Annotated in this window: 42 protein-coding genes, 1 tRNA gene and 1 pseudogene (1 of these 44 only partly in view); 20 read left to right on the top strand and 24 right to left on the bottom strand. The window is 49.9% G+C overall.

Going from position 1 to position 44,538, the window contains the following annotated elements; all coding sequences use genetic code 11:
* Positions 1-479: 479 nt before the first annotated feature.
* On the bottom strand, positions 480-866 hold the full coding sequence (locus tag EYQ01_06190; GenBank protein HIE65387.1) for a cyclic nucleotide-binding domain-containing protein: 387 nt from the start codon (positions 864-866) through the stop codon (positions 480-482).
* Between the two features lie 184 nt (positions 867-1,050).
* Here EYQ01_06190 and EYQ01_06185 point away from each other — a divergent pair, with 184 nt between their 5' ends.
* Positions 1,051-3,576, top strand: coding sequence for a methyltransferase domain-containing protein (locus EYQ01_06185; protein ID HIE65386.1), 2,526 nt, complete (start codon positions 1,051-1,053; stop codon positions 3,574-3,576).
* A gap of 82 nt (positions 3,577-3,658) precedes the next feature.
* Here the strand turns inward: EYQ01_06185 and EYQ01_06180 are convergent, their stop codons facing one another.
* The 11 genes from EYQ01_06180 to EYQ01_06130 form a co-directional block, all read right to left on the bottom strand.
* On the bottom strand, positions 3,659-4,510 hold the full coding sequence (locus tag EYQ01_06180) for a carboxypeptidase regulatory-like domain-containing protein (GenBank protein ID HIE65385.1): 852 nt from the start codon (positions 4,508-4,510) through the stop codon (positions 3,659-3,661).
* Between the two features lie 208 nt (positions 4,511-4,718).
* Complete coding sequence (locus EYQ01_06175) at positions 4,719-5,303, bottom strand: PaaI family thioesterase (protein HIE65384.1); 585 nt, start codon at positions 5,301-5,303, stop codon at positions 4,719-4,721.
* Between the two features lie 118 nt (positions 5,304-5,421).
* On the bottom strand, positions 5,422-5,847 hold the full coding sequence (locus EYQ01_06170) for a hypothetical protein (GenBank protein HIE65383.1): 426 nt from the start codon (positions 5,845-5,847) through the stop codon (positions 5,422-5,424).
* An 11-nt stretch (positions 5,848-5,858) separates the two neighbouring features.
* Positions 5,859-6,911 (bottom strand): type IV pilus twitching motility protein PilT, encoded by a 1,053-nt coding sequence (locus EYQ01_06165; GenBank protein ID HIE65382.1) that lies wholly within the window; start codon positions 6,909-6,911, stop codon positions 5,859-5,861.
* A gap of 170 nt (positions 6,912-7,081) precedes the next feature.
* A complete protein-coding gene (locus tag EYQ01_06160) occupies positions 7,082-8,518 on the bottom strand; it encodes a hypothetical protein (protein HIE65381.1) in 1,437 nt (478 codons plus the stop codon).
* 147 nt (positions 8,519-8,665) lie between these two features.
* Entirely contained in the window at positions 8,666-9,466 is an 801-nt protein-coding gene (locus EYQ01_06155; GenBank protein ID HIE65380.1) for an SHOCT domain-containing protein, read from the bottom strand.
* Between the two features lie 135 nt (positions 9,467-9,601).
* Entirely contained in the window at positions 9,602-10,408 is an 807-nt protein-coding gene (gene pyrF, locus EYQ01_06150) for an orotidine-5'-phosphate decarboxylase (protein ID HIE65379.1), read from the bottom strand.
* A 480-nt stretch (positions 10,409-10,888) separates the two neighbouring features.
* Positions 10,889-11,362 (bottom strand): HD domain-containing protein, encoded by a 474-nt coding sequence (locus tag EYQ01_06145; GenBank protein ID HIE65378.1) that lies wholly within the window; start codon positions 11,360-11,362, stop codon positions 10,889-10,891.
* 156 nt (positions 11,363-11,518) lie between these two features.
* Positions 11,519-11,956 carry a hypothetical protein gene (locus EYQ01_06140; GenBank protein HIE65377.1) on the bottom strand — a complete coding sequence of 146 codons (438 nt, stop codon included), beginning with the start codon at positions 11,954-11,956 and terminating at the stop codon, positions 11,519-11,521.
* A 35-nt stretch (positions 11,957-11,991) separates the two neighbouring features.
* A complete protein-coding gene (locus EYQ01_06135) occupies positions 11,992-13,191 on the bottom strand; it encodes a hypothetical protein (protein ID HIE65376.1) in 1,200 nt (399 codons plus the stop codon).
* Positions 13,178-13,438: a response regulator gene (locus EYQ01_06130; GenBank protein HIE65375.1), complete on the bottom strand. Its 261-nt coding sequence runs from the start codon at positions 13,436-13,438 to the stop codon at positions 13,178-13,180. The genes EYQ01_06135 and EYQ01_06130 overlap by 14 nt, the downstream gene beginning before the upstream one ends.
* Positions 13,439-13,802: 364 nt before the next feature.
* Between EYQ01_06130 and EYQ01_06125 the strand changes: the two are divergent.
* From EYQ01_06125 to EYQ01_06105, 5 genes and pseudogenes are all read left to right on the top strand, one after another.
* Positions 13,803-14,708: pseudogene (locus EYQ01_06125) on the top strand (DUF3179 domain-containing protein).
* A 93-nt stretch (positions 14,709-14,801) separates the two neighbouring features.
* Complete coding sequence (locus tag EYQ01_06120; GenBank protein HIE65374.1) at positions 14,802-15,944, top strand: DUF3047 domain-containing protein; 1,143 nt, start codon at positions 14,802-14,804, stop codon at positions 15,942-15,944.
* Positions 15,945-15,969: 25 nt separating this feature from the next.
* Positions 15,970-17,523 carry a mercuric reductase gene (locus EYQ01_06115; GenBank protein ID HIE65373.1) on the top strand — a complete coding sequence of 518 codons (1,554 nt, stop codon included), beginning with the start codon at positions 15,970-15,972 and terminating at the stop codon, positions 17,521-17,523.
* Positions 17,524-18,270, top strand: coding sequence for a TVP38/TMEM64 family protein (locus EYQ01_06110; GenBank protein HIE65372.1), 747 nt, complete (start codon positions 17,524-17,526; stop codon positions 18,268-18,270). It abuts the gene before it with no gap.
* A gap of 84 nt (positions 18,271-18,354) precedes the next feature.
* A complete protein-coding gene (locus EYQ01_06105; protein HIE65371.1) occupies positions 18,355-19,596 on the top strand; it encodes a PD-(D/E)XK nuclease family protein in 1,242 nt (413 codons plus the stop codon).
* A 26-nt stretch (positions 19,597-19,622) separates the two neighbouring features.
* On the opposite strand, the gene EYQ01_06100 is transcribed toward EYQ01_06105, so the two are convergent.
* Positions 19,623-20,198 carry a hypothetical protein gene (locus tag EYQ01_06100; GenBank protein ID HIE65370.1) on the bottom strand — a complete coding sequence of 192 codons (576 nt, stop codon included), beginning with the start codon at positions 20,196-20,198 and terminating at the stop codon, positions 19,623-19,625.
* A gap of 137 nt (positions 20,199-20,335) precedes the next feature.
* On the opposite strand from EYQ01_06100, the gene EYQ01_06095 reads away from it, so the two are divergent.
* Positions 20,336-20,422 (top strand) — tRNA-Leu (locus EYQ01_06095).
* Positions 20,423-20,535: 113 nt separating this feature from the next.
* Here EYQ01_06095 and EYQ01_06090 read toward each other — a convergent pair.
* Entirely contained in the window at positions 20,536-20,733 is a 198-nt protein-coding gene (locus tag EYQ01_06090) for a hypothetical protein (protein HIE65369.1), read from the bottom strand.
* Positions 20,734-20,784: 51 nt separating this feature from the next.
* Positions 20,785-21,198 (bottom strand): hypothetical protein, encoded by a 414-nt coding sequence (locus EYQ01_06085; protein ID HIE65368.1) that lies wholly within the window; start codon positions 21,196-21,198, stop codon positions 20,785-20,787.
* 347 nt (positions 21,199-21,545) lie between these two features.
* Here EYQ01_06085 and EYQ01_06080 point away from each other — a divergent pair, with 347 nt between their 5' ends.
* The 3 genes from EYQ01_06080 to EYQ01_06070 are packed head-to-tail and all read left to right on the top strand — an operon-like array spanning position 21,546 to position 23,736.
* On the top strand, positions 21,546-22,127 hold the full coding sequence (locus EYQ01_06080) for a thioredoxin family protein (GenBank protein ID HIE65367.1): 582 nt from the start codon (positions 21,546-21,548) through the stop codon (positions 22,125-22,127).
* Positions 22,128-22,156: 29 nt separating this feature from the next.
* Positions 22,157-22,696, top strand: a complete 540-nt coding sequence (locus tag EYQ01_06075; protein ID HIE65366.1) for a pyridoxamine 5'-phosphate oxidase family protein — start codon at positions 22,157-22,159, stop codon at positions 22,694-22,696.
* Positions 22,697-22,698: 2 nt separating this feature from the next.
* Entirely contained in the window at positions 22,699-23,736 is a 1,038-nt protein-coding gene (locus EYQ01_06070) for a hypothetical protein (protein HIE65365.1), read from the top strand.
* Between the two features lie 83 nt (positions 23,737-23,819).
* Here EYQ01_06070 and EYQ01_06065 read toward each other — a convergent pair whose 3' ends face one another.
* The 4 genes from EYQ01_06065 to EYQ01_06050 form a co-directional block, all read right to left on the bottom strand.
* On the bottom strand, positions 23,820-26,126 hold the full coding sequence (locus tag EYQ01_06065) for a hypothetical protein (GenBank protein HIE65364.1): 2,307 nt from the start codon (positions 26,124-26,126) through the stop codon (positions 23,820-23,822).
* Positions 26,092-26,400 (bottom strand): hypothetical protein, encoded by a 309-nt coding sequence (locus EYQ01_06060; protein HIE65363.1) that lies wholly within the window; start codon positions 26,398-26,400, stop codon positions 26,092-26,094. The genes EYQ01_06065 and EYQ01_06060 overlap by 35 nt, the downstream gene beginning before the upstream one ends.
* A gap of 10 nt (positions 26,401-26,410) precedes the next feature.
* Entirely contained in the window at positions 26,411-27,043 is a 633-nt protein-coding gene (locus tag EYQ01_06055) for a hypothetical protein (GenBank protein ID HIE65362.1), read from the bottom strand.
* Between the two features lie 654 nt (positions 27,044-27,697).
* Positions 27,698-28,216, bottom strand: coding sequence for an exosortase system-associated protein, TIGR04073 family (locus EYQ01_06050; protein HIE65361.1), 519 nt, complete (start codon positions 28,214-28,216; stop codon positions 27,698-27,700).
* A 330-nt stretch (positions 28,217-28,546) separates the two neighbouring features.
* Between EYQ01_06050 and EYQ01_06045 the strand changes: the two genes are divergently transcribed.
* From EYQ01_06045 to EYQ01_06010, 8 genes are all read left to right on the top strand, one after another.
* On the top strand, positions 28,547-29,656 hold the full coding sequence (locus EYQ01_06045) for an iron-containing redox enzyme family protein (GenBank protein HIE65360.1): 1,110 nt from the start codon (positions 28,547-28,549) through the stop codon (positions 29,654-29,656).
* A gap of 43 nt (positions 29,657-29,699) precedes the next feature.
* On the top strand, positions 29,700-30,272 hold the full coding sequence (locus EYQ01_06040; protein HIE65359.1) for an NUDIX domain-containing protein: 573 nt from the start codon (positions 29,700-29,702) through the stop codon (positions 30,270-30,272).
* A gap of 258 nt (positions 30,273-30,530) precedes the next feature.
* Positions 30,531-31,391 carry a 30S ribosomal protein S2 gene (gene rpsB / locus EYQ01_06035; protein ID HIE65358.1) on the top strand — a complete coding sequence of 287 codons (861 nt, stop codon included), beginning with the start codon at positions 30,531-30,533 and terminating at the stop codon, positions 31,389-31,391.
* Between the two features lie 77 nt (positions 31,392-31,468).
* Positions 31,469-32,074, top strand: a complete 606-nt coding sequence (tsf, locus tag EYQ01_06030) for a translation elongation factor Ts (GenBank protein HIE65357.1) — start codon at positions 31,469-31,471, stop codon at positions 32,072-32,074.
* A gap of 23 nt (positions 32,075-32,097) precedes the next feature.
* Positions 32,098-32,847 carry a UMP kinase gene (locus EYQ01_06025; GenBank protein ID HIE65356.1) on the top strand — a complete coding sequence of 250 codons (750 nt, stop codon included), beginning with the start codon at positions 32,098-32,100 and terminating at the stop codon, positions 32,845-32,847.
* Entirely contained in the window at positions 32,837-33,394 is a 558-nt protein-coding gene (locus EYQ01_06020) for a ribosome recycling factor (protein ID HIE65355.1), read from the top strand. The genes EYQ01_06025 and EYQ01_06020 overlap by 11 nt, the downstream gene beginning before the upstream one ends.
* 104 nt (positions 33,395-33,498) lie before the next feature.
* Positions 33,499-34,677: an alanine racemase gene (gene alr / locus EYQ01_06015; GenBank protein ID HIE65354.1), complete on the top strand. Its 1,179-nt coding sequence runs from the start codon at positions 33,499-33,501 to the stop codon at positions 34,675-34,677.
* Positions 34,678-34,838: 161 nt separating this feature from the next.
* Positions 34,839-36,617 carry a sodium-coupled transporter gene (locus tag EYQ01_06010; GenBank protein ID HIE65353.1) on the top strand — a complete coding sequence of 593 codons (1,779 nt, stop codon included), beginning with the start codon at positions 34,839-34,841 and terminating at the stop codon, positions 36,615-36,617.
* A 149-nt stretch (positions 36,618-36,766) separates the two neighbouring features.
* Here EYQ01_06010 and EYQ01_06005 read toward each other — a convergent pair whose 3' ends face one another.
* The 3 genes from EYQ01_06005 to EYQ01_05995 all read right to left on the bottom strand — a co-directional run bounded on the left by EYQ01_06005 (position 36,767) and on the right by EYQ01_05995 (position 41,068).
* Positions 36,767-37,459, bottom strand: a complete 693-nt coding sequence (locus EYQ01_06005; protein ID HIE65352.1) for a TrkA family potassium uptake protein — start codon at positions 37,457-37,459, stop codon at positions 36,767-36,769.
* A gap of 38 nt (positions 37,460-37,497) precedes the next feature.
* A complete protein-coding gene (locus EYQ01_06000; GenBank protein ID HIE65351.1) occupies positions 37,498-39,198 on the bottom strand; it encodes a Trk family potassium uptake protein in 1,701 nt (566 codons plus the stop codon).
* Between the two features lie 85 nt (positions 39,199-39,283).
* Positions 39,284-41,068 carry a CBS domain-containing protein gene (locus EYQ01_05995; protein ID HIE65350.1) on the bottom strand — a complete coding sequence of 595 codons (1,785 nt, stop codon included), beginning with the start codon at positions 41,066-41,068 and terminating at the stop codon, positions 39,284-39,286.
* 158 nt (positions 41,069-41,226) lie between these two features.
* On the opposite strand from EYQ01_05995, the gene trpS reads away from it, so the two are divergent.
* A complete protein-coding gene (trpS, locus tag EYQ01_05990) occupies positions 41,227-42,240 on the top strand; it encodes a tryptophan--tRNA ligase (GenBank protein ID HIE65349.1) in 1,014 nt (337 codons plus the stop codon).
* Positions 42,241-42,361: 121 nt separating this feature from the next.
* Here the strand turns inward: trpS and EYQ01_05985 are convergent, their stop codons facing one another.
* Together EYQ01_05985 and EYQ01_05980 are read right to left on the bottom strand one after the other, a co-directional pair.
* Positions 42,362-42,556, bottom strand: a complete 195-nt coding sequence (locus EYQ01_05985) for a hypothetical protein (GenBank protein HIE65348.1) — start codon at positions 42,554-42,556, stop codon at positions 42,362-42,364.
* A 35-nt stretch (positions 42,557-42,591) separates the two neighbouring features.
* Positions 42,592-43,173 (bottom strand): peroxiredoxin, encoded by a 582-nt coding sequence (locus tag EYQ01_05980; GenBank protein HIE65347.1) that lies wholly within the window; start codon positions 43,171-43,173, stop codon positions 42,592-42,594.
* Positions 43,174-43,519: 346 nt separating this feature from the next.
* Between EYQ01_05980 and EYQ01_05975 the strand changes: the two genes are divergently transcribed.
* Positions 43,520-44,538: the 5' portion of a radical SAM protein gene (locus EYQ01_05975; protein HIE65346.1), read on the top strand. The gene runs 571 nt beyond the window's last position; 1,019 of the gene's 1,590 nt are visible here — the first part of the coding sequence; the start codon lies at positions 43,520-43,522; its stop codon lies off the right edge, out of view.

Raw genomic sequence — 44,538 nt, 5'->3', positions numbered from 1 at the left:
TGATTCATTCGCAGTTTCAAATCAACCAGATACGCCGCTTTTTTCAAGTACTCAATACACCACTTTCAGTTATAACTCATGCCGATATTGAGTCAAGTGAACCCTTCCATAGCGGGCGGTCGCATGGAGATACCCCCCGGATGAAGAGAACAGGTTGTATAAACATTATGTAGTATGAGGTTTTTTTAATAAGAAAAATGTAGTCAGGGCTACGGAACAACGAGGGCGCAACCTCTTCCTCTAGGAGTCTGTCGGAGAGATAGGGTCGTCGCGAAGTGAATGGAAAATAGAAACAAGTTTTTAGATGATTTGAGTCGAATAGCACCGCGATCTAACGATAATAACCTGAAAAAGGGCCTATTCGCCGTCACCGCAGTACATCCTTTATTTCTTCGACAGACTCTAAGATCATCCGAAGAGTATCGAGTTGAAAAAAGGTCCCCCATGATCCCCTATTCAGTGAGGATTGAGCCGCTTTCTCAAAAAGATCCGGCTTGAGAAGGACGAAGACCGATCAATTTTGTCAAGCGAAAGGAGAATTCGGGTTTTTTCCGGACCATGGACAGGAAACGTTCTTTATTGATGATGCAGATCTGGCTGTCGTCCAGGACTTCGAGCTCTCCGAAAATCTCCCCCGGTTCCAGAAGGGCGATTGTCACCTCCCGTCCATCCTCTGAAACTCGAGAAATCTTGACACGTCCTTCTTTTAAGAGATAGACTTGCTGGCTTGGGTCACCAGGGAAAAAGATGGGGGGGGTCTTTACCGATTCCATTCGGGTAATTCGATCCAATTTCTTCATCTCTTCCAGGGTCATTTTTTTGAGAAGCCTGATCTTTTTGAGATACCATATCTTGCTTTTGAGCATAGAGAGGGATGATAGTTCAAGCGCGGGGATAAATCAATAATGAAGAGGGGGGAACCCAAAAATCAAACCCAGAAAGGGTGGTGCATCCTACAATATGTGTTTGTATGGTAGGATACATTTTTTACCGGAAAACTATCATAGAATTCATGGGTTACGATCATAATAACAACGATTGGAGTCAGGTATGATCTCTGTTCATTTTGAAGAAAAGAGCCGATTCTTCGCTCCGGTTTACCAGGAGCATTCCAGTCATGGGCTGAACGTCCTGATTGATCCGGAGGAACCCCATTGGATTGCGACGGACGCTCGTGGCGCAGATCTGATGAGGTCCCTTGATGGGAGAAACTTTACCGAGATCGTTGCCCGGTATTGCCGGGAAGAAAGAGTGGATTGGACGAAGGGCTGGCTGCATTGCCGGACATTTCTGCAGGATGCCCTTCGGAGCGGTTTTATTTCCACGCAGCCCTTCCACCGTGCCCCCTACCCCGGAAGGGGAGAAGTACTGAAGCTTGACCATCTTTCAGACCTCTGGCTCCATGTGACCAACGCCTGCAACCTCTCCTGTGCTCATTGCCTGGTCGATTCTTCTCCAAGCGGCCTTCCAGGGGAGGGGACGGAATTCTGGTACAAAACAATTGATCAGGGGCGAGCGCTGGGCGTGACCCGATTCTACATCACCGGAGGGGAGCCTTTTCTTCGCGACGATATCTTTGACCTGATTGACCGAATTCTGCCTCCCGAGACAAAAACGGAGTTGATTATCCTGACGAATGCCATGCTCTTTCGCGGTGAGAAGTTAAAGCGCCTGGCTGGCTATGATCCCCTTCGCTTGAAACTACAGATCAGTCTGGATGGTCCCACCGCGGGAATCAATGATCCGATTCGGGGGAAAGGGACCTTTGATGCCGCCGTTCGCGGTATTAAGGAGGCGATCGGCCTGGGGTTTTCTCCTACCCTGACGACGGTTGTCAACCGATCCAATATCTCTGCTTTAACAGAGATGGTCCACCTTGCCTCCTCACTCGGGATTAAAAATATCCATCTTTTGCTGAGCCATCATCGCGGGAGAGGCCTTGATTCGGAGGCACTCTCCTCTCCCACTGCTGCGTCATTGCTGGAGGCATTCATCAAGGTCAGACGGGCGACAGAACAAGCCGGGATGACCTTTGACAACCTCGATTCTCTCAAAGACCGGCTAATGGGACGGGCCGGCGTAAAATCCGATCTTTCAAATACCGCCTACGAGTCACTTTGTGTTTATGCCGACGGTCAAGTCTATCCCTCGGCGGCCCTGGCAGGAATCCCTTCATTGAAGATGGGAAACCCCGTGGAAGATTCACTTGAAAATATCTGGAGGACATCCCCAGTCGCACTTGAAATCCGAAAGGGCACGGTACAGAGAAAGGCCAAATGCAAGGACTGCTATCTCAAGTATCTCTGCGGCGGTGGGGACCTGGAGCACTCCTTTCTTTATAGCAAACAAGTGATGGGAGAAGATCCCTTTTCGGATTTTAATGAAAAATGGATACTGGAGGTCCTCTCTACCCTTGCCGAAGAAGGGTCGCGCCAGAAAACACCCTCCGGCTATGACCGGCCGATCCTCTTTGCGGTAATGGGAGAAGGCGCCATTCGGGACGATGCCCCCCCCGGTTCTTCCTCCCGCGACGGCTTTGAAGTGGCGCTTTCCCGATCGGCCTGTGTTTTATCCGTCGATCTCGACTATTCAAGGCGTGTGGTCAGTGATTTCTACGGGGATGCCGCCGAATCCCCCCAGCCCGAACTCTGCTGCCCCGAGGGATACCCAACGGAGGACTGTGACCATATTCCGAAAGAGGTTCTGGAAATTTCCTATGGCTGCGGAAGCCCGATCGGTCTTGCAGGGATACAGACTGGAGAGGTGATGGTTGATCTTGGATCAGGCGGTGGAATCGACTGTTTTATCGCCGCAAAAAAGGTGGGACCCGAGGGTCAGGTGGTCGGAATTGACATGACCGATCGGATGCTGAAAAAAGCGCATGAGGCAAAAGAAAAGGTGGTCGCAAATCTTGGGTATGAGAATATCGAATTTAAAAAGGGCTACCTTGAAGAGATCCCTCTGCCCGATCAGTTTGCCGATCTGATCACCTCCAACTGCGTGATCAACCTTTCTCCCGATAAAAAACGGGTCTTCATTGAGATCTGGCGGGTATTAAAAGACTTCGGGCGCATTGTCATTTCCGATACCATCTCGGAAAAACCGGTCCCAGAGGGAATGAAGGCCAATCCCCGATTGTGGGGGGAGTGTGTTTCCGGGGCGCTGACCGAAGAGGAATACCTGGCCAATCTGGAGCGGGCCGGTTTTTATGGACTTTCGATTATCAAGAAAGATCTCTGGAAGGAGGTCGAGGGATACCGCTTTTATTCCGTAGTCATTCGGGGTTACAAATTCGAGAAAAAGGCGGGGTGTACCCATATCGGCCAGAAGGCGGTATATCTGGGACCGATGCAGGCCGTCATCGATGAAGAGGGGCACCTCTTTCCAAGAGACCAGGAGGTCGAGGTCTGCACAGATACGGCGGCCAAACTTCAGCAGGCCCCTTATAAATCTTCCTTTGTCGTCACTCAGGGAGAGGCCTTTGTGGTGAGGGAGTCCTCGCCTGACGCGTCCGATATATCTGTATCTGATACATCAAACGATGAAGCGTGCTGTGAACCGGGAGGCTGTTGCTAGGAAGCTTCCGGATTAACAAGAAACCAGGGCACAAAAAAAAGGGGAGCGCTTAAATGCGCTCCCCTTTTTCAACAACAGGCGCTTATTTTTTTGCAAATTCAAAGTTACCCGCAGCATCCGCACCGCCTGATACGGTAATCGTCTGCTTCTTGAAGCCAAGGGCCGGATGAAAGGCCTTGAGCTCATATTTTCCAGCAGGAATGTCCCCAATCTTGTAAGTCCCATCTGCATTGACGATCGCATAGTAGGGATTGCGAATCGGCAACGCCCAGACATTCATGTAGTTGTGCTGGTCGCACTCAATCAGATGGAAGGTGTCTTTCTTCTTGAACCAGGTTTTCTTCACCTTGATCGTGATCTCCTGATTCAGTTTCGGAACGGGCTTGTTGAAGACTGTTTTCCGGAGGACACCTTTGACATCATAGCCATGCGGGTTGTGGAGGATTCCTCCGGCTGTCTTTGGGCTACTCGGATCGGAATCCAGATTTTTCACCATGATGACCGATTTTTTCCCGGTCTTCTTGGCATTCAGAACCACCGTCACCATCCGGGAAGGACCTTGTCCCTCGGCAACGAGGAAGCGGCAGTTATCCGCAACGATCTTCATTTGCAGATCAGCCGCGTTGAAGGCCTTTCCCTTCGCGATTTTTTCAATATAAACCACGACATCACCGAGTCCGCCGTCCTTCACCTTGACATCTTCGCGAAACCGCGTTCCGTCTTTACTGTCCACTTTTGCGCAAAACTCCGCCTGCGGAAACTTGCCAATCGGAAACTCCTTAGGTGCGGGGACTGCCCCTTTGAAGGAAATCTTCCCCGATATCGATCCGCCGTTGCTGACAGATCCCTCTGAGTACGCAGCGGCAAACACGAGTGTTGCCGACAACATACTGTAAGCGATTGATAAACCAACCAGTTTAAACAACTTACTCATCTGTTCATCTCCTTATTTTGCTGTCCTGAATTAAAAGAAGTCAATAGGTAAGCCCCTTTACTTATCCAAGTTTCTTCTTCTCTATATAAAAGTCTCTAAATGCACTCATAAGTGATGTACCATGGCACCTTCAGAAACACGACGCAAAGCGCGAGGGGCGAAGCGCGATTATCTTATTGTAACGATATATATTTGTCAAGATCCTTTTTTAATCCCTTCCTTCGGTAACATTTTCTAATGAGTCAACGGGATACACTGGGTCCCTGGACAGAGGTGGGGGTTCTCCATCCGAAAGAAGAACCTTCCAGTTTTCCGGAAGTTGGTCGATCCCCGCAATCTCCTTGAACCTTTCCATCGAGAGAGGAACCACCTTAAATTGTCCTTCCGCGAGTCGGTCCCCTTTCGCATTACAGGCCCTGATCTGAACGACCAGGGGTTTCCCCTTCTTTCCCTCCTGGACGATCGATCCAGAGAGCGATATCTGAATCCCTTCCCGTGCCGGTCGAAGGTACTTGATATTTGCCGAACGGAGTACCCAGGCGGCCTTGATTTCACTTCGTAATATTGTTGGCACCCAGGAAGCGAGGCAGTCCATGGCCGTGTAGATGGCCCCTCCATGCGTGATGCCAGGGAACCCGATGGTTTTTCTTGATGTCTGAAATCTCCCGAGGAGCTGATTGCTGTTTTCTGGGTCTCGGAAAACCTCGATCTTCAGCCCTGCTGCATTGTCATGTCCGCAACCAAAGCAGTCATTTCCCGGGAGAAGGTCTTTGTTGATGATTCCCATGGCCATGATTTTCTAGAAAGTCTGCCTGTCTTATAAAAGGATGTTCCTTGGTGATGTACTTTACAGGAAAGAGATCCACTGCCGCAAGGTCTGCGGACGTTTGTGGCTGTTTCTGGGAGGAGGTTTAGTCGTGTACGGAAAGAATGAACTTCTTATTGAAATAAACAACTAATCCCGGTTGATAAAGGGGGAGAAAGGAGAGTGGTTGATCGAGGAAATCCTTAACCCGGGAAGAATTATTCGGGAGATTTGCATAGATGTCCCCTTTCATCTCTTTGCCATTAACCATGGTCAGTTGGATGGTATATTGATTTCCCAATGTAATCAGTTCATCCTGTTCCCCTGGAGCCTGGATCGTGACTGAAACGATCTGTGAGCGATTCAGGAGCAGGACCCCTGTCGATGTCTTTACCGGGATAAAGGTGTGCTCTCCGTTGAGGATATCAGCAATCGTTTCGGACAGGAGAAAGACCTCTCCTTCAATGCCGCTTCCATCCGCAAGTGAGATATTAACCCGCTGAGTCTTCTTTTCAATCCATTGTTCATTCACGGTGCCATCTCCTAGGGGGTCACTGGAAAGAGACCCTTATTGACTGCATACTTGCGTGCTTCATTCACCGTGACTTTTTTTGCCGCAACCAAGGCCTGAAGCGCCTGATCCATCGACTGCATTCCTTCCCCTTTTCCTGTTTGGATGACGGAAGGGATCTGGAAGGTTTTTCCTTCCCGGATGAGGTTTGAAGCGGCCGTGGTGACCGATAAGATTTCCAAGGCGGCACAGCGTTTACCATTAATGGTTTTCAGCAGTTGCTGTGCGATGACCCCTCTGAGCGATTCCGCCAGCATGGCTCGAATTTGCTCTTGCTGTTCTGTCGGGAAAACATTGATGATCCGGTCAACGGTTTTTGCCGCGCTGCTTGTATGGAGCGTTCCAAAGACCAGGTGGCCGGTTTCCGCAGCGGTAATGGCAAGTTCAATGGTCTCAAGATCCCGCATCTCACCGACCAAAATGATATCGGGATCTTCCCGCAGTGATGCGCGCAAGGCTGAGGCAAAAGACCGCGTATGTCGTCCCACCTCTCGCTGGTTGATGAGGCAGCTCTTACTGGTGTGCACAAACTCGACCGGGTCTTCTATCGTAAGGATATGTTCTTTCCTCGTCTTGTTGATGTGATCGATCATCGCGGCGAGCGTGGTTGATTTTCCGCTTCCCGTCGCTCCCGTGACCAAGACCAGCCCCTTATTTAAATCGGTAAACTTTAAGACGCTGGCGGGAAGGCCGAGCTCTTCTACCGTTAATATTTTCCCTGGAATCATCCGAAAGACCGCACTGATACCAAGGCGGCTATAAAAAATATTGGCCCGGAAGCGTGCCTGTAGACTTGGGACTTCATAGGCGAAGTCAATATCGTGCTCCGCATCAAACTTCTTTTTCTGGGCATCGCTCATAATTTCATAAATAATCGTCTTGTTGCCCGTATGCGTCGTTTTTTGTTCCATGAGCGGAGCCAAGTCCCCCTGAGTCCGCATCAGGGGGGGGGTCCCCGGGGACAGGTGGAGGTCGGAGGCCCCCTTCTCTTTCAAGGCTTTAAAAAGCGTGTCAATTTGTGGCATGATGATTTCCCTTGAGGATGAATCTCCGATCCTCTTATCCCGGAGTGAGGACGATGCAGGGGGAGGAGAAGGAGGTTTGGATTGCTTAGACTTTATGAGAATAGTTTAGCATAATGTTCGTGATCGGCAAGTCTGGACTTTCCCGGGCGTGTCTATCGGAAAACAAGGAACTATATCCCTTCCCTTTTTATTTCTTCTATCTCTCTCTTGATGGATTGCATCAAGGGGCTGCCCTTTTCACTCTTGAGGCGGGCCTTATTCAGCTGACGAAGCGCCTTCTCAGGCTCAAGATCAAGGCGGTAATACCGGCCCAGGTGAAAATGTTCCTCTGCAGGCAGCGATAGTGCGCGGAAAGATTGGGCCAGTTGAAGGTGAAGAACAGGATCATTGGGGGAGCGCGCCTGTGCCAATTTAAGATGTTCAATCGCTTCAAGGTGGTGTTCCTCGGCCTGTGAAATCATTCCGAGAACGGCATGCGGCGCCGCCTCTTTTTCCGAAAGTTGAAGACTCTTCAAGGCCGCTTCTTTTGCCCGATCGGCCTGCCCCAGCCCCGTATAAACCTGGGTAAGATCCGCATAGTACAGCGGATGATCCGGATGGAGCCGGAGCGCCTCCTGGTATTCACGTACGGCTTTTTTGAACCGCCCGGATTTCAGGGCAAAAAGGCCGGAGAGGTAATGCTGTCTCTCCTCGCTCAGGGGACCCTTCTCCTGTCCCAAAGGAGGGGCCGAGAGATCCATCTCTGCCCCTTCCCCTGCCCGTAAGATCGTCAGGAGTCGCCCCCAATCTTGAATCCCGGCTCCCTGGCTCCTTCTCCCTAATGAACGATTTTGGAGAAAGGCATCCACCTTGGCGCGTCGATCATCGACGCCGGGATGTGTCGAGAGATAGGCTGGAATGGGTGCGCCGGAAAACCGTTTGTAGAAAGCAAGGGTTTTGAAAAAATCAGACAAGCCCGCTGGATGATATCCAGTCTTCTGAAGGTATTTGATGGCGAAAAAATCGGCCTCCTCTTCATTCTTTCGGCTGAAACCGAGCTTAAATGTGATATTTGCGGCCGGTGCGATGACGCTGGCGGCCGCTTCTCCTTTTCCCGCAAGAACCGCCCCGATGACAGCAGCCATGGTAGCCAGGTCAATAGCCCCCATCTTTTTTGCATCTTTAAAGTGGTGGTCTCGTGTGACATGGGCGATTTCGTGGGCGAGTACCCCGGCCAGGGCGTCAATACTGCCGAGTTTATTGAGCAAACCATCAAATATAAAAATATAACCACCCGGGATGGCAAAGGCGTTGGCCTGGTTCTGTTTTACGATTAGGAAGTGATAGTCAGAAGGGTCTTCTCCAATGGCTTTAAGGATTTTCTCCCCCACCTGGTTTACTGTTGTCACAATTTCGGGTTCTTTGACAAAGGTAAATTCTTTTCTTGCTGCCTGAAGAAATTTTTTCCCAAGGGCTTTTTTCGGATCAGGATCTTCACCCAGTGCTTGATCCTCGGAAGTGACTTGCGGGGGTTTTGAAATGGTCTCAGGATTACGATGAGGTCTCCCCCCGGCACAACTCAGGAGGAAGACCAGGAGAAAGAGAAGGGCAGATCGTATCAGAGACACGCGCGCCCTTTCTTTGTTCCGGAACGAACCGGGTGTTGATTACAAAATGTACTAAAGAACCCCGAACTGGAAGAAAGGGATTTGGGCTCGAGATAGGTATCCATGATTGACTGAAGGTTCCTTTCTGGAAATTTTTGGTCGTGATTGTTAAAACATCTTGAGAATGGATCTCTTCTTTTCGAGGTACTCCTTTTCAGTGATCAGGTCTTCTTTGCGGAGGTGCTTCAGAGTACGTAACTTCTCTTCCAGGGTCTTTGTCGAAAGAGGTAGTGAGGAGTCCTTAGAAGGGAAAGAGGGATCGGGAGAGGGAAAAGAAAGTGCGGCATAATCAATGACCAGCCAATGTGGGTCGGATCCGACAAGGCCGATCAGGTTCTTGAAACGTCGGTGCGTCATGTGGTCGGCTTCAGACAAGGCAAAAGCGTATTTTCCCTTTTCTGAAGGTGGGATTCTTTTTCCGACGGAGGTGAGGGGGAAGCTTTTCCTGAGCGGTGATTCGTAATGATTAATCCGGAGATGAAGCTGTTTTCCCTTGACGAGGATAAATCCCGAGGTGATGGAAACGGCATGAGCATTCTCAGGAGCGCTGTGGTAAAAATTGATCTGTTCCGAGGGATCGGCCTCCGCCAGGGCCTGAGAAATCCGGATGGCCATGGCTTGGGCAGTTTCCGAATCAAAGAGAGGCCGCCGTTTCTTTTCTCCTGAAATAATAGAATTCAACAATCCGGTGCTAGGCTGGACTTTGACAGAACTCAAGAGCAACTGTAGGCGTTTCGGAGATATCGCTACAGGGTGATCATAAGGGGAAGAGAAGGAGGAGGCCTGTCGCCCTCCTTTATCCAGTAAGACGAGGAGGTCGGGCGCTTGATGAACGGTCCGCTGCAATTGCGCCTTGTTGGTGCAGGAAACCAGAGAAAGAAAAAGGAATGTTAAAACCAAGTACCGCATCTTTTCCCCCTGATGGATGGAAGGTCTACCCATTTCCACTAAAAGAATCGTAAAGACCTGTGTGCGTTCTCAATGAAGACACCCTGTTGGGCGTGTGTCGGGCGCTTGAAGGGTTTGCAAGAGAATGGGTGGTAATCAAGTCGGCTCAAGTGCGCCTCGGATTTCTTCGGCGACCGCTTGAGCGGCATGGACCGGGTTGCTTGCGAGATAGATCGGTCTTCCGATGACCAGGTAATCCGATCCGTTTCTGATCGCTTCTCCTGGGGTCATGACACGTCGCTGGTCATCTTTTGCCACCGGCATGGAAGTCGGGCGAATGCCGGGAGTCACAACAACAAAATGATGGCCACATTTTTCTTTTACGGCCTGCACTTCCAGTCCAGAGCAGACTACGCCGGCGCATCCGGCCTTTTTGGCCATTTCAGCATATTTTACAACGCGCTCTGAAACGGGGATTGCGTAGCCGAGGTCTTGTGATTCTTCTTCACTCGTACTGGTTAAGACGGTTACCGCGAGGACATTTGTCCTATTTTGCATTGCTTCAACCGCTGCCCTTAGTGCCCGCTCGCCCTGCTGCGCGTTCACCGTAAAGAATTTGACTTCTGTTTTTGAAACAACAGCGGATGAAACGCCGCGAACCGTGTGCGGAATATCGCTAAACTTGATATCGAGGAAGATCCGTTCTCCACCGCCAAGCGCTTCGTGAATTTGATGAATAATTTTTGTTCCCTCTGCGGACATAAACAGCGTGAGACCAATCTTAAACATCCCAACATGGCCCTTCAATTGATCCACGACGCTTAAGGCCTCCTCTCCAGAATGAAAGTCGAGGGGCAGTATTATCCTGTCTTTTGGCTCCGTTGGCACAGGTCCTTTCGCATGGTGGGGATAGGCGGAATCGAGTCTGCATGAAACCGCTCTCGGAAGTGATTGAAACTCCATACAGGCGATATTAACAAAAATGGTTGATTATGATCAAGGAGACCCCAAAAGATCCAAGGTCGGCGATCGGATCTTGGTGTAAACCGCATCCGTCTCCTGAAAGACAAGGCCAGAGACCATGAAGGCGAGCGAGGCATACTCACCTGTACGTTAGAACAAAATTAGCCTGTTAATCTGACTTCCCACGCGTCCTTATTTCTGGCAAGGATAAATCGGGTCTGACAAACCGGACAAAAAGCGCCGTCTCCTTCAGCATGCCTTTTCCCAAGCGCAATCGTTTGGCCATCTTTCGGACAAGCAAGGAGGGGGATCGCTCCATCGCTGTGCAAAACGGTTTTTTCGAATACTCCTTCATCCCAGATCGATAAAAAAAGATCGACGAGTTCAGGGTCAAAATGTGTTCGCTTGTGCTTTCTTAAATAGACGAGGGCTTCATTGGTCTTGATCGGCTGTCGGTAGGGGCGATGGCTGGTCAGTGCGTCAAATACATCGGCAATCGCGATAATTCGCCCTGCTGCAGGAATCTCCTCTCAATCCTTCCGGATAGCCGTCTCCGTCATAGCGTTCATGGTGAGAGTAGATTCCCGCGGCCGCCGGTTTAAGAAATTCAACTCCTTGAAGCAAGCGCCTTCCTTCTGCCGGGTGGGCCTTGATTTTTTCAAACTCTTCAGGCGTTAGCTTGCCGGATTTTTTCAAGATATAGTCTTCCGTCGATATCTTTCCAAGGTCGTGAAAGAGGGCGCCCAGTTCGATAGAGGCGACCCTTTCCTTCGACCAGCCGAGACGCTTTGCTGTTGCAGTCACATAGCGGGAGACCTGCCAGGTGTGCCCCGCGGTATAGGGGTCTCTCCCCTCAACCACGTTGGCCAGGAGATTCAAGGTGTCGAGATCTGGCCCGGTCAAATGACGACGGCGGTCACGTCCGAAACCCTTTAATAAATCCAACCCGCCCATGACACCTCCTCGCAATAAACCTGGAGCCTTCAACAGATCTTTTATTTAGTATAGGAACATTTCATAATACGATGCTGTAGCCTTTCCTACAATAAAAATAGTCCCCCTGTTTCCAGGGGGACTCCAGTAAAGATCCAGAAAAGCTGAGACGAAGACTTATCTGGCATGCGGTGAAAAGATCGCATTGTCGTGGAAAAGATCATCAAACTGATGGAAGATCTCTCCGGACGCGCGAGGCGCTTCAACCGTCGCATCAAGAGTTCTTCCGCCAGCGATTGGACGTCCATGGGCATAGGTCTTATCAGCCCAGTACTCTGTTGTCGGATCGGAAACATTTGCATTCGGATTGATCAGCAAGGATCCGTTGTTAGGGTTGATCCAGAGGAAGGGCTTCCAGATCGGTGTCGGCGGGATGATATCGCCGCCATTAGCGTCGGGATTCCGAAGGAAAGGAGGAAACCGGAGCGATGATGGTGGACCACTGGGGTCTGACCGCATCGGCGGAGGAGGCCAGTTTAGCTTTCCATGAGGATTGAAGGTTGGATTGATTCGGCCGCAGGGTGTTCCTTTCGGGTGGGATGCATTGTCGCACATCTTTGCTTCCCCATATCCTTCGGTCCTTTGACCGATCACAAGGCCATTTGACCCATTGGCTTCTTGAAGGCGCTGTAAATCGGATCTGCAAACGATTTACCAATGATGAATGGTGGAGGATTAAATACAAATGGATTTGTGTCCGCCGTTGAAAACTGGTAACCATTAAGTATGGTTCCCCTACCATCAATGAAAGGCAGCAAGCCATCCTGGTCTCCGGCTGCTGGAAAGACATCCTGCTGCTGAATGACGTCAAAGTGAGGACGGAATCCCCACCCCGCCCGCCACTGGACCTCAGCGACTTTCGGCGCGCCGCAGGTCGGTTTGAAGTCGAATATCTCGAAGCTGTGGCTGCCTCCATTTCCGAGTTTGGAGATATCGTCATGGAGCGGCTTGCTGAAATCGACATTCCGGAAAAAGTGAGTCTGCTTGTCAAGGTTAATGACCTTTACCTTCACCTTCTCCCCTTGGGTAAACTCTTCGATCGTACCTCCTCCGTTTGGCCCGGCTCCATACATCTCATTATTCATGTAAACGGATACAAAACGGTAGCCCCCAAAATCTCCGGGAGATAAGCCGTCTTCATCCTGGAGAACTTCCCATGCCTCGGGGGGAAGCTGTTTCTGATTTTCAGCCAGATCGGCCCACTCCTGCCAAGTCCCCGCAGATGTTTCGTTTAGCATTGTGTAAACGGTTGCCGCATCAGATCCATTGATAACTGCCTGTGCTACTTTATACATTTTTTTCTCCGGAGCGGCCTCTCCGATCCAGGCGATGGATAGCAGTTTATTGCGTTCTGCAAAGCTTCTCCCTTGAGGGTCTAGCTCTATTGGATTAATCCCGCTGCCGGGGTTCTCCTCTAACATTTTCTTTTTATGGAAATTCTCGATCTCAAAGACCGGCTGGAGAAAATGGATTCTTGGTGGGTGTTCCCGCCATCCCCAGGTATAGATTCCGCGAAGCATCCCCAACGGCGGGTGTTTTACCGTCACTTGGGTTACTGATGGGGCCTCAATCGGAACCCAAACAGAATCGAGTCCCTTGAAAGGGAAAGCGACACTGGTTTTTTTATCGAGCATGACCGTTGCGGGCGAGAATTCTTCCCGAACCAGTGAATAGATCTTATAGTTCACATGAAGGAGGTCTTCTCTTGCTCCGACCGGAACACGAATCATAAAGGTATCGGCATCAAACTGCCCATCATACCAGAGCATATTGACATCAACATCCCACACTTTTTTCGGCTTCCCATCCAGGCCTGGAGCGGTTCTTCCGGCAAATCTCGATTCCGCCCAGATTCGGGATCATCCAGTCCAGAAGGATGAACTCGGGCTGGCATTCCTTCCATAGGCGAAGCGCTTCAGCGCCATCGGTGGCCTGGATCGTTTTAAATCCGTCGTCATGGAGATAAAGACTGAGGATGGAGGATGTTTTCGGGTCATCTTCTACGATTAAAACAAGTCCGTTTGTGAATCGATTCATTGCGTTTCAGGTCTCCTTGAATTAGGACAAACGCCTAGGGAAAGTCGTGTTGTTCCGGATTTTAAATCATAAACAGCGAAATGATATCAGATAGTTTATAGACTTTTTGTAAGCCTCATTACACTTTTCAATATTTTTCTATTTTGTTCAAGCATAAGAATAAAATGGGAATAGTCTGGGCAGACTGTACGCCAGACTACATCAGAGAAACTCTGGATCTGATATTGATATCTTTTTAATACGGCAGGATCACCCTGGATTCACTTTGGTTTATCTGAGAATTGGATCTTTGGACCCCCCCCCCTCGGTTTGATGGGTGATCTGTAAAATGTTATTCTACTTTAGGACTCTGCAGGAGGCCGATATGAAAGGACTTAAAAGTATATTCCTCATCGCGCTCGTTGTACTTTTGATGGGATTTGATTTCTCGAAACATAGCATCCCCCGATCCGAGATTCGCTCCGGAGGGCCCCCTAAAGATGGCATCCCTGCCATTCTAGAGCCCAAATTTGTCCGGGTAGATCAGGCGACCTTCATAAAGGATCAGGACCGCGTACTCGGTCTGGTGCATCATGGAGAGTCCAAGGCCTATCCAATCAATATTTTAAACTGGCATGAAATCGTAAATGATGTCGTCGGTGGTAGACCAGTGTTTATCACTTATTGTCCCCTTTGCGGAACAGGAATGGCTTTTGACCCGACATTTAATGGAAGGGTATATACCTTTGGGGTGTCTGGTCTCCTCTATAAGAGTGATGTCTTGATGTACGACCACCAGACCGAGAGTCTCTGGTCTCAAATCCGAAAAGAGGCCGTTACCGGGGAGATGATCGGGTCTCGACTGACCCTTCTCCCTCTCATTCACACCACCTAGAAAGCATGGAAGAAAGAACATCCGCAAACCCCGGTTCTTTCTACCGATACCGGCTATCGTAGAGACTACGGTCGTGACCCGTATGCAGGCTATGCGGATACAGACCGACTTATATTTTCTGTTGGAAAGATTGACCCGCGTTTCCCGCCAAAAACCTGGATATTAGGCGTGGAGAGAAACGGCATTACGAAGGCTTATCCCTTTCCAGAGTTGGATAAAGGTTCTGTCTTTATTGTCGATATGTTGGGGGCGGAGGAGGTTCGCATTGAGTATGATCGAAATTCCCGGACCGCACGAATAAAAAACAAGGATGGAGATGATCTTCCAACCGTGGTTGCTTGCTGGTTTGCGTGGGCTGCCTTCCATCCAAAGACCGAGGTTTATGCGCGTCCTTAAGTCCCTTTAAAGGTCGTCTAAATGGAGAAATGGGACCCACTTGAGGAGGAGTCGATATGGAAATAGATCTGACTGAAATTCAAAAAAAGCTGAATGCGGCATCTTGTCCTGTCTGCCACAATTCTACAATCGATGTCGCATTACGGTGTGATCTGGGATATGGGGAATGTCTTTCAACAGGAACCTGCCGGACCTGTGGAACGGTGTATGAGATCTCGAATGAGCGGAGTACCCTGGAGAAGAAAAGAAATGATCTTCCTCCCCCGGTTTGTCCGAGATGTAAAGCCTCAGAGGACTCAGAGATCGACATGGAGATGCGGTGTGAACTGCCTTCACGTCAATGCTTTTATGTTGCGCATTGCCGGAAGTGTGATCATCCATTTTTTCCCGAAACGGTTACCGGTTCTTGATGTTTTTCAGGTGGTCAGTATACAGTTTCGGAATGATAGGAAAGAGGCTTTGATGAAATGTGCCAAGCGTCTGTATCTCTTTCTGATACCGTGGGCAATCAGTTTTATTTTTTTGGGATCTCTGTCGCCAAGACCTTCTTTTGCATTGGAGGAGAGCCTGCGTCTCCTGAGTGATCAAACGAAAGAGGATGACCTTCCCGTTGGTTGGCAGCCCTTAACATTCAGAAGTGTCTCCCGCCATACTGAATACAAGCTAATACAAGAAAAGAGCCGCCCTGTGATACGGGCGAAAAGTGACCGATCTGCATCCGGCCTTTACCGACCGCTGGATCTCGACCCGAAAGTCTATCCGATCCTTTCCTGGTGTTGGAAGGTTGACGGAATTATTTCAAAGGGAGATGCGACAAAGAAAAAAGGGGACGACTACGCCGCTCGTATTTATGTCACGTTCAAATATGATCCGGACAAGTCTGGTTTTCTAGAGCGATCTTTATTCCGCATCGCCAAGATGCGGGAAGGGGAGTATCCCCCGAAAGGCGCGCTCAATTATATCTGGGCAAACCGGATTCCAAAGGGAAAGGAAATCTCCAATGCATTTACAGATCGTGCCCAGATGGTCGCGGTTGAGAGTGGGGAGGAAAAAGTGGGCCAATGGGTCTGCGAGGAACGTAATATTTATGAAGACTATCTTTCCCTCTTTGGAGAAGACCCGCCAAGATTATCCGGCGTGGCGGTGATGACCGACACAGACAACACGGGTGAGTCTGCAAGTGCATTCTATGCAGATCTGGTTTTACATAGGGTGACCCATAAACAGCCGAATTAAGCCCGTTCCGGGAGAGGAAAAAGTTATGTCGTCTTCGGACGAAGGAAATAAGGAAATACTGATGCTGCCCGACGACGCATACAATCGGGCGCTTATTGAGAACGTCCACCCGCACGGCTGGATCAATCCGGAGCCCGCCGAAAAGTACAACTTGGTTGTGATCGGTGCCGGTACGGCAGGGCTCATTTCGGCGGCTATTGCCGCCAGCCTGGGTGCCCGCGTCGCCCTGATCGAGCGACACCTTATGGGAGGAGATTGCCTGAATGTCGGATGCGTTCCCTCAAAGGGGATCATTAGTGCCTCGCGTGTCTGGTCCCAGGTCAAAAACGCGAAGACCTTCGGGGTGGACGTTCCCGATGGGACGCAGTATGATTTCGGCACTGTGATGGCCCGAATGCGGAAGTTGCGTTCCCGCATCAGCCATGCCGACTCGGCTCATCGCTATCAGAAAATGGGGGTCGATGTCTTCATCGGAGAGGGACGCTTCACCGGATCCGACTGCGTTGAGGTTGGCGGAAAGGACCTACTCTTTTCAAAGGCCGTGATCTGTACCGGTGCCCGCGCAGCCACGCCAGACATCCCCGGCCTGAAGGAATCTGGTTTTCTGACCAATGAAACCGTTTTCTCCCTGACCGAATTGCCGCCGCGCATGGCGGTCATCGGGGCGGGTCCGATCGGATGTGAACTCACGCAGAGCTTTGCCCGTTTTGGGAGCCATGTCTGCATCTTTGAGAAGACCGACCACATCCTTCCCCGCGAGGATGCCGATGCGGCGTCTCTTGTTCAGGAGAGGATGAAACAGGATGAAGTCTGCTTTGTTTTTGAATCGAATATCACCCAAGTCGAAAAACGAGGCAACGAGAAGGTCATACATTTTGAAACCAAGGGCGAGAAAAAAACGCTGGTCGTTGATGAAATCCTGGTTGGTGTCGGCCGAGCTCCGAACGTTGAAGGCCTTGGCCTCGAGCGCGCTGGCGTCGAATACGATCTGCGGAACGGAGTCAAGGTAAATGAACGGCTCCAGACGCAAAATTCTCGTATTTATGCCGCCGGCGATATCTGTTTTCCTTTCAAGTTCACCCATACGGCCGATGCCTTGGCTCAAATTGTCATACAGAATGCTCTTTTTCCCCATCCTTTTGGTCTGGGTTATGCCAGCACCGAATCCTTAATCATCCCCTGGGTGACCTTTACCGATCCAGAAATTGCCCATGTTGGACTCTATGAAGCCGATGCAAAGGCGAAAGACATTGAGATCGATTCCTTCACGTTTCACTTGAACGAGGTCGATCGTGCCATTCTCGATGGCGAAGAAGATGGTTTCGCGAGGGTCCATTTGCGCAAAGGAACGGACAAAATTGTTGGGGCAACGGTTGTTGCGACCCACGCCGGAGAGATGATCAGTGAGCTGACCCTTGCAATGCAGGCTGGAATTGGACTCGGAACCATCGGGAAAACCATCCATTCCTATCCCACGCAGGCCGAGGTCATTAAAAGGGTTGCAAACGCATGGCGAAAGGAATCCTTCACAGAAGGGAAGAAAGATATTCTTCGCAAGTGGTTTTCCTGGACACGCTGAATGAAGGAACTGGAGTTTATGGAAGCAAGCCATCAAGGCAAAAAAGGGGTACTCGGGAAGGGAATCATCATCGGTTTATTTGTGATGGGCCTTGCCGCCTTCTTTTATTTCAATCTGGGGCAATATATAACCCTTGAATCCCTCAAGAAGAACAAAGATGCCCTTCGAAACTACACGGCCTCTCACCCTCTGCTGACGGTTCTCCTCTATATCGCCGCTTATGCCCTTCAAACCGCGCTGTCACTGCCGGGCGCGACCCTGTTTACGATATTGGGCGGTTTTCTTTTTGGTTCCCTGCTCGGAACCCTTTATGTGAACATTGCGGCGACAACAGGCGCAACACTTGCCTTTTTGGCGGCCCGTTATCTCTTTCGGGACACCGTTGAGACGAAACTGGGTAAAAGGCTTGCGTCATTCCAGAAGGGGTTTTCTGAAAATGCCTTTAGTTATCTCCTGACCCTGCGCCTGATTCCGCTCTTTCCCTTTTTTCTGGTTAATCTGGCATCCGGGTTGACCCGTATCCGTCTGGCCGTGTATGTGGCGGCCACCTCCATAGGTATCCTTCCGGGAAGCTTCGTATTCAGCAACGCGGGAAAACAACTCGGAAACATAGAGTCGGTAAAGGACATTGCTTCCGTCGAGGTCCTGGGTGCGTTTACCCTCTTGGGGGTGCTTTCCTTTGTTCCCGTTATTTACCAAAAGCTTAAGAAGCCTGCGATTTCCCGACCTGTGGACCCGGTGAAGTAAGCCTCCCTGGCAACGAATCCCGGTTCCGGAATTCTGAATTTGGGCTTTGACTTCTTACCGATAGGCGGTTAGAATCCGTCCTGAATGGTTACAATTTGGTTTGATCTCGCTTCATTTTTTCCGACGAGAACCCCGATGATCTACTCCCCATCACGATTGGAATCCTATCGCCAATGCCCCCAGAAGTTTAAATATACTTATATCGACAAAATTCCATCAGAGATAGAGGGGGTTGAAGCCTTCATGGGATCGAGGGTCCATGAGTCCCTGGAGAAACTCTATACGCACCTTCGATTTTGTAAATTACTCTCACTCGAAGAACTGCTTGAGGACTACCGCCAGATCTGGGAACTTAAATGGCATGATGAGATCCGGATCGTTCGTGCTGAGATGGTGCCCGATGACTATCTTGCGCTGGGAGAAAAGTGCATCATCGATTACTATCAGCGCTACCATCCCTTCGATCAGAGCCGGACGCTGGGGATAGAGCATCCCGTTAAATTTTCACTTGATGATGCGGGTCAATATATGATCCAGGGCTTTATCGATCGCCTGAGCCAACCTAAAGACGGTGTTATCTGGATACATGACTACAAGACCAAGGGATTCTTTCCCACACAGAAGGAACTGGATGAAGACCGACAACTTGCCTTCTACCAGTTGGCCATAAAAGAACTCTGGCCGGAGACGAAGAAAGTCGAACTGATATGGCACTACCTTATTTTTGATAAGGAGATTCGTTCCCGTCGAAGCCCGGAAGAGCTGGAAGAACTCCGTCAGGAGACCATCGCCCTGATTCAGGAAATTGAAGGTGCGGCGCTTTACCCCCCGCGTCAGAGCGGCCTTTGCAACTGGTGTGAATTTCAGAAGATTTGCCCGCTCTTCCGGCACCAATATGAAACAGAATCACTTCCTGAGAATGAATACATGGGGGAAGAAGGGGTCCGGCTGGCCGGTCGCCTGATCACATTGCAATCTGAAGAGGCCAGTGTCAAGGGAGAAATTGCAAAGGTCAAGGAGGCCTTGGGAGATTACGCCCGCAGAAAAGGGGTGGAGGCCGTTTTCACGAAGGACCATAAGGTTAGAATAAAGGTCTATGAAAACATCAAATTTCCCGGCTGGAAAGATCCCGGTCGACCTGCTCTGGATAAACTGATCAAAGCCTCTGGAAAATGGGAGGAAGTCTCATCGCTCGATGTTTTTGCCCTCTCCAAGGCAGTACAGAGTGGAAAGTGGGACCTGGAAATTTTAGAAAAGGTCAAGGAACATGGCAATAACGACCCGACCCTGTGGATCAAGGTATTCCCGAAAAAATGGGGCAGGTAAGGATCCTGACCTCGTTTGTCTCCTATTTACTCGCTCCTTTGAAAAATCGTTTTAAAAATATTTTTTCGTGCGTTCTCTGTTTTTGCAATGTCCTCCTTTAGTTCCCTGGTCTTTTGAATCGTCGCAATTTTCCGGGAAATGCGGGAGTCCGCACTTTCTGATAGAGATTGCTTGAGATAAATCTCCCTGGGGATAACAAAGCTGTAAAGGATTGATCCGAGCAGAGCGACACCCGAGAGCAGGAAAGCACACTTGAATAAAAATCCTCCTACGTATCTCGAGATAAGAAAAAGCAGCAGGAAGGCAAGGCCTGAGGCGACCAGGATGTTTCTGTCCCTTAAGGGATCAAACCACTTTTGAAGGTTTTCCGGGAGACGGTTTAATTTTCTTTCTGCGGAGGCGGTAAAGGTGTCTGTCGCGAGCGGAGCGAGATCCGACTCTCCGAGTACCTCAACGGTCGCTCGGTATCTGAGAGGAACCTTGGACAGGGTGTCGGTCAAAGTGACCACCCCCTCAAGATTCGTATATTTGTAGATCTCTGCCTGGATCCCGCTTGGGCTGAACAGAAAGAACACTAACAAAATCAAAATGATCCGATTCATTACGACCTCCGAGTCTGTAAAAACTCTATCGGATGAATGCGGATCTGTCAACGGGTCCCAAGATCGGAGATTGGATCTTGGGACGGGCCAATGATCTTGATTAATCGAAGGAGATATGCTAGAAGGGGCCTTCAAATGGGCGTGTGGCGGAAACGGTAGACGCAGCAGTCTCAAAAACTGCCGAGGGTAGCCTCATGTCGGTTCGATTCCGACCACGCCCACCAAGGAAAATCAATGGCTTAGGAAATTCTTCCCCTCTCATTGGATCTTCCCCGTTTTGTTTGGCGAGGTTCTGGTCAAGGTCCAGCATGACTTTTGTTTCAGGAGACCAAGTTCTTCACGAAAGGAATGCACCATACAATACGATCAGGACAAATACAAGAATGACGACGAAGGGGATTGCACATCCGAGGGCAAGCAGACTGTTCCCGAGTTCCTGCATTTTTGTTGCTGATGAATCGGGAGGGGCTTCGTCGCAGGAAGGACAGGCAAAGGTCTTGGAATGAAGCTCTCTACCGCACTCTTTGCACTTCATAGGGGCCCGCACGAAGACAGGCATGTAATATCGACAATAAGACGGGACACGTTACCAGGTAATATTTTCTGCTGTCTGTACTTTGGCCCCCAAAGCGATATTTTTCTCCTGTTTTGTGTACACGCTGACGAGATAACTGTATATCCCTTTCCCGATGTTTTTTCCGGGATCTGGGGCGTCTTTAGAAGACGATTTGACCATCCTGACGAAATTATCGCCAAGGTCTTTTGCCTTTTTTATGGACGTATTTTCGGGAACAACAAGAACAAGGCTTAGATCATCACCCTTTTGAGGGATGATCGCCTCAATGACCCCTGGGAATTGTTTGATACGGTTTATCACTATTTCCTTTGTTGTGTCATTCAGAAGCGGCACCTTAGATCTTAGAGTGACGATGATACTGAAAAATATAAAAATGATTATGAGTGCAAAGGCGCCATCTCGGACAAAGGTTCTCTTCTTCACAGGATTTCCGCAATGCGGACAGGCTCTGGCCTTTGTACTGACGTTCTCACCGCATTCTTTACACGCGTATAGAGCCACAATATAATCCCATTACACACAGACTCGAGTAATCCTTGTTATTCGATCTACCCTCCCCCATGCAGAGGCGTTTTATTTCCGGAACACATAGACTCGAAAGGTGCTTCAATATAGCAAATCTGGCCAATAAAATCTGTCGTAAATTCGATGAATCAAGCGCAAAGCAGTCGGCCTGCTTGATTCATCGTTAATTATGGTACGATGGCGAAGGGCTGGTAGGCTGAATCGCAAGATGTCCGGTTCTGGACTTATTATAAAGGAGGATAACGATGGCATTCACCCTGGGAATTGGTGACAAGGCACGAGATTTTGTGTTACCCGCAACAGATGGGAAGACCTATCGCCTATCAGACTTTTCTGAGGCAAAAGTGCTTGTGCTTTTCTTTACCTGCAACCACTGTCCTTATGTCATTGGTTCTGACGAAGTGACCCGTGCGACGGCTGAACGCTTTAAGGACAAGAATGTTGCCTTCATCGGCATCAACGCCAACAGTGAAAACACTTATGCGTCCGATGATTCTGAACACATGGTGGAGAGGATGAATCAGCATCATTTCCCGTGGGTCTACGCCCGGGACAAATCTCAGGAAGTCGCTTTGGCCTACGGGGGACTGAGGACCCCGCATTTCTACGTGTTCGACCAGGATCGAAAGCTCGTTTACACGGGCCGTGGGGTGGATAATCCGAGAAACGCAGCCGAGGCAGGGGTCAATGACCTTGACCGGGCACTGGAGGAGCTTCTGGCGGGGCAGGCGATCAGTACGCCGGTGACAAATCCCATCGGCTGCAACATCAAGTGGGAAGATCAGGATGCGCATTGGATGCCACCGGAAGCGTGTGATCTTGTCTAATGGGCAGCATGATTTTCAGGAGTTGAACTGTGGCAGATAAATTTGACGTGTTGAGCGATGAGCATATTGTGTTCATAAAAAAGCAACACCTGTTTTTTGTCGGGACGGCCGGGTCAGAAGGCTTCGTGAATGTCTCTCCCAAGGGAATGGATAGCTTTAGAGTCATCAATCGCGCCAAGGTGGTGTGGTTGAACTTAACCGGCAGTGGGAATGAGACGGCCGCCCATGTGCTTGAAAATCGCCGTATGACGGTCATGTTCTGCTCATTTGACAAGCAGCCCCTCATATTAAGATTGTTCGCCCAGGCCAAGGCCATCCATCCGAGGGACGGAGACTGGGAGGATCTTTATTCACTCTTTCCTGAGGATGTGGGTGCACGGCAGATTTTTGAGCTTCAACTGATCCTGGTGACGACCTCTTGCGGTTATGCCGTACCCTATTTTGAGCTAAAAGAGGAACGCCCTACATTATCCCAATGGGCTGAAAGTCGCGGGAAGCAGGGGATTTTGGACTATTGGGAAAAACATAATCAACGGAGCCTGAATGATAAGGAAACAGGAATTTTTTAGAAATGAATAAGCAGGCAACCCAAAATGAGGCCACAAACGGCACCGTGATAAAGGCGGCAGAAGCAAATATTCGAGACACCGTTTCCATTGCCTTGGGCCATACACCGAGAGAGCGGGCCGTTATTATTTATGATACGAAGTCGGACTTGTCGAAGCTCTTGACCGAGGCCTATCAAGTGGTTCTTCCAGATGCTGTTGCCTTTGATTTTAATCAATCTGACCCGGAGGTCATCCTGAGGCAGTTCAGCCTCCTGTCCCCGGACGACCTAGTCATTCTGGTCCAATCCACCAGTTTTCGTTTGAGCCAGTTTCGCATACGGCTTGAACTCTTTCAAAGAAAACTAAAGGTGATCGAACATCCTCATCTCGGCCGGTTTCCCGAAGAAGAGGTTGCTGTTTATGTTGACGCGCTTGCTTATGATCCTACTTACTACCGAACGGTCGGACCTCTTTTGAGAGATCGTATTGCCCGGGCGGAAAGAGTCAGGATCATCTGCGAGGATACCGAGTTAATCTACGACACGACTTTTTTAGATCCCAGGTTGAATATTGGTGATTACGAAGATATGAAAAATATCGGCGGCCAGTATCCAATCGGGGAAGTCTTTACGGAGCCGAAAGAGATCAATCGCCTGAATGGAACCGTAAGGCTATTTGCCTTTGGCGATACTGACTTTCGTGTCAATGTTCCAAAAGAACCCTTCACGGCACGGATTGAAGGAGGACTTCTGGTTTCCTGTCCTGATGCGCCGCTTGGCTTTCAGGGGGTTTTGGATATCATCCGGGAAAAAGAAGAGGTCGTCTGGGTCCGTGAGCTTGGATTTGGCCTGAACCGTGCGTTCAGCCGGGATCGACGCGTGAGCGATATCGGTACCTATGAACGAATGTGCGGCATTCACCTTTCCCTGGGGGCCAAACACTTACAATATAAAAAGCCGGGTTTCCCGAAAAAGGGAGGATTTCACGTCGACGTCTTTGTTGACGCCCAAGCGGTGGAGATCGATGGCGTCACTATTTTCCAGGACGGAGCCTACAGATAGGACCCCTGAGATAAAACTGAAAACCCCGCCCAGAGAGGCGAAAAATAACGCATCAGATCTGCTCCTTGGCGCGGTGGGTCGCTTCATTGATGTCGGGTTATCTTACAATCAATTTGCTTCAACTCAGAACGTTGTGACGTCTTAAAATATCTCTCCTGCTCGTGCCGTGTGTTCCTCTCGACAGGAAAGAGCACCTCCAAGGCTTCGCATAAAAGGGCTTCGTACTTCTCAACGTCATAGCCCCAGGCTCCATCGATAAAACCCAGTGCCCTGGCGCGATCCGACGGGACCCTTGCCTTCATCTCTGTGATGACATAGGAGATCGTCTGTCCCGGCATCAGCCGAACACCTCTCACCGCCAACTCATTGGCAACAATCGCAATGAGACTCGCCTTCTGATATTCGTGAGGTTCTTTTGACAAGGCTTTTGAAATCGCCAGATCAACAAACGGGATCTGTCCGGACCGCAACTTGTCCCGATATCCTTCAAAACAATCCATCACTTGCGGCAATAAGAATTGGTATGCTTCCTGATTTCGCGCAACTGAAAGGATCTCAATCATTTCAAGCTGAGCGCGTTTAATAAAGACCGGCGTGTCCGACCGCCGGGCCTCTATCCCGCGGAGCTTTGTCTTGCCGGAGCGATAGACCCCCAGATAACAACCTGGTGTCGCGAGACCTGGGTTGGATTTAGACGGCGGGAAATGGAGCCAGTTGAAAATCCCTTCAAAGGCAATCGGTATTTCACAGTACTTTGAAATCTTAAGGGCTAGGGCCTCATAGGCGGCTTCGCTTGTCCCCGGCTTTCTGATCATGAGGGAATCCACAATGGCATGAATCATCTCGAAGCCTTCGGCTTCTACGAGGGATTTCGCCTGAAGGAGTTTCTCACGCGAGTAGGCGGTAATCGCTTCGTGGGCCTCGATCTTCCCAAACCGGGCATTTTTATATCCCTGATAACCAAAGGTTGTGACCAATCCCCATTTCAGCGCCGATTGCCGTTCATCATAGATTCGTTTTTGTTCTGGATCTTCCGTCTTCTTCATGAGCCGCTTGTATTCGGTTCGTTTGTCCAAAAGCGGTTTGAGAAAACGGGGAATCAGTCCCTTCCGTTTTTTGCAGAGGTGATGACCGATTTCGGGAACAAGGTTATGGGAACAGCAGCGACAGTTGATTGTTTCAGGAGAGATGTTGTACTTCACCATGATCGACGGATACATCGAGGCGAAGTCAAGTTCGCCCACTTCTTCATGAAAACCCAGTTTTGGGGTATAGGTCAGTCCGCCTTTATCGCTTAGTAAAAGTTGACTGGCGCTTTTAAATCCCTCCGGTTGTCGCTTTCTCCAGGGAATCAGAATGTTCTCCTGAAAGGCAAGATCCATCTGCATCGACGTGATCCCTGTCCCCGTCGAGGTCCGCGCCATTTGCTGGACCGGGATCTTGGAGAGGCGGGCGAACTCAAACACCCCCTCTAATTCCGTATGGCTTGCCAGAAAAGAATTTCGGGTATCAATATGCCACCGACCAAAAAGAAGCCGCGCCTGCGCCTTGTGAACAATCCGGCCATAAGAAAAATAAGATCGCTCTTTTCTGGCCTTCACTTTCCGAGATGGTTCCCGGTTGAGATTCAGCGGAAGGCCAAGCCTTTCGGCACTGGAGATGAGTTGGGGCAGAATACAAGGATCGCCCCACTCCGAGAGAATGAGATCGGGGTCATAACGCTCTAGCAGGGAATTGAACCGGTCTATGATTTCAGTTCCCGTTTCACTCTCACCCACCCCCTCGATCACATGCGTGATCCCTTCGATTGTAACCTCCAAAGGCTTCACCCCACACTGGTCTGGGTGAATCGACTCCCCTTCCATTTTCAGGTGCATAACCGATAAAGGAGGAATCGTATAGGCTGTTGACCAGGGCGAATCCATCAGCTCTATCCTCTGGATCTTTCCTTTCTCCCCAACCCCGACCTCACAAAAAGCCAAGGGGAAGAGCCTCTTTGAGAAGAAATAAAGCTGCGGCAGAGAAAGATCACAATTGTAAAGGGAGAGGGTTTGAGCACGATCCCCTTTTTTATTTTCAAGGGTAATAACCCACTTCACAACCTTGGCATAGTCAAGAGGATTGAAGACGGTCACTCGGGCAACAGGAATGGTTGCCCCGGAATAGAATTCGATACCTTCCGAGGGTTTGATGCGTAGTGGGAGTTTTAACCTAGGGATAAACGAGAGGGTCTTTTTTAATTGTGCCGACGGGCCACCGATATAAAACGAGGGGCTAAAGGTGTCGAAGAGTCGATGTTTTTGACCTGATGAATCGATAAACCAGAGACGCATTCCCCCATAAACCGGGTAGACATCAAAGATCCACCCCTTGAGTGTTTTCCTGGGCATCCATCTCTTTCTCGTTTTTGTCTAGTTCCAAAAGGGCAACCCGTTTTTCCAGGAGGTCATTTGATTTGGTGGATTCGATCAGCATAGCCACCACCATCGCCTCAAAGGGGCTGGCCTTTGAGGCATAACTCCCAGCGGCCACATGATATTTGGCCGCACGAAAAAGGCCGTCGAGATATTCCTGATCCTCACGCCGCAATGCCCGGCGAAAAGCACGCCAGGATGAAACCTCTTGTGCAATGAGTTGTGTAAATGTCGCGAGGGTTCTGCCCATGGGTCACGTCCTATGGCTCCAGGACCGGAAGGACCCACGTTCGGGAGATCGGTTTCTCTTCTGTAATCCGAATCGATGTTTGAAGTGAATCCTCCGGACGATCTATGCGGAAGATCTTATCTGACCGGTGCTTGATGTGTGAAAGAAAGAAGGCCCGCCGTCCCGCCATTTTTCTGGGAAAGGGAGAGAGTATGATAAAAATCCGGTCCCGAGCCATTTGTCCCAATGCATCAATCAGATGAAGTAAGAGGTTTTTGGCTTCAATAAAGGGAACCGATTCATCATAGAAGGTCTCCAGAGGGGACGCCAAAATCACCAGCCGGGGACGATGCACCGCAATTCCGGCTTTAAGCTGATTAAAAATCAATGATCCCATCTGATGACAAGTGAATGCACGGGAGATAAAGAGCGCGGAAAGGAATGACTGTGGATTCCGCCCCATCCTTTTGGCTAATGCAACCAGCGGATAAGGATCGAAGCAGTTACCACCATCTAAAAAAAGAACCCGTTCGCCAAGCTCAAGCCGCCACCCGGCCAACAGAGGCGAGAGAGCAAAGAGGGCCGGATCACCATAAAAAAGAAAAAGTCCGCCTTCTGTGTCCGAAATAAGAGAGCGGGGTAGGTCCTCTAAAAGTGTTTCCATCCTGTCTCCAGTTGAATCTACTGCGAGGGACTCATGAATTCAATGGACACGATTTTCCAGAATATTTCTCTCTCACCGTATAGACACATACGCCTCCGTTCAAAACAACCTGAAAAACCCCGTCCCTCAAGCACCTGATCCCCTCTCGCTACGATTCAAATATTCCTCCGCTCTCCCCGACCAATATCTCGCTGGCCATCTTCTGGAAGTTTTTAGACAAGAAAGACTCAGAGACGGGCAAAACAGAATCAGTTCCACTGCTCTGATATACCATGTTTTTAATGCCGATTAATGTGAAGGGATAGAAGCCCAGCGTGATGAGAACGCCGAAACCATCGATTTTCAGCCGCCTACATCAGGGGAGTGGGGCAGCAAGTTTAAAGACAAGCTTGGGGGACCTCTGAGTGAGTCATGAATTGTTTTTTCAAGGCTGAAATTCTCCGCTTCGGGGTTACAAATCTTGGCAATAGCCGGCTATTACCTGCAATCTGCGCCTTGACTCGAAAAATTTCCCCTCCTGAAAATTCCAACCCAGATTCAATCAGAAGCCCCCTAAGATGGTAGTCAATGCCGCAGCCCAAGCCAAAATGCCGCAGATTTAACCTTAGGGAGGGAATAAAAAAACCAGGGATCGGGTTTCTCCCCAATCCTCGGCTAATCTTTAAAAGGGAAGATCCTGACCTCTGTTAAAGTCAGAGGGTCCATTTCTACGACATGCCGATTTCGGAACTTTTCATAGCCTGATCCCATATCCCGCCACGCAAACCCTGACTCTATCCTTGTTTGATTCTTGTTCAGTAATGGGAACAAAAAAGTGGCTGTATCATAGACCCCTGACCCTGTCCGTAAGACAGCCGTCAGAAGGCCACCGAGTGGACCTAAGGACACCACTTCGATCGGCCCACCCTTCACCTTGATGTCATGAGGTTTACTGAAAATTTCGGCCCATCCCGTAGACATATTCACGACACCGGTCATCAATTTCGTTCCTGTGTCTTTTACGTATCGGTCAAGTGAAGCATCTGCGAATGAAATTCCAGACAAGACCAACGTAAACGAGACCATGAGGACGAGGAACATCGATATCAGGATTGCAGGCCTGTCGGAGTAAGCTGCAACGCCTGATTCTGACTCCATTGTCCGAATTACCGTACTGGAAAGTAACTTTTTCATAGTGTACCTCCTTTGTAATAATTTAATGCTATTGTCTACAATATATATTATTAGAGCCTATTTCATATAGATGTAGTTCCCTATACTAAAAGGAGAAATCCTGCTTGGTCCCGTGATCGCGGGCTGATAGAAGAGGGGTGGGATTAACTATTGACCTCCTCTATTTTTACATTTTGCCAGAATCCTCTAGTTTCAATTGCTCCTATTTTATAGGGAGGAGGTCACAGGGATGGGTATGCGAATTTATGATTATTCAGAGCTTCCTTGACAGTAATGGGAGCCGATGCGCTACAATAACAACCTTCATTGAAAGATCTTTCGGACCCTAAGATGGAAATACAAAAAATGGCAACACGACAGATTCCTGATGGTCTTAAGGCCGAGACCGAAGTGCGTTCACGCTACAATACCGCTGAAACGCAATTCGAGATGCTTCTTGATGCCGATGGGTTGGATGAAAACCTTGGCATGCTCCGTCTCATCATCCTGGATTTTGAGCAGACACTGGAGCACGCCTTGGTCTCTGCCTATCAGGACGCTCCTCATTCGGAACCCGCACACCGATTTTTGCATCGGGTTCTTTATCGAATTAATCGCCTCAAGCTTTTCTGGTATGACGATTTAAAGCGGTACAAGAATGAACGCTCTGTTTACCTTCGGGCTATCCGTGACCGGATTGAGGAGGACTGGCAGTCGTGGGAAATGAACCTTCTGGATTGTCCCCCGTTAAAAGAATTAAACATTGAGGAAAGCTTAAAGGAAGAGACGCAAAAGGATTTGGACCCGGAGCCCTCTGAATCCGGTGCTTTCTTTCGTGACCATGTGGAAAATGCGGGATACCGGCGGCTATTGGCGATCATGTCGCTGGATGGCCTCGTTGAGGCCAGTCAGTTGTCGCGCATGCTGGGGGGAGTTGGGAACAAGATCCATTCCATGCTGACCAGGGTGTTCCTGGAGGAATACGGCGGCGGTCGTCTTTCACGCAAGCACTCCACCTTTTTTGAAGACATGCTCACTGAGTCTGAGATGCGAGTAGATCCGGAGGCCTATTTCGACACGCTCCCTTGGGAGGTTCTTGCGGGAATCAATCACAGCTTCCTCCTTAGCGAACGGAAACGCTATTTTCTCCGCTACATCGGAGGACTGCTCTATACCGAGGTCTCCGTCCCTTCTGCGTTCCGAAATTATCTGGCCGCGGCGAAGCGGCTTGATTTGTCAAAAAAGGCCATGGGATATTGGGATCTGCACATCAAAGAAGATGAACATCACGGCCGATGGATGCTTCATGACGTTGCCCTTCCCCTGGTAAAACGGTATCCGGATGACGCCTGGGAGTTGGTTCTCGGATACAAACAGCAGCGATTGTTTAGCCAGCGTGCGGGTGAGGCTATCGCACGGGCTGCGCGCATCGCGGATTCGGAAAGCAGAAATATAGATTAAGTGCGCCTCTCTTTTATTTGACGACTTCTTTCTGCCCCAAAACATGCATAGAAACAACATCATTCAGCAACTTCTTTCCTATGAGGTCACATGGAAAAATGAATCTTCCATGGTAAAACGACTCATCGACTTCATTTTGTCCAATACAGAATGTTTCGAGAGACACTTAAAAAAGGGGCATGTCACCGGTTCTGCCTGGGTCGTCAATAAAGGTGGGACGCACGTACTACTCACGCACCACAAGAAGTTAAACAAATGGCTTCAACTCGGGGGTCATGCCGATGGGGACTCTGATATTCTCAGGGTCGCGCTACGTGAAGTTTACGAAGAGTCGGGCCTGGAACAAGCCGAAGCGCTAAGCGGAGGGATCTTTGATATCGACATCCACCAGATCCCAAGAAGGGGAGAAGAGCCGGGGCATTACCATTATGACATCCGATATGCCATCCAGGCCACAGGCAGTGAAACCTATATTGTCAGTGATGAATCCCACGATTTGAGCTGGATAGACATAAGGAAACTGGAACAAAAGACAAATGATGAATCGATTCTTCGCATGGCCTCTAAATGGATAGCAGGACGAAAAGACCTATCGCTTGGAGAGGGCGACGTATAATTTATCTCTGGTGCTGAATCGTTGACCCCCAGTCCCGCTTTTCTTATTGAAAAGAAGGGCCTGGTCGTGGTAGCTTTCAAAGGTTTAGCTTACTTGCTTAGGTGCGTTAGCACCGTGGCCTGTTGAGCTCTGTATGAACACAAAATAATCCACACGTTCCCCTGCCGGGCACGGTCCTCGCCATATTTATTGATAAGCGGTGAGTTGCCTGGAAAGAACCCAGGGAGAGCGGCGGCCCAGACCAGAAAAGGAGAAAAGATGAGCCAAATAAAGGAATTGTTAGATGCAGGTGTTCATTTCGGGCATCAGACCAAGCGCTGGAACCCCAAGATGATCCGGTATATTTTTGGAGAGCGTAATAATATCTATATCATTGACCTTCAAAAAACGGCCAAGAAGTTAGAGGTTGCGTATAATTTTGTCCGGGATTTGACGGAGAAAGGGGATTCCATCCTTTTCGTCGGGACCAAGCGGCAGGCGCAGGAGATTGTCACGGAAGAAGCGAAGCGCTGCAATATGTTTTATGTCGATCATCGTTGGCTGGGTGGAATGCTCACAAATTTTTCGACCATCAAGAAGAGTATTGGCAGGCTCAAAAAGCTTGAGGCTGCCCAGAAAGACGGCACCTACGATCGTCTCCCGAAAAAAGAAGTCATCAAGCTTGAAAAGAAGCGGGGGCACCTTGAGAAGAATCTGGGTGGGATTAAGCAGATGAACGCCCTCCCGGGGGCGATATTTGTCATTGATACGATAAAGGAGAAGACGGCGGTCCTGGAGGCAACCCGGCTTGGCGTTCCCGTCATTGCCATTGTGGACACGAACTGTGATCCGGATGAAATCGACTATGTCATTCCGGGGAATGATGATGCCATCCGTTCTATCCGATTGCTGACCAGCAAGATGGCAGATGCAGTTTTAGAGGGCCAGCGGCTTAGGGAAAAGACAGTCGCTCCAGAAGTTCCGGACGCGCCGGCACCCGAAAAGGGGATACAATGGGAAGCGAAGCCTGAACCCGTTGCAGTCAGTGCTCCCGAACCGCCTACAGCGCCAGCTCCAGAACCCTCTCCCGAGTCTTCCCCCGAAGAGAAAGAGGAAACAGCGCCGCCTGAAAACGGGTAAAGAAGGGTGATAATCGTAATTACTGAATCGGAATGATGTCTCGAGGGAGGCGTTGGGCCTGGATATAAAGGAGAAAGTTGTTGACTGTTGAAGCGATAAAGACATTACGGGAAAAGACGGGGGCGGGTATTATGGATTGTAAGACCGCCCTCAAGGAAACGGATGGGGATTTGACCCGAGCGGTCGATTATCTCCGAAAAAAAGGGCTGGCGGCTGCGATAAAAAGATCAGGGCGTCAAACACAGGAAGGGATTGTCGGCTCGTATATTCATGGCGGTGGAAAGATCGGTGTCCTGATTGAAGTAAATTGTGAAACTGATTTTGTCGCGCGCAATAGTGAATTTCAGGGACTGGTCAAAGATCTGGCCATGCAAATCGCAGGTTCAAACCCTTGTCCTCGCTATGTCGGACCAGAGAATGTACCCTCGGAGATTATTGATAAAGAGAGAGAGATCTTCATCGCGCAGGCCAGGGAAACAAAGAAGCCGGAGCATGTGATCGAAAAGATTGCCGAAGGAAAGGTGAACAAGTTTCTGAAAGAGATTTGTCTGACTGAACAGACCTTCATAAAAGATCCCGACCTTACGATAAAAGAGTTGGTTGCTCAGAAGATTTCCAAAATAGGGGAAAACATTCAGATTCGCCGGTTTACAAGGTTTCAGCTGGGAGAAGGCGAAGCCTGATTGAACTGAAAAATGGAGCTATGATGTCTCAAGCAAAATACCAGAGGGTTCTCCTGAAAGTGAGCGGCGAGCTCCTGGCCGGTGACGAAGGCTTCGGGATCAATCCCTCAATGATCGCCGCGGTTGCCGAGCAGATAAAAGAGATGGTCGCGATGAAGGTCGAAACCGCGATTGTGATTGGCGGCGGGAACATCTTCCGGGGTATTGCGGGGAGCGCCGCGGGGATGGACCGTGTTTCCGCAGATTACATGGGGATGCTGGCAACGGTTCTCAATGCCCTGGCCCTTCAGAGTATTTTGGAAAAAAAGGGTGTTTTTACACGGGTTCAGTCCGCGATTGAGATGAAAGAGCTGGCCGAGGGTTATATCCGGAGAAAAGCCATCCGGCACCTGGAAAAAAAGCGGGTGGTGATTTTTGCCGCGGGGACCGGGAACCCTTATTTTTCAACCGATACGGCGGCCGTCTTACGTTCCATCGAGATCGGGGCGGAGGTGATCTTAAAGGGGACAAAGGTCGATGGGGTCTTCGACAAGGACCCGATGAAAGATCCCACCGCCAGGAAATACTCAGAACTGACCTACTTAAATGTGATCGACAGGGGTTTGAAGATCATGGATTCAACGGCAGTAACCCTTTGCATGGATAACGACCTCCCTCTTATCGTCTTCAATTTGAATAAAAAAGAAAACATCAGAAAGGTCCTGATGGGCGAAGCCGTGGGGACACTCATCAGTAAGGCGGGTGACAAGGAGCAGGATGCCCATGTCGGATGATCTTAAAAAGAAGATGACCGATAAAATGGGGGTTTCTATCTCCCGTTTTATCGGGGAGCTTTCCGGTGTTCGAACAGGCCGTGCCTCCCTTGCACTCTTTGATTCGGTGAAGGTAAACTACTACGGAACGCTGACTCCGCTTAATCAGATTGCCTCTCTTTCTATTCCTGAGAGTCGTTTTGTGTCGGTCCAGCCCTGGGATGTCAGCCAGCTTCAGGAAATTGAAAAGGCGATTATGACTTCTGGTTTGGGTCTGACCCCTTCCAATGACGGGACAATAATCCGGATTGCCATCCCTGTCTTGACTGAGGAACGCCGGAAGGATCTGGTCAAATTCATAAAGAAGATGGGTGAAGATTGCAAGATCGCGATCCGGAATGTGCGCCGTGATACGAATGATGAATTAAAATCCCGGCAGAGAGAGGGCATCCTCTCTGAAGATGAAGAGAGGAAGAACCAGGAAGCCGTTCAAAAAATTACAGATCAATCCATTGCCAGGGTAGATGACATTCTGCGAAAGAAAGAAACCGAGATCCTCGAAGTATAACGTCATTCTAAAGATATAAACCCATGCCTCCCGAACACTAGAAGCAGAGCCTCTCCTCAGTTTAAAGGAATATTAATGTGAATCCTGAAAAACATGCCTCCAGCATTGCTCTGGTGAACCTGGCCGCCCTGCATGAAAATATCTGCCGAGTAAGAAGGCGCAGCGGTTGCGGAAAGATCCTTCCCGTGGTCAAGGCAGATGCCTATGGTCATGGCGCGGTCGAGGTGGCTCGATTTCTGTCCGGCACAGGTGGGCCCGGAAAGGGAGCCAAAAATAATGGGCTCGGAAAAGATCTGTCCGGGGAAATCAGCATGTTTGGCGTTGCTTTTCTCGAGGAGGGAATGGCCTTGAGAAAAGCAGGGATTAGACACCCGATCCTGCTTCTGGCCGGATGTCCGATCACTCAAATTCCTGAAATTGTACGATACGGTCTCACCCCGGTTTTGTTTGATTCGGAGTCGATGACAGCACTCAGCCGGTATGCAAAAAAAATTGGGAAGGTCGTGAACGTGCATATCAAGTTTGATACAGGTATGGGACGTATTGGTCTCTCCCCCGCAGATGCATCTTCCTTTATCGCAAAGGTGGTGGATCAGGAAGGAATTTGCGTGGAGGGGATCCTGACCCATTTTGCCGATGCCGATTTAAAGGATCTCTCTTTTGCAAGATATCAGCTAAAGGCCATCAGTGAGATCTGGAAAAAACTTGAAAAGGGAGGGATAAATATACCCTATTGCCATATCGCCAATAGCGCTGCAATTATGCATTTCAGCCGGGCACATCTTAATCTGGTCCGACCGGGCTTGATGCTCTACGGGTATTCACCCCTGGAGGGTCGTACTAAGGTTCGGCTCTCTCCGGTGATGCAGGTCAAGTCTCGCGTCATCGCCTTGCGGCGTGTTCCTGCAGGGGTATCCATCAGCTATGGCCGAACCTATGTTACACCCAGAGAAAGTCTCATTGCGACGGTGTCAATCGGATATGCCGACGGCTATCCGCGTCTTCTCTCAAATCGGGGTGTGATGCTTGCCAAAGGGAAACGGGTGCCGGTTGTCGGGCGCGTTTGTATGGATATGACCATGCTCGATGTATCCCAAGTCCCTTCCTTGAGTGTTGGCGACTGGGTCACCGTCATCGGGGCTGAAAATAAACAAACAGTGTGGGCCGATGAAGTGGCCCGTGCCTCGGAAACGATTCCTTATGAAATTCTATGCGGAATTGGAGATCGTGTCCAAAGAGTTTACCTGCATGAGAATGCATCACGCACGAAATCCCGGCCCTGACTTTCAGTGGGCTTAAGACCTTATCCCAGGATCCAATCTTGGATCTTGGGTCTCTCTCCGTTTGTATTCCTTCGCCGTCTTGTCCGAATTCTGAAAATCGTGTAAAGTGACAGTCGTAATGATATTTGTGGCTGATGCTCTATATTCTTGAAGAGGGAATCATGACCGCCGAAATGTTTTTCGTCCTGGCGCTTGCCGCCACAGCAGTTATTCTTTTTGTGGCTGAGATATTTCCTGTTGATCTGGTTGCGTTGATGGTGATGTCGACCCTTCTTGTCAGCCGGATCATCTCCCCTGAAGAAGGAATATCCGGCTTCAGCAATATGGCCACCGTGACCGTAGGGGCCATGTTTGTTTTGAGTGCCGGTCTGTACAAAACAGGGGCATTAAACTTTATCGGCGTTCACCTGGTCCGTGTGGGGAAACGGAATTTTTGGGTGGCCCTCATCACGATGATGTTAACCATTGGCGGTATTTCTGCGTTTGTCAATAATACGGCCGCGGTGGCCATTTTTATGCCGATTGTCTTGAGTGTTGCGCGGGATATCAAGGTCAGCCCTTCCAAGTTGCTGATGCCTCTTTCCTTCGCGGCGATGTTCGGCGGCGTCTGCACGCTGATCGGGACCTCAACCAATATCCTTGTTGATTCTATTGCTATTCGTCATGGTCTTCCTCCTTTTGGAATGTTTGAATTTTCCCGTCTCGGATTGATTATCTTCGGCGCCGGAGTTCTCTACATGATGATGATTGGGGTCCGCCTGATTCCGAGTACAAGGGCATCTGGGGATCTGACCGAGGAATTTGGAATGGGGGATTATCTGACAGAGATCATCATCCTTCCAAAGGCAAAATCGATTGGCTTATCCCTGGGAAGTTCTCCCCTGATTCAGGATCTTGATATTGATGTCCTGGAAGTCTTCAGGGTGGGGAGGCGTCTCTTGCTGCCCGCGCCCGGTATTATCCTTCAAGAGTATGATATTCTCCGTGTCCGCTGTAATGTTGAAAAAATTCAGGCGCTCCAGGAACGAGAGGGCATTACGATCAAGTCCGGTATTGAGTGGCGGGATGCTGATCTCGAGTCGACACAGGCGGTTTTAGTCGAGGCCGTGGTTGCGCCGAATTCAATGTTGGAAGGAAAAACGCTCAAGACGATTCGCTTCCGTCACCGCTTCGGGGCGACGGCACTCGCGATTCGTCATCGGGGAGATGTCATGCATGAGAAGCTGGAAACGACTACGCTCCGAGCCGGTGACGCGCTTCTCATAGAGGTCAAACATGACCATATGGACCAACTGAAACAGCACCCGGCCTTCGTTTTTATCTCCGAAGTGGATCTTCCGGAGTTTAGAAAGCGAAAAATTATTCCGGCCCTGATCATTATCATCTCTGTTGTCACGACGGCCGCCATAGGACTCTTTCCGATTGTTGTGAGTGCCGTTGTGGGATCTGTCCTGCTTGTTCTGACAGGAAGTATTACACTGGAAGAGGCCTATGAGGCCATAGAGTGGAAAGTCATCTTCCTGCTTGCCGGGGTTCTGACCTTGGGGATTGCCCTGGAAAAGACCGGTGCGGCCCTCCTTCTTTCGAATGTACTTATCTCAGGGGTGGGTCAGTGGGGACCGACCGCACTGCTCTCAGCCATTTTTTTCCTGACCATGATGCTGACCAATGTCATGTCGAACAATGCGACTGCCGCCCTCCTTGCCCCCATTGCCATTGTGACAGCGGAATCTGTCGGATTAAGCCCGCGCCCTTTTCTGATGGCGGTGATGTTTGCGGCTTCGCTCAGCTTTATGAGCCCGGTCGGATATCAGACCAATACGCTGATCTATGGTCCCGGACAATATCGGTATTCCGATTTCGTTCGCGTGGGAACGCCCCTGAATATGCTCTTTTGGGTATTGTCCACCTGGCTCATTCCCGTCTTCTGGCCCTTCTAACAATTCAGCACTCCCGTCTAAGTCTCCATGGCGGCGTTGCTGCGGTGCTCAAAACTACGTTGTGGGTCTGCGCTCCTCGCGCCTTGCCCTGAGGGCTTATCCAGGTATGCTGAATCGTTTCAAGGCAGCCTGTTCAGAAGTTTATCGGGTCATTTCTTCTGCGCGGTAAAGCGGGTCAGGTCCCGGCTTCTTCCCAGGAGAACCAGGATGTCTCCCCTTACGAGGGTGTATTCCAATGGAGGACTGAACTCCAGCTTCTCTTCCCCCTTTCTCCAACCAAACCCTAAGGAGGCCGTCCCTTCTTTTTTTATCGCGAAGAGGTTCAGGTTCCACTTTTCCTTTATCTTGAGATCTCCCAGTGTCTTTCCGAACAGAAAATCAGGTGCTTCCCATTGTACAATGGAGTGGGTGGAAGAGATCTCGATATAGTCGAGAATGGCATCACCGGAGAAGGTTTTTCCCAGGCGCCTTCCCATTTCCTGTTCCACAAAGATGACTCGGCTGGCTCCGATCAGTTGAAGAATCTTTTTTTCTCTTTCCGTATAGGCGCGAACAATAATCTCCTTCAGGCCCAAGTCTTTGAGGACCGCTGTCGTCACGACGCTGGCCTCGAAGTCTTCCCCGATTGCAATAATGGCGGCATCGACACGGTCTGCCCCAACCGATTTCAGGGCGTCGGAATCGGTGCTGTCGAGCTGAACGGCCAGGGTGGTCTTTTCTTTGATCTCTTCCACCCGTTCAGCAAGTTCGTCTATCGCAATGACCTCCGCCCCGTCCTCAAAGAGTGTTTCCGCAAGGCTCATGCCGAATCGGCCCAGCCCGATCACTAAAAATCGCTTCATTCTCCTCCTCCTATCTCAACGATACCGTCCTTTAAATGTCACCCTACAATCACGCGTTCTCGTGGGAAATTATATTTTCCCTTACTCGCACGTTCTGCAAGAATGAATGCAAGAGTCAGGGGGCCAATGCGCCCTAAAAACATTGTTAATATAATAATCAGTTTCCCGACCTGGGAGAGTCGGGACGTGGTGCCAATGGAAAGGCCGACCGTGTTATAGGCCGAAACCGTTTCAAACAGGAGAGATTTGAAGCTTTCCTGTTCAGTAGAGAGGAGCAATAAAAGAAGCAGGGCGACGAGACCGGATGAAACAAAAGCGATGGAGAGCGATTTCTGAACCGCGAGGGGAGAGACGCTCCGCTTAAAAAGACTGACCTCTTCCCGGTTCCGAAGCATGGCCCGGAGTGTTGCCAGCATCACGCCAAATGTGGTGGTTTTGATTCCTCCTGCCGTAGAAGCGGGTGAACCTCCGATCCACATCAGGATGATCAGAAGCAGAAGTGTCGCATCCCGAAAATGTGATGGGTCCAGGGCATTAAAACCTGCGGTGCGGGCTGTGACCGACTGGAAGGCTGCGGCCACCCATTTTTCGTACCAGGAGAGCGAAGAAAGGGTCCCGCTGTATTCAAGGATGTAAATCCCAAGGGTGCCGACCAGAAGTAGGCCGGCAGAGATGGAGAGGACCATCTTGGAGTGAAACGACAAGCGCCAGTTCGTCCGCGTGCGGCTGAAAAAGGGATACCTTAAAAGGTTGTTTAATACCGGAAAGCCGAAGCCTCCCAGGATGATCAGGAAGGCAATAATGAGATTGACTGGAAGATGTGTCATCTGCCCTTCCAGGTTTCTTGGAAAGAGTGAAAATCCGGCATTGCAAAAGGCGGAGATCGCATGAAAAATTGCGGTAAAGAACGGGTTGTTTCCGTCTCGAGTGAAGAAGACCCACAAAAGGAGTGCGCCAAAGGATTCGATAAGCAGGGTGATCAAAAAAATCTGTAGAATTTCTTTTTGGACGTTCCCGACTGACTCTGTATCAAGGGCCCCTTGAAGTGCGATCTCCGCATTTAAACCCATCCGTTTATGGGACATCAAGGAGAAGACAACCCCAAAGGTCATGATACCCAGACCGCCCAGTTGGATCAGGGCGAGAATGACCCACAGCCCCGTGGGTTGATAATATTCGGAGATTGGAAAGAGAACAAGGCCTGTGACGGTGGTTGCCGATGTAGAGGTGAAAAGGGCGTCGATCAGTGAAATCTTAGAAGGATCGGTCACCATTTGCGGCAAGGAGAGGAGTAATGTGCCAAGTAAAATAATCACGATAAAGCCGAGGGCCAGGGTTTGGGCCGGACGCAGGCGGAGATGGCTTAGAAACCGGACGATCACATTGATCCGCAGGGTATAGATTGCGAATGCCGAAGATAAGAAGATAATGCTGTAGAGACGATAGGTCTGTGTCAGCGAGCCTGCCGGCTGGGAAAACATCTCAATGAAGAGTAGCCCTTTTTCGGCGTAGAAAAGAAGGCTGATGCCAAAAAGGGCGATCGGGAGGAGTCTTTTTTGCCAAGTCAGTCGTCTGAAGCGAAAGAAGAGATAGCGTTCCTCGAAGATCAGTTTGAACACCACGCCTCCCTGCAGGAGAAGAGCGATAAGCTTGCAAGGAAGCGGCAGCCATTGTGAGAAGTCGAGTAGAAAGGAAAAGACCAAGATCCCGGAGAGGGAAAAGATCCGAACTCTCCTCATGAAGCTCAGCAAGGGAGCAAAGGTCTTCTCAAAGAAATCAGGCTTATACGGAGGAAGTGGGGTTTTCAATTTACGGTACAGCTCCTCAATGGCTCGTGGTGGGTTGATATGCCGAAATAATATTGGTTCGCGTAATAAGGCCGATGAGCCGTTTCGGATTGTCCGGATCGACGATGGAAATCCGGTCGATATCGAACTCCTGCATCCGCCTGACTACGGTTCCCAGGTCTTCTTCGGTGAAGGCCGTGGGGATTTTCTTCCGCATGATCTGTTTAACGGGGACCTCTCTGGGATCGAGACCGTCGTCGATTGCGTGGTGGACGTCGGAGTAGATAATCATTCCCTGGAGTTCTCCCCCTGTATCGACCACAGGAAAACCGGTATGCGGGCTGTGTTCCATGAACTGGGCCAATTTTTCCATCGTCATGTCTTCATGAACGGTTTCGATATCTTTAGCCATTACCTCGCCAGCCGTAACATCTTTAAGGGGATCATGGGTTTTCACCTTGTCCAGGCGGATTCCTTTTTTCAGGAGAACCATGGCGTCCATACCGATGGCCCCTATTTGTCGGGACATAATCATGGCGATGGTGACCGAGAACATCAAGGGGATCACGATACGATAATCATGGGTAATCTCAAACATCATGATGATAGCCGTGAACGGGGCATGAACCACGGCGGCAAAGAAGGTACCCATTCCGACGAGAGCGTAGGCTCCCGAAGGAGCAATGTTGGGGAAAACCAGGCGCGCAGCATTGCCGAAGAGCGTTCCCATCGTCGCCCCGATAAAGAGGCAAGGCGTCAGCGTTCCGCCTGAGCCTCCTGAACCCAATGTTAGTGCTGTGGAGACCATCTTTCCTAAGGCAAGAATCAGCAGAAATGAGAAGGTCCAGCGGACGGAGTCGTCTCCTGTTGAGACAATGGACATGATTTCATGATGTCCGGAACCCAGAATCATGGGGATAAAAAGGCCAAAACCTCCGACCAAGAGGCCGCCGATCATCGGCCGAATTGGTTTTGGAACCCGCTTGAACCGTTTGAAGAGTTCCTCCGAAAAAAACTGGGTCTTTATAAACAGCCTTGCCAGCGGGACCGCAAGGATTCCCAGGAGAAAATAAAGCCCTAGCTCCCCTTGATGTTCAATGCCGAAGGCCGGTGTCGGCAGGAAAATTTCGTCGCCTAATAGGACATGGGAAGTAACAGAAGCAATGACCGATGCGATGACGACCATGGAAAAGGCCTGTGAAGAAAAATCTCCCAAAAGGATTTCCATCGAAAAGATGACGGCGGCAATGGGTGCATTAAAGACCGCAGAAAATCCTCCCGCCGCACCGGCCGCGACCAGGGTTTTCATGTAATGGGATGGAAGATAGAACCATTGACCGAAGGTAGAGCCGACGGATGCGCCGATCTGAATGATTGGACCTTCGGGACCCGCTGAACCGCCCGTTCCAATAGTGAACGCGCTCGTGAGAGATTTTGCAACGGCCACCCGAGGGCGGATGCGGCCGCCCAGGCGCTTCAAGGAGTAGATGACCCGGGAAATACCATGTCCGCCGGCATCCAGGGCAAAATTATGGATGATCAGTCCTGTCAGTAAGCCTCCGGCCGCCGGTAAAACGACGCGATACCAATGTCCGGAGAAAATGAGAGAGGAAAGTTCTGAGTCGCAGCAAAGATGGTGAATCCCATCGATGAGCTGTTTGAAGATATAGGCGCTGATCCCTGTGGTGAGACCGACGACGACCACCAGGATGGTCAAGGTCCTCTCCTGGGAGAAAGTCAGCAGATTGAAGAGGTGCTTACCGGATTTCCCCATCCGTAAGAGTGTCTTTTTTACGCGAACGTCCATGAGCCTACTCGACAAAAAGAGATCCTACAAACCCCCCATTATACATATAAAGAGAGGTGATTACGACGATAATATGTGCTTGTGATCATTCTTGACACGCCATCCGGCAACCCTCATAATGCGATGCTATACGACAGATCTGTAATGTCTCTCCCTGGAGAAATTTTCCCGCGATGAAAAGAAGAAAACGGATTCTGACGGGTGACCGGCCGACGGGGCGACTTCATCTTGGTCACTATGTGGGGTCGCTGGTCAATCGGGTGAAACTCCAAGAGGAATATGAAACCTTCATCCTCATTGCCGATGTTCAGGCACTGACCGACCATTTTGAGCAACCTAAAATACTGCTTAAAAATATCCGGGAAGTCGTTCGCGATTATCTGGCCGTCGGGATCAATCCGGGAAAGAGTACAATCCTCGTTCAATCGATGGTGCCGGAGATCGCTGAGTTGGCGCTTTATTATCTTAATCTTGTGACGGTGGCCCGCCTCCAGAGAAACCCGACGGTGAAGGATGAGATGAAGCAGAAGGGCTTTGAGCAGAACCTGCCTGTCGGATTTCTTGTCTACCCGGTTCATCAGGCGGCAGATATTACCGCTTTTCAGGCCGATCTTGTTCCGGTGGGGAAAGACCAGCTCCCGATGATTGAACAGACCGTCGAGATTGTCCGGCGATTCAACACACTTTATAAAAAAACAATTGTCGAACCGAAGGCCCTGCTTGGTGAAGTTGCACGTCTCCCGGGAACCGACGGACAGGCGAAGATGGGGAAGAGCCTTGGCAACGCAATCTACCTTTCTGATGATGCCAAGACGGTTGAGAAAAAGGTCATGAGGATGTATACCGATCCGACACGCCTCCGTGCCACAGATCCGGGACATGTGGAGGGGAACCCAGTTTTTACCTATCATGATGCTTTCAATCCTGACAAGGAAGAGGTCGCTGCCTTAAAAGTCCGTTATGAAAAAGGGACGGTTGGCGATGTCGAGGTGAAGCGCTTACTTGTAGAGGCCCTCAACCGATTTCTTTTGCCGATCCGCGAACGGCGTGCCAAATATGAGCAGGACGACAAGAAGATCGATGAAATTCTAATCAAGGGAACTCACCGCGCCAGGACAGTGGCCAGAGAGACGATGCTCCGCGTGCGCGGGGCCATGAAGCTTGATTATCCCTTTTCTTCTCCGTGAAATCACCCTTATTCCCAAGCTAAGCAGTACTGTCACTTGCAGAAGACCTCTGAAGCAGAAATCCCCCAAACCGGTAAAAAGGCATGGGGGACTTCTGAGGAAATTACTGAATTGTCAGGAATCAGCTGACCTTGCAGCTCATATCCTCACCACAACACATGGGGGATTTGATCTTACCATGATCATTTGGACATTTTGAAATCTGTACTTCTTTTCCGCCATCCAGTTTCAAGATATCATCAACAAGCGGGGCATCACATTTAGCACAAGTTGCGTTAACGCCCATGCCACATTTTGAACATTCAGATGTCGCCATTTAAACATCCTCCTAAATGAGTGGTAAAATGAGTCTTACGAAGTGAAATATTCTTTCAGGCCGGCATCGTTCGGTTTCATTGATTTGTCGCCTTGATTCCAGTTGGCGGGGCAGACTTCACCATGCTCCTCGGTGAACTGCAGGGCATCAACCATGCGAAGGGCTTCATTGATGTTTCGTCCCAGAGGGAGATTGTTGACGACCTGGTGTTGCACGATGCCTTCCTTGTCGATCAGGAATAATCCCCGGTAAGCGGCCCCTAAACCGTCAAACAAGACATCGTAGTCGCGAGAAATCGTTTTGTTGAAGTCAGAAATCAACGGGTAGGTCACGCCCTCAATCCCGCCTTCACTCCTTGGGGTCTTCAGCCAGGCAAGATGTGAAAACCAGGAGTCGGTCGAGACGCCGATGACTTCGACATTTTTCTTTTTAAAATCTTCCAGTTTTTCCTGAAAAGCATGCAGCTCAGTCGGGCAGACAAAGGTAAAATCAAGCGGGTAGAAGAAGAGCACGACATACTTTCCTCTCAAGGAAGAGAGTTTAAAGTCATCGATCACTTCACTCCCCTTAACGGCCTTTGCGGTAAAATCCGGAGCTTGTCTGTTTACGAGTACCATCTTTTTTATTCCTCCTTGTGATCACTATCAGATTGAGTGTTGATTTATGCGACTGTCTGGACTGGTTGGCGCTTCAATGTCAGTCAGACATCTTACAATGTTTATTTTCTTGTCGTCAATTAAAAATAGGAACTTAGGGTCCGTGATAGGATCTTTCGGTTTGGAGATAACTTGCATGAGTGTTGAGGACCGTGTTACCGTGAGTTTCTTGGAGCCTGCCGGAGAAAAAGGGTCGTAACGAGGCGAATGGCACCGCTATTTAACGAAGATCACCTGAAAAATGGGCCTATTTTCCATCACTGTAGTAGATTCTTTATTTCTCCGATAGACTCCTTCTGGAGGTGGTATGCGGCCAAAGGCAGTCCTTTACGTTTTTCTCCCCTGCAAGAAGATTTATCCCCTGGGCCTGACCTATCTCGCCCATTTTCTCCACCAGCGGCACCCCGAGGCGCCCCAGAAAATCCTGGACCTCTCTCTAATTCCTCGCCACCAGCGAAAAGCTGCGCTTCGGGATCTGGTCTCATCCTTTCAGCCTGATCTGATTGCCTTCTCTTGGCGTGATATTCAAGTCTTTGCCCCCCATGAAGGAGACGGCGCTCTTAAATTTGCCTTCGATTTCTACTACTCCTTCAACCCGATCAAGAAACTGATTGCCGCAATCGAAGGGCTTCGGTCTCTGTGGCTCTATTATGGAAATCTGAATGAACATTTTTCTTATTTCAAGCTGATTCGAAAGGGCTTTCCAAAGATACAGATGATTGTGGGCGGGGGGGGATTCTCGGTCTTTTCAAAGGAGATCATCCGACGACTGCCCGAGGGGGTCATCGGGATCATCGGTGAGGGTGAAGATGCCCTGGTCCATGTCTATGAAGACCAGTCCATTATGGAGGACCGCTGTATCTTCCGCAAGGGGGATCAGGTCTTTACCGGAAAACAAAAGGCACCTGTTCTGCTCGACGACTCTGTTCAGGACCCTGCTTATATTGAGTCGATCTTCCCGCAGTTTGAGGCCTTTACCGGTGAAATCATCGGCATTCAGACCAAGCGGGGATGCCCTTATGACTGCCAATTCTGTCTCTACCCCTATATTGAGGGAAAGCGGGTTTATACCCGGCCCGCGGAAAACATCGTGGCTGAGATGAAGGCCTTTTATGACCGCTGGGGAACCCGCCGCTTCTGGTTTGCCGATGCCCAGTGGGTGCCCGGATCAAAATATTATTCACATTGTACCGAGACCCTGGAGCGCATCATCGCAAGCGAAATGAAGATCGAATGGGGCGGCTACATCCGGACCAGTCTCATCACAAAGGACCTGGCCCGCCTGATGGTCCAGTCGGGGCTTGGCGACACAGAGATCGCGATCAC

The sequence above is a fragment of the Candidatus Manganitrophaceae bacterium genome, from assembly GCA_012960925.1.
Lineage (GTDB): Bacteria > Nitrospirota > Nitrospiria > SBBL01 > JAADHI01 > DUAG01.
This window is presented reverse-complemented; position numbering and strand designations above follow the sequence as displayed.

Coding starts and splice junctions, on each gene's coding strand:
- pyrF (HIE65379.1), bottom strand. CDS start 10,408: ATGGAGTTTCAATCACTTCCGAGAGCGGTTTCATGCAGACTCGATTCC.
- EYQ01_06180 (HIE65385.1), bottom strand. CDS start 4,510: ATGAGTAAGTTGTTTAAACTGGTTGGTTTATCAATCGCTTACAGTATG.
- EYQ01_06175 (HIE65384.1), bottom strand. CDS start 5,303: ATGGCCATGGGAATCATCAACAAAGACCTTCTCCCGGGAAATGACTGC.
- EYQ01_06155 (HIE65380.1), bottom strand. CDS start 9,466: ATGCGGTACTTGGTTTTAACATTCCTTTTTCTTTCTCTGGTTTCCTGC.
- EYQ01_06140 (HIE65377.1), bottom strand. CDS start 11,956: ATGTGCGACAATGCATCCCACCCGAAAGGAACACCCTGCGGCCGAATC.
- EYQ01_06020 (HIE65355.1), top strand. CDS start 32,837: ATGTCGGATGATCTTAAAAAGAAGATGACCGATAAAATGGGGGTTTCT.
- EYQ01_06165 (HIE65382.1), bottom strand. CDS start 6,911: ATGCCACAAATTGACACGCTTTTTAAAGCCTTGAAAGAGAAGGGGGCC.
- EYQ01_06145 (HIE65378.1), bottom strand. CDS start 11,362: ATGGGCGGGTTGGATTTATTAAAGGGTTTCGGACGTGACCGCCGTCGT.
- EYQ01_06105 (HIE65371.1), top strand. CDS start 18,355: ATGGTTACAATTTGGTTTGATCTCGCTTCATTTTTTCCGACGAGAACC.
- EYQ01_06005 (HIE65352.1), bottom strand. CDS start 37,459: ATGAAGCGATTTTTAGTGATCGGGCTGGGCCGATTCGGCATGAGCCTT.
- EYQ01_06060 (HIE65363.1), bottom strand. CDS start 26,400: ATGGGCAGAACCCTCGCGACATTTACACAACTCATTGCACAAGAGGTT.
- EYQ01_06050 (HIE65361.1), bottom strand. CDS start 28,216: ATGAAAAAGTTACTTTCCAGTACGGTAATTCGGACAATGGAGTCAGAA.
- EYQ01_05980 (HIE65347.1), bottom strand. CDS start 43,173: ATGGTACTCGTAAACAGACAAGCTCCGGATTTTACCGCAAAGGCCGTT.
- EYQ01_06110 (HIE65372.1), top strand. CDS start 17,524: ATGAAGGAACTGGAGTTTATGGAAGCAAGCCATCAAGGCAAAAAAGGG.
- EYQ01_06130 (HIE65375.1), bottom strand. CDS start 13,438: ATGAATCGATTCACAAACGGACTTGTTTTAATCGTAGAAGATGACCCG.
- trpS (HIE65349.1), top strand. CDS start 41,227: ATGAAAAGAAGAAAACGGATTCTGACGGGTGACCGGCCGACGGGGCGA.
- EYQ01_06090 (HIE65369.1), bottom strand. CDS start 20,733: ATGAAGTGCAAAGAGTGCGGTAGAGAGCTTCATTCCAAGACCTTTGCC.
- EYQ01_06040 (HIE65359.1), top strand. CDS start 29,700: ATGCATAGAAACAACATCATTCAGCAACTTCTTTCCTATGAGGTCACA.
- EYQ01_06045 (HIE65360.1), top strand. CDS start 28,547: ATGGAAATACAAAAAATGGCAACACGACAGATTCCTGATGGTCTTAAG.
- EYQ01_06100 (HIE65370.1), bottom strand. CDS start 20,198: ATGAATCGGATCATTTTGATTTTGTTAGTGTTCTTTCTGTTCAGCCCA.
- EYQ01_06070 (HIE65365.1), top strand. CDS start 22,699: ATGAATAAGCAGGCAACCCAAAATGAGGCCACAAACGGCACCGTGATA.
- EYQ01_06000 (HIE65351.1), bottom strand. CDS start 39,198: ATGAGGAGAGTTCGGATCTTTTCCCTCTCCGGGATCTTGGTCTTTTCC.
- EYQ01_06185 (HIE65386.1), top strand. CDS start 1,051: ATGATCTCTGTTCATTTTGAAGAAAAGAGCCGATTCTTCGCTCCGGTT.
- EYQ01_06190 (HIE65387.1), bottom strand. CDS start 866: ATGCTCAAAAGCAAGATATGGTATCTCAAAAAGATCAGGCTTCTCAAA.
- EYQ01_06055 (HIE65362.1), bottom strand. CDS start 27,043: ATGGAAACACTTTTAGAGGACCTACCCCGCTCTCTTATTTCGGACACA.
- EYQ01_06065 (HIE65364.1), bottom strand. CDS start 26,126: ATGCCCAGGAAAACACTCAAGGGGTGGATCTTTGATGTCTACCCGGTT.
- EYQ01_06080 (HIE65367.1), top strand. CDS start 21,546: ATGGCATTCACCCTGGGAATTGGTGACAAGGCACGAGATTTTGTGTTA.
- rpsB (HIE65358.1), top strand. CDS start 30,531: ATGAGCCAAATAAAGGAATTGTTAGATGCAGGTGTTCATTTCGGGCAT.
- EYQ01_06025 (HIE65356.1), top strand. CDS start 32,098: ATGTCTCAAGCAAAATACCAGAGGGTTCTCCTGAAAGTGAGCGGCGAG.
- EYQ01_06120 (HIE65374.1), top strand. CDS start 14,802: ATGCGGCATCTTGTCCTGTCTGCCACAATTCTACAATCGATGTCGCAT.
- EYQ01_06010 (HIE65353.1), top strand. CDS start 34,839: ATGACCGCCGAAATGTTTTTCGTCCTGGCGCTTGCCGCCACAGCAGTT.
- EYQ01_05985 (HIE65348.1), bottom strand. CDS start 42,556: ATGGCGACATCTGAATGTTCAAAATGTGGCATGGGCGTTAACGCAACT.
- EYQ01_06115 (HIE65373.1), top strand. CDS start 15,970: ATGTCGTCTTCGGACGAAGGAAATAAGGAAATACTGATGCTGCCCGAC.